Genomic DNA, 57,671 nt, shown 5'->3' with positions numbered 1-57,671 from the left:
ATGCCGAGGCGGCCGCCACCGGTGAATCAGCCGCCGACCTGCGGGCCGCCTACGAGAAGCAGGTCTCGATGCGGACCTTCGTCGAGGGGCGGGACATCGCGGCCATGGCCGTGTTTCTGGCGTCGCCGGCCGCCCGGTTCGTCAACGGTCAGACCATCTCGGTGGACGGTGGCCTCGAGACGCTGCGAACCAGCTGGAGAACCTGAAGTCAGGCCGCTGGTCCTGCCTCCACCGGAACCGGAATCAAGCCACCTAGCCAAGGGCGGACGAGATCTCGTCGGCTGCCCAACGCACCCGGTCTGCCACGATGTCTTTCAACGTCTTGTCGGGGAACCGGTAGCTCGGTCCGTGACTGTGCAGGGCACCCACCACGGCGCCGGCCTGGTTGAACAACGGCGCGGCCACCGAGTTGATGCCCTCGGAGAACTCCTCCTCCATCCAGAAGATCCCAGTCTCGCGGACCTCGTCGAGACGGGCTCGGATCCGGTCCGGCATGGTGACCGATCTCGGCGTGTACCGGTCGAGATTACGGTTCAGGTAGCGGTCAACGGCCTCATCGGGCCAGTGGGCGAGGACGACCATGCCCGAGGGGACAATGTGCATGGGCAGGCTGACCCCCGTCCAGTCCCGGACCTGGACGGGGTTCGCGCAGTCGATCTGACCGATGTAGTGGACGTCGTATCCCGCCGGGACGGACAGACCTACCGCCTCGGCCACCAGGTCGACCAGTTCCTGCATGGTCGGCTGAGCCACGGCCAGGAGGCTTTGGGTCGTATCCACACTGGCCGCCATGGTGACCACCGACGGGCCGATCCGGTAGCCGCTGTCGTCAGCCAGTCGCTCAACGGCCCCTAACTGCTCAAGGGTGGCCAGCAGCCGGGCCACCGTGCTCGTCGGAAGACCGAGCCGTCGTGAGATCTCGCTGATCCCCGACGGATCGTCAGCCACCTCGGTCAGGATCTGGAAGGCCCGGTCGATGCTCTGGACGATCTGCATATGTCTGCTCGCCTCTCCCCCATGAACGCTGCCATGGGTTTCGGCATTCCGTTATCTGCCCTGCCAGGCGATCCACCAAGCGACGTCCCACATAGCGGGAAGCACATTCCGGTGGGTGGACAACCCAACTGAGGGTTAGTAGATTTCCCACCATACAGGATCTTCCCGCCTAGCGGGAAACTGATTATGAGCACCTCAGGTAGCGTGACGACATTCCACACCGCCCCCCGGGGCAGCAACGGCTGACCACGGGACGTAAAACACGTCCCCCGATTCGCAACGGAGCGCATCCATGGCCGAAGAGCAAAACATCGAAGAAGAGATCATCCTGGCGGACCTCAGTGACGAGGATCTCACAGCCCAGATGCATGACGACCTCTACGACGGCCTCGGCGACGAGATCAGCGAAGGCACCAACATCCTCCTGGGTCGCGGCTGGGACCCCGGCCGAGTCCTGAACGACGCCCTGGTCGAAGGCATGCGGATCGTGGGCATCGACTTCCGCGATGGCATCCTCTTCGTACCCGAGGTACTGCTGTCCGCCAACGCCATGAAGGCCGGCATGGCCATCCTCCGGCCCCTGCTGGCCGAGACAGGCGCTGAGCCCATTGGCAAGGTGGTGATCGGTACCGTCAAGGGCGACATCCACGACATCGGCAAGAACCTGGTCGGGATGATGCTCGAGGGCGCCGGCTTCGAGGTCATCGACCTCGGCATCAATACCGACGTCGAGGAGTTCCTCGGGGCACTCGACGAGCACAAGCCCGACATCCTCGGCATGTCGGCCCTGCTGACGACCACCATGCCGTACATGAAGGTCGTCATCGACACCCTTGAGGAGAAGAGCCTCCGCGAGGAGTACTCGGTGATCGTCGGTGGTGCCCCGCTGAACGAGGAGTTTGGCGAGGCCATCGGTGCCGACGCCTACTGCCGCGATGCCGCGGTGGCTGCCGAGACGGCGAGCCGCCTGGTGTCCGAACGCCGGGCCGCGGCCGCCTGACCCGGACGGTGAACGAGCCCACCGGTGCCACCGAGGCACCCGGCGGGCGAACTCTCGTCGTCGCCTGTGGCGCACTCGCCCGCGAGTTGCTCCAGGTGGTGGAGGCCAACGGCCTCACCCATGTCGACGTCGAGTGTCTGCCCGCCTCGTACCACAACACGCCAGACGTCATCCCCCAGGCCGTCGCCACACGCGTCCGGGCCGCCGCCGACCATTACCAGCGGATCTTCGTGGGCTACGGCGACTGTGGCACCGGTGGTCGCCTCGACGCGGTGTGTACCGAACTGGGTATCGACCGCCTACCCGGCGACCACTGCTACGAATTCCTGGCCGGCTCAGCGGCCTTCACGGACCTGCACGCCGAGGAGCTGGGCACCTTCTTCCTAACCGACTACCTGGTGAAGCACTTCGACCGTCTGGTGGTGAAGGCCTTCTGGCTAGACACCCACCCCGAGATGCTCGAGGCGGTGTTTGGCAACTACCGACGCCTCGCCTATCTCTCCCAGGTGGACGATCCCGACCTGCTGGAACAGGCGCGGGCCGCAGCTATCCGACTCGGACTGGCCTTCGAACACCGCCCCACCGGTCTCGGCAACCTGGAGACCCACTTGCTGGCCGGGACCTCGGTGGCCATCACCGGCCCCGCCAGGTCACCCCTTCCCACAGGAGCCCATTGAACTCATGGCCGCCCAGCTCGTCACCATCTACTGGCGTGACATCCCCGCCCAAATCACCGCCCAGCAGGGACGGACCCGCGAGAAGGCCCTGCTGGATGCCCGCTTCCAGCACGCCATCGACCGGGCGGCCATGATCGCCGGAATGGACGACACCGACTCCTACGTGGCCCAGTGGCGCCGGGAATCGGTGTCCCTCACCGCTGACATGGCCGCCGCTGTGGCTGACGAGGCCGCCCGCATAGATGCTGCCTATGACCGTGACCGACTCGAGCGCCTCGTGCTCTCGGGTGGCGTCGACAACTGAACCATCCCGCCAGACATGGCACAAGACAGAGGGCCATCACCAAGATGACTGACACCATTCTCAGCTCGGACACCCGTGAGGTGGCCATCGGCTTCGGCCGACCGTTCGTCATGATCGGCGAGCGCATCAACCCCACGGGCCGAAAGCTCCTCGCCGAGGAGATGAAGGCCGGTGACTTCAGCCGGGTGGAGGCCGACGCCATTGCCCAGGTGGAGGCAGGCGCCCGGATGCTGGACATCAACGCCGGCATCCCGCTGGCCGACGAGCCGGCCCTGCTAGCCCGGGCCATCAAGCTGGTCCAGTCGGTGGTCGACGTCCCGCTCTCCATCGACTCCTCGATCATCGAGGCCCTAGAGGCCGGCATCGCCGTCTACCAGGGCAAGCCACTGGTCAACTCGGTCACCGGTGAGGACGAGGTGCTCGAACGGGTCCTACCGCTGGTCGCGCGGGCAGGCGCCGCGGTAGTGGCAATTTCCAACGACGACACCGGCATCTCCGAGGACCCCGACGTGCGTTTCGCCGTGGCGAAGAAGATCGTTGAACGGGCCGCCGACCACGGCATCCCGGCCGCCGACGTGGTGGTCGACCCTCTGGTCATGCCCATCGGCGCCATGGGGACAGCCGGCCAGCAGGTGTTCACCCTCGTGCGGCGCCTGCGCGAGGAACTGAAGGTCAACACCACGTGTGGCGCGTCCAACGTGAGCTTCGGCCTACCCAACCGGCACGCGGTGACCGGCACGTTCCTGGCCATGGCCATCAGTCACGGCATGACCTCGGCCATCATGAGCCCGCTGCATGCCGAGGTGAAAACGGCCATCCAGGCCGCCGACGTGCTGGCCGGCGCCGACGCCGACTGCGCCACCTGGATCCGCCACCACCGTGACCCGGACGCGCTAGCCGGCGCCCGCGAACGTCGCGGCAACCGCCGTCGGCGCGCCTGAGGCCCGGCGCCCGACCCACCAGATACCAGACCATGGCCGACCCCGCTGGACGCCCCGAAAAGCATCTCGTCGTCTTCACGCCGTCCGGGCTACGCGGGTCGGTTCACGGAGGCACCTCGGTACTGGACGCCGCCCGACAACTGGGCGTCGACCTCGATTCGGTGTGCGGGGGCCGCGGCATCTGCGGCCGCTGTCAGGTGATGCCCACGTTTGGTGAGTTCGCCAAACACGGAGTTACCGCCAGCCCGGACCACGTCTCGGACCGGGGCCCCACCGAAGCCGACTACCGGGGCCGGCGGCCTCTGGTCGATGGCCAACGCCTAGGTTGCGCGGCCACGATCTGCGGCGACCTGGTGGTCGACATCCCAGCCGAAAGTCAGGTCCACCGCCAGGTGATCCGCAAGGAGGTCGACGTGGGCGATCTGGCACTCGACCCGGTTCTGGTCCTGCGTCTCGTGGAGGTAGCCGAACCCACACTGGACGAGTCGATCGGCGAAATCCGGCGCCTTGTCGACTCACTGGCCACCCAGTGGGACCTCCATGGCCTGGCGGTTGCCAACGATCTGGTGGCCGACGTGCAGCGGGCTCTCGCCGCTGGGAACCGCACGGTCACCGTGGCCATCCGGGACGGTTGTCAGGTAGTGGCCGTCTGGCCCGGGCTCCGTGACCGGGCGTTGGGCATCGCTGTGGATGTCGGATCGACGACCATTGCCGGCCACCTCTGCGATCTGGCCACGGGGGCAGTGCTGGCCACCGCCGGGACCATGAACCCACAGATCCGCTTCGGCGAGGACCTGATGAGCCGGGTCTCCTACGTGATGATGAACCCGGGCAGTGAGGTCGAACTGACCGACGCGGTGCGCTCCGCCCTTGATGACCTCGTGGGCAACCTCGTCGGACAGGTAGATGCCACACGTGACGAGGTGCTGGAGCTGGTGCTGGTAGGTAATCCGGTCATGCACCACCTGTTCCTGGGTTACGACCCCACACCACTGGGCGGGGCTCCGTTCGCCCTGGCCGTCGACGGGCCGCTCGACCTACCGGTGTCCTCCCTGGACATCGAGGCACACCCGGCGACCCGCGCCCACGTGCTGCCTTGCATCGCCGGCCACGTGGGCGCCGATACGGCAGCCGTCGTCCTGTCCACCGGCCTCGGCCGGACAGCCGAACTAGAAGCCGGCGACCAGCCGACCCCTTCACCTCCGGACCGCGAGCGGGTCCGACTGGTGGTCGACGTGGGCACCAACGCCGAGATCGTGTTGGCTGGCCGTGGACGGGTCCTCGCCGCGTCTAGTCCGACCGGCCCGGCCTTCGAGGGCGCCCAGATCAGTGCCGGCCAGCGGGCCACACCTGGCGCCATTGAACGAGTCCGGATTGACCCGACAACCGGTGAGCCTCGCTTTCGCATCATCGGCGTTGAGCCGTGGTCCGACGAGGACGGCTTCACCGAGGCTGCAATAGGCACCGGGGTGACCGGCATCTGTGGCTCCGGGATCATCGAGGTGGTCGCCGAACTCTGGCTCGCCAACCTCATGGACACCAACGGGGTGATCGGCGGGGCCGACACCAGGCCGTCGACCCGTATCGAACCCGACGGTCGGACCTTCTCCTACGTGCTGTTCGACCCCACCGAGATGGGCCTCGACGGAGAGCGCCTACTGGTCACCCAGAACGACATCCGGGCCATCCAGTTGGCCAAGGCAGCGCTGTACGCCGGCATCCGGCTGCTCATGGACCACCTCGAGGTCGATACCGTTGACGAGATCGGTCTGGCGGGCGCCTTCGGCAGTCACATCGACACCACCCACGCCACCGTGCTGGGCCTGGTCCCGGACTGCGATCCCGACCGGGTCACCAGCGTCGGCAACGCTGCGGGCGCCGGGGCGACCATCGCCCTTTTGTCCGGTTCGGCCCGCCAATCGATCGTCGAGGTGGTCGACCGCATCGAGAAGATCGAAACGGCCCTCGAGCCGGCGTTCCAGGACCACTTCGTGGACGCCATGGCCATCCCCCATCGGACCGCCGAGTACCCCTGTCTTTCGACACGGGTCACGCTCCCTGAACGGTCTACCGCTTCGGTGGTTGGTTCGGAGCGCTCCGGTCGGCGACGTCGTCGCAACGGAGCCGCAAGATGAGCAGTCACAATCGATGGTTGAGAACATGGTCAAGGACCGTCGGTATGCCTTTGGGCGTAACCGACGATGACAAACCAGAGTTTCTGCCAATAAGCCAAACAAGCGTAAAACGGGCACTGGGTTTTCGCACATTTTGGATAGTGATGCATGTCGTCACATGCCTTTTTATTATCGCCGCGGCGGGGCGGACTTTAGGAATTTGGTAGCCCATCAATCGAGGAAGACACCCCATGACCGATCTGAACAACGAGGACGACGTGGCCGCGGCCAGCGGCACGGCCGAAGGCTTTGAGACGCCAACCCGCAGTGCCCGACGTAGCGGTGGCCGGGCCGCCCGCCAGGCCGCCCGTTCCGAGGCGACGGCCGAGACCCGGGCATACCTCACCCGCACCATGGCGCCGTTCGAGGTGCTGTCGACCGAGGGTCTCGAGACCATCGAGCACGCGGCCGACACCATCCTCGAGGAGATCGGGATCGACTTCCGCGACTACCCGACGGCGTTGACCCTCATGGCCGACGCGGGAGCCGATGTGGAGGGCGAACGGGTCCGCTTTCCTCGCGGGATGTGTCGCCAGATCATCCAGTCCTCAGCTCCGTCCGCCTACACCCAGCACGGCCGCAACCCGGCCCGCAACGTGCAGGTGGGGGGGGACGCCACGGTACTAGTCCCCGCCTACGGCTCTCCGTTCGTCCACGACCTCGACGAGGGGCGTCGCTACGCCACCATCGGGGACTTCCAGAACTTCGTGAAGCTGGCCTACCTCCACCCGGGGATGCACCACTCAGGCGGGACCATCGTCGAGCCGGTGGACATCCCGGTGTCCAAACGGCATCTAGACATGGTGTATTCGCACCTGAAGTACAGCGACAAGCCGTTCATGGGATCGGTGACGGCTGCCGAGCGTGCCCAGGACTCCATTGACCTGGCCAGCTTCGTGTTCGGGACCGACTTCGTCCAGCAGAACACCGTGATGACGAGCCTCATCAACGCCTCGTCCCCCATGTCATGGGACGCCACCATGCTCGGGTCCGCCGAGGCCTACGCCCGATCCAATCAAGCCTCGGTGATCAGCCCGTTCATCCTGGCCGGGGCCATGGCCCCGGTGACCGTGGCAGGCGTTGCCGTCCAGACTCTGGCCGAGGCGTTGGCCGGCATGACGTTCGTGCAGCTGGTCAACCCGGGTGCCCCGGTGGTCTTCGGATCGTTCGCCAGTTCCATGTCGATGCAGACCGGAGCCCCGACGTTCGGAACCCCCGAGCCGGCCCTCGTGCTCTACACAGTGGCCGCTCTGGCCCGCCGCCTCGGAGTGCCTTTCCGCTCGGGTGGCAACCTCTGCGGCTCCAAGCTGCCCGATGCCCAGGCGGCCAGCGAGTCGATGTCGACGTTTATCCCGTCGCTGATGGGGGGCGTGAACTTCATGCTCCACTCGGCGGGCTGGTTGGAGGGAGGCCTCACCATGGGCTACGAAAAGTTCATCATCGACGCTGACCAGTGCAACCTGGCCGCCACCTTCGTCAAGGGAGTGGACCTGTCCGACAACGGTCTGGCCATGGACGCCATCCGCGAGGTCGGACCAGGACAGCACTTCCTCGGCACCGCACACACCCTGGCCAACTTCGAAACAGCGTTCGCCCGGTCCGACGTGGCCAACAACGACTCCTTCGAGCAGTGGGAGGAAGACGGCAGCCTGGACGCCGCCCAGCGGGCCAACGGCATCTGGAAGAAGATGCTGGACAGCTACGAGGCACCTCCACTAGACGAGGCGGCCGACGAAGCCATGCTCGACTTCATGGCCCGCCGCAAGGAGGTCATTCCCGACGAGTTCGGGTGATCGAACTCGTCACACCACCCAGCACACGATTTTCCTCTGGTTGGTGGTTCTTTCCACCCAGTACACCTGATCCTCGCCTCTGGCTACAATCCCCGAGGCTGTGGACGACCCCCTCGTCGTCTACCCCACCCCAGCACAGATCTTCCCTCACGACCCCTAAGACAACCCTTGAACCGGAGAACCAGAACAATGTCGTTCCCCTCTGACCTCGAAATTGCCCGCGGCGCCACCCTGCGTCCCCTCACCGAGATCGCCGCCGAATCCGGCATCCCCGCCGACTGCCTCGAGCAGTACGGCGAAGGTGCCGCCAAGATCAAGCTCGAAGCCATCGGTCGGATGGCCGACCGCCCCAAAGCCAAGTACGTGGTGGTCTCAGCCATCACTCCCACACCGCTCGGCGAGGGCAAGACCACAACCACCGTCGGCCTTGGCCAGGGCTTCAGCCACGTCGGCAAGAAGGCCACGATCGCCATCCGCCAGCCTTCGATGGGCCCGACCTTCGGAATCAAAGGTGGCGCAGCAGGTGGCGGCTACAGCCAGGTCGTGCCGATGGAACTGTTCAACCTCCACCTGACCGGCGACATGCATGCGGTCACCGCGGCCCACAACATGTGCTCGGCCATGCTTGACGCCCACCTGTTCCACGGAAACGAACTGGGCCTGGACATGCACAACATCACGTGGCGACGGGTCATGGACATCAACGAACGGGCCCTTCGCAACATCGTGGTCGGTCTCGGTGGCCGCCTCGACGGCGTGCCCCGCGAGACAGGCTTTGACATCACCGCTGCATCGGAGGTCATGGCCGCCCTGGCGCTGTGCACCTCGCTGGCCGACCTGCGGGCCCGCATGGGCCGCATCGTCGTGGGCTACGACAAGGCCGGCACCCCGATCACTGCCGAAGACCTCGGCGTGGCCGGCTCCATGACGGTCATCCTCAAGGAGGCCATCAAGCCAAACCTCATGCAGACCCTCGAGGGCACCCCAGCGCTCGTGCACTGCGGCCCATTCGGCAACATCGCCACCGGCAACTCTTCGATCATCGCCGACCAGATCGGCATCCACACCGGTGACTACCTCCTCACCGAGGCTGGCTTCGGCGCCGACATGGGCGCAGAGCGCTTCTTCAACATCAAGTGTCGCTACTCGGGCATCGCCCCGGACGCGGCCGTACTAGTAGCCACCGTGCGAGGCCTCAAGGCCCACTCCGGCAACCACAAGATCGTGGCCGGGCGACCCCTGCCCGAGGCTTTGCTGGCCGAGAACCCCGACGAGGTCCACCAGGGCGGTGACAACCTTCGCAAGCAACTGGAGAACATGCAGGTCCACGGAGTGTCCCCGGTGGTGGCCATAAACGTGTTTCCCGGTGACCACGACGCAGACATCGCCGCCATCGGTGAGATCGCCGACGAGTTCAATGCCCGCTCGGCAGTGACCACCCACTTCGCCGACGGCGGCTCAGGGGCTGCCGAGTTGGCCGAGGCAGTAGCCGAGGCGGCTGACGAGCCCAGCGAGTTCCAGGTGCTCTACCCCGACGAAATGTCGCTGCGGGACAAAATCCGGACGGTGGCCGACAAGGTGTACGGCGCCGACGGCGTGGACTTCTCGCCGCAAGCCAACAAACAGATCGACTCGTACGAGGCCAACGGCTTCGGGAACCTGCCGGTGTGCATTGCCAAGACCCACCTCTCAATCAGCTCCAACGCGGCGCTAAAGGGCGCCCCGACCGGCTGGACGCTTCCCGTCCGCGAAGTCCGGGCCTCGGTGGGCGCAGGGTTCGTGTACCCGATCTGCGGCGACATGCGTACGATGCCCGGACTCGGCGCGCAGCCGGGGGCCATGGGGATCGACATCGACGAGGACGGCGAGATCGTCGGCCTCAGCTAAGCCCCGGCAGTACCAGCAATACCGGCGTCAGCCGGAACCAGGTCCAGATCAGCAGCGGGCGGCCTCAGCCGTCCCCGGAGTTGCACAGGAGGGCGGGAGCGTGGCCACCCGACCCCGGACTAAACGGTCCAGAATCATCCAGCCCAGAACTGACCGGGCCATTCAGCGATCCCTGCTCGAGGGAATGACCTATGAGCTCATCCCTCTGAAGAATCTGGCCGACCAGAGCGCCCACCTACCGGACGGGGCAACCGTGTCGGTGACCTGCTCGCCGGCCAAGACCATCGACGACACCCTCGATCTGTGCGCCGGGTACGCCGAGAAGGGCTTCACCGTCATCCCGCACTTCGCTGCCCGGATGGTCGAGAGTGAGAACCACGTCGAACGGATCGCCGAACGGGTGAACGCCATCGGCATCCGGAAGGTCTTCTGCATCGGTGGCGACGCCGACCCGCGCGGACCCTTCGCCGACGCCGCCGGCTTCCTCCGGTCGTTCCTGGACCGCCGGCCCGAGATCGACGTGGTGGGCATCGGCTCCTACCCCGACGGTCATTCCACCATTCCGGATCAGGCCCTCGCCGATGCTCTCGTCGAGAAGCAAGAACTGATCCGCGAGGCTGGGCTGGAGGGCTACATGGCAACCCAGATGTGCTTCGACGCCCAGACCATCGGAACCTGGCTGGCCGGTCAGCGGGCGGCCGGTGTGGACCTGCCGTGCCATCTCGGCGTACCGGGAGCCGTGGACCGCACCAAGCTGTTGACCATCTCGATCCGTCTGGGCATCGGCCACTCGGCCCGGTACCTGAAGAAGAACAAGACGTCGGTCATCCGGCTGCTGTCACCCGGTGGCTACAACCCCAACAAGCTCATCGCCCCGCTGTCGGGTCGGGCCCACGAGTTGGGCATCGCCGGCATCCACTGCTTCACCTTCAACGCGGTGGACACCACGGAGAACTGGCGGCAGAAGTCCCTGAGGAAGCTCGCCACCTGAGTACGCCGGCCCGTGTCAGCGGGCCTGGAAGGGTTGATGCGGTTGGCCCGGCGGCCCATCCTCGGGCAGGATCCCTGACGTGCCGTCAGATCCCACCTCCACCCGAAACTCCCACCCGCTGCTGTTATCCCCGATCAGCGTGGGGCCAATGGACCTGCGGAACCGGATCGTCCTTCCAGCTATGGACCAGAACATCTGCGATAACGGACTGATCACTGATCCGCTGATCACCCACTACGCCGAACGGGCCCGGGGCGGCGCCGGGCTCCTCATCTTGGAGACAGCGGCGGTTGCCTTTCCCTACGGGGCCACGGCACGCCACCAACCGGCACTGTCCCACGATGGGGTGATCGACGGACTGCGGCGCCTCGGAGAGGCCGTCCACACCCACGGGGCGAAGATGGTCGTGCAGGCCAACCACCACGGCCGGATCTCCGGGGTCGACACCGCCGAGGACCGACCCAGCCTCGTGCCCAGCCTCCCGCTTCCCGACGCCGATCCCATGGCCATCATGCGCGACACCACGATGGACGAGTTGATGGCCATGGCCACCTTGACCGGCGGGAAGATGCCCACCTATGCCGAGGCATCGGCCGACGACCTGGCATGGGTGGTGGACCAGTTCGCCGATGCCGCGTGGCGCGTCCAACAGGCCGGCCTGGACGGCATCGAGGTCCATGCGGGCCATGGCTACCTGATCGACACCTTCCTCTCGCCGGCCTGGAACCAGCGCACCGATGGGTACGGCGGGTGTGTCGAGGGTCGGGCCCGACTGCTCCTCGAAGTGGTAAGGGCCGTGCGGAGCCGGTGCGGGATGAACTTCGCCGTGCTTGTCCGTCTCAATGGTCGCGATGCCGCCCTCGAGGGAGGCATCACCCCTGATCTGGCAGCCCGCTACGCGGCGTTGGCCGCCGACGCCGGCGCCGACGCCATCCACGTCACTGCCTACTCGTCGATCACCGGCGGGACCGGGTTCACCGAGGGCCCGTTGCCGTGGCTGGACTGCCAATACGAGGACCTGGCCCGCACCGTGAAGACAGCCGTCGACGTGCCGGTCGTTGCCGTGGGACGGATCCACCCTGATGACGGCGAGCGGATCATCAGCGACGGTGGGGCCGACCTGATCGCCATGGGTCGCCAGTTGCTGGCCGACCCCGACCTGCCCAAACGGCTGGCCGGGGGGCGCCCGGAACTCGTCCGTCCGTGCATCAACTGCTTCGTGTGCGTGGCCCAGAACTTCTGGAACTCGGCCCCCGTCTGCGCGGTGAACGCCCGGTTGGGCCATCAGGACGAACCCGAGCCGACCCCGGCGCCTACCCCCGGCCACGTAGTGGTGGTGGGCGGCGGTCCGGGCGGCATGGAGGCCGCTCGGGTGGCCGCCGAGCGGGGTCACCGAGTGACCCTGCTGGAACGATCCAACCATCTGGGTGGTACGGCCCGATTCTCGTCGCTCACCACCCCACTCAACGGAGACCTGGTCCGCTACTTGATCGCTGCCATCACCGAGGCCGGCGTGGACGTCCGGACCGGCACCACCGTGTCGCCGGCCATGGTCGCTGCGCTCCGACCCGACGCCGTCGTGGTTGCCACCGGCGCGATCCGAAGTCGGCCCGACGTGCCCGGTGCGGAGCTACCCCATGTGCTGTCCGGCGACGACCTCCGAAGCCTGTTGACCGGCGAGGGTGACCTCGGGGTCCGCCGCCCCGTCGTGGCGGCGCGTGCCGTGCTCACCACTGCTCGACTGCTGGGCATCACCTCTGACATAGGACGTGTCCGCTCGCTGTCACGCCGCTGGATGCCGTTAGGTAGCCGGGTGGTCGTGGTGGGCGGTGGCCTGGTCGGTACTGAACTGGCCGAGTTCCTGGCCGAGCGAGGCCGGACGGTCACGGTGCTTGAAGAAGGCACTCACCTGGCCACCGAGATGGCCCACCCGCGACGGTGGCGGGCCCTCCACGAGGCCCGGTCCCGGGGCGTGGAGTTCCACACCGGCACCCGTCTGGCGGCCATCACGCCGAGCGACGTGGTGGCCGAGATGACCGTCGAAGCCTCCGATGACAGAGCCTCCAGAGATGAGCCCGAGGTCCTTGAGCAGCGATTCGCGGCCGACGCCGTCCTGCTGGCCGGTGGGGTGGAACCCGAGCGGTCGCTGGCCGAAGCCATCGAGGCTGCGGTGGAAGACGACGTGACCGTCCACATGGTGGGCGACGCCGGCACGGTGGGCTACATCGAGGGCGCCATCCGCACCGGCTACGCCGTCGGTTGCCACCTGTAGGCCCGTAGCCACCGGCTTCCAGCTAGCCGAGTTTCGGGGGTGCCGCCGGCATGCCCCCTGCGAAAGCAAGCCCCGGTTCGGGCCGGGAACGCACCCGTCGGTAGCGTCTGGACCATGAGCAACCCATCGGTCAACGAGGAGGCCGCCCCTTCGTGGAACCCGTTCGACCCCGAGTTCCTCCTCGACCCGTACCCCACCTACACCCGGCTCCGTGACGAGGATCCCGTCCACCGGAACCCACTGGGCATCCTCATCGTCAGCCGTTACGACGACGCCCACCAGGTGCTGCGCGACCCCCACACCTCTGTACGCCGCTTCGAGTCGTCGGCCGACACGCCGGAGCACATGCAAGTGCTTCGCAACCGGGGCGAGGAGCGCACCCCCTCGATCCTCGGACTCGACCCGCCAGACCACACCCGACTGCGAAAGTTGGTCCAGCGCACGTTCACCCCACGGTCGATCGCCCGGATGCGCGAACGAACCACCACCATCGTCGACGAACTGCTCGACAACCTCTCAACCCGCTCTCGTAAGGGCGACGACGAGATCGACCTGATCGCCGACTACGCCTTCGTCATCCCGTTCGCCGTCATCCACGCCATGCTCGGTCTCCCCACCGCCGACGTAGAACGGGTCCGGTCGTGGTCCCACGCCCTCACCCAGACCCTCGAGCCGTACCTCACCCCCGAACAGGTCGACGCGGCAGTTGACGGCGGCACCCACATGGAGGCCTACCTACGCGACGCCATTGCATGGAAGCGCCGTGAGCCCGCCGAGGACCTCCTTACCGACCTGGTCCAGGTTGAGGAGGAAGGTGACCGGATGGACGAGGAGGAGTTGCTGGCCATGACCTCGCTGCTGTTCGTGGCCGGTCACGAGACCACAGTGAACCTCATCGGGAACGGTACCCACGCCCTGCTGCGCCATCCCGACCAACTGGCCCAGGTTCGCGACGACGACTCGGTTGACGAGACCCTGGCCGACGAGCTGCTGCGCTATGACAGCCCGGTCCAGACCTCGGGGCGACGGATGATGCACGACGTGGAGATCGGCGGCGTCGAGGTCCCGTCGGGCGAAATGGTGCTGACCGCCCTGGGCAGCGCCAACCGGGATCCCCGGTTCTGGGGCGACACGGCCGCCCAGTTGGACGTAACCCGGGCCGATGCCAACCGGCACATGTCGTTCGGCAGTGGGGTACACCACTGTCTGGGCGCCGCGCTGGCACGCATGGAAGGCGAGATCGCCGTGACCCGTCTGGTGCGGCGCTTCCCCGACCTGGCGCTGGCCGCCGAGCCGACCTACAACGCCCGGATCATCCTCCGGGGTCGCGAGGCTATGCCGGTCGCCCTCGGTCAGCCTGCCTGATCCTTCCGGGACACGCCACGGCGCAAAACGCGGCGCCGGTCAGGAACGTGCAGAACAGGAAAGTCCAGACCCGGTTGAAAGCAGCCAGTGGGTCGAGGTGGCGGGCTGACGAAAACACGGCTATGGCTATGGCGACTCCCGAGGCAAAGCCGATCGACCCCACGGTCCGGAGCATGGCGCTGGCCGTGGCGAACCGGGCCGGCGGCACGTCGCGCAGGCCGAGCGAGGAGTAGGTGGCGAACGAGCAGGAGACGGCCACCCCGAGGAAGAGTTGCGCCGGTAGGAGGGTGGTGGCCCAGGACGACTCCGGACCGACCGTCGACATCAGCCAGAGCGGATTGATGGCGGCCATCAGAGAGCCGAAGACCACGACGTTTCGGTGGCCCACCCGATCCACGATCGTCCCCACCGGCCCGCCGAGGACGGCGGCCAACGCCGGGCCCGGCACCACGCCGAAGCCAGCAGTTAGCACCGACCATCCCCACAGTTCCTGTAGTAGCAGGGTGTGGAACAAGATGGTGGCGATAAACGCCGTGATGAAGAAGATCTGACCGAGCCCGGCCGACCAGAACGATCGGATCCGGATCAGCGAAAGGTCGATCAGCGGGTTGTGATGGCGGGCCGAGCGCACGAAGAGCAGGACGACGAGCGCGATTCCCGCCAGGACCGAGCCCACCGAGCGGGCCGACAGGTAACCCCATCGCTCGCCCTCCACCACGGCCAGGAGCACAAGGGCTATGCCCAAAGTTCCAGCCGGCACGCCCACCACGTCGAAACCGCCCCGGGCATCAGGATCCGATGACTCGCGGACGAACCGGGGGGTGAGCACCAGGATCAGGATCCCAATGGGCACGTTGACGAAGAAGATCCAACGCCATGAGGCGAAGTCGATGAGCACCGCTCCAATGGATGGCCCGAGCGCCGCCCCGAGGGCCGCCGACGCACCCCAGATCCCGATGACCATGGACCGTCGCTTCTCTGAGAAGGCGGGAAGGATCATGGCTAGCGACGCCGGACCGAGGATCGAGCCACCCACGCCCTGCACCACCCGTGCGGCGATCAGCCACCCGGTCGTGTCGGCCATTCCCGATAGCAGAGAACCGACGACGAAAACCGTGACCCCGATCAAGAAGAGGCGACGACGACCCTTCTGGTCGGCTAGTCGGCCGGCCAGCATGAGGAACGCCCCAGAGGCGATCGAGTAGCCCGACAGGACCCACGACAGGCTGGCCTCTGTTGCCCCTAGGTCTCGTCGCATCGATGGGAAGGCCACGTTCACGATCGAGATGTCGATGGTGGTGAGCAGGCCGGCCAGCGTGGCCACGCTCAGGGCGACCCATGCCCGCCGGTCGACCAGCGCCGTCTGGTGGCTGGTCGACCCAACGCCGTCTGACCCGCTGCTCGTTGGCACGATTTCCTCCACGCCTGGCCTACCCGCCCGGTAAGCGGAAGGAGCCGCTCCGACTGGCGGTGCTCCCTGACGATGACGACGCTAGAGGTCGGCGTCCTGGCCGGGCGAAGCGGACCCAGCACGGCGAAAGACATACCCGGGCGACTCGGGGTATCCAGCCCAGACTCTGGCGCGGAAGAACTGCAGAGCAGAACCGACCGTCAAGGCAAACACCACGGTTCCCAGCCCGAACCGGCCTCCGAGGACGATGCCGACCAACAGCACCGTGACCTCCAGCAGCGTCCGGGCGACACGGAAGCTCAACCCTGCATCGACCAGCGCCGTCATCAGGCCGTCACGAGGCCCGATACCGATGCCACCACCGATATAGAGCATCGAGCCGAAGGCCACCACCATCGGAGCAGTGGCCACCAACACCAGACGGGCCGCCATGGCCGACGGCGTATCCACAACAGCCAGCAGCACATTTACCGTCGTGCCAACGATGGCCACGTTGGCCAACGTGGCCAAGCCAATCGGTTGGCGAAGCCCAACCAACAAAGCGAGCAGCACCACCCCCAGCCCGAGAATGACCGTGCCCGGTTGACGATCGAGCAGACCGGCCAAAGCATCGTGCAGGACGTCCCATGGCCCGACACCAAGGTCAGCTAGGAACAGGACGCCGATCCCAACGCCAAACAGAACCAGGCCCACGACGACTACCGCAACCCTGGCGACCATCTCTCCCATCAGGTCATTCTCTCGCCCTCACCATGTGACGAGCCCGACGAGGGGGCTGGTCATCAGTCATGAGACGAGCCTGACGGAGTCGGGTATACGTCCGGAGCCGGGTGACCCAACCGAATGATGTCGGTCAGGCCACCCGGAGCACCCGGGAGTTGGGGCAAGCGGGACAGAGACGCCGCCGCCCCTCCGGACAGCTACTCGCCGCCCGGGTTGAGTGTCACATCCACTCGACGCCAGTTCTTGCCGGTGGTGTCCACACCGCGGTTCTTCAACATCTCTACGGCCGCCTCGGCGTACTGCGTTGTGTACGCGCCGGAGTCGGGCGCTGAAGCGAGAATGCCTTGGCTAGTTGCCACGTCGACGGTCTGGGCCCACAAGCCCTCGTCCATCACGCCGGCCCCGTCGGGCGATGGCCAGATCAGGCCATTGATCTCGTTCATCTGCCAAGCCTGATGTGATGCGCCAAGCGACGAGCCGTTGTTGAGCACGATTTCGACGCAATCCGCTGAATTGTCGCGGCAGTACATCCAACCCTCAAGAGAGGCAGCCACAAAGCGGGTGGTGATATCGGCGTAGTCAGCGTTGCCGAGTCGGGTGCCGTCGGCCCAGATGGCGTCATTGAGCATCGCCGTCCCTTCGTCGTTCCAGTCGATGATCGAGAGGTCGTCCGCGGTGACACGCTTGCCGGTCGCCGGGTTAGTTGCTTCAAGCATCTGGGCGTACTCGTTGTAGATCATTGCCTGAGCAGCGTCGATCTCCCCGTTGAGCAAGGCGAGCATGTCGAAACTCTGCTGGACCAACTCGTAATCGCTGGATGGATCGAGACCTGCTTTGCGCGAGCCGGCTAGGAGCTCGAACTCGTTGCCCCAGCCCCAGTTGCCGACGACTTTGCCAGCCAGGTCCGCGGGACCGTCGATGCCAGCGTCAGCCCACGAGACCTGCAGGGTCCCCGAGCGCTGGAATACCTGGGCCACGTTTACGATGTCCATGCCCTCCTCACGCGGTACTAGGGCCTTGGGTACCCATGACACGGCGAAATCCACAGCTCCTGAAGCCAACTGCTGATGGGGAGCGATGTCGACACCGCCTTCGCGGATCTCCACGTCGAGGCAGTACTTCTCGTAGATCCCCTCGTCAGCCGCCGCGTAGTAACCCGCGAACTGGGCCTGGGTAAGCCACTGCAGTTGTAGCGAAACAGAGTCAACTGATTCGCAGTCGCCAATACCGACCGCAGCTTCGTCATCGCCACAAGCAGTAGCAAACAACGTTAGAACTGCCAGCACCGCCAGCAGTCTCGTCGTCAATCGCTTCTTCATCATTCCCTCCCGGGTGTAGTTGTGTACTCACCATCGCCCATCGCCGCTCGCCAAGGCATGCTTGCGCGCTCAACTAGTAGGGCCACAGAGAACAAAGTTAGGCCAAGAGCCGAGGCGACTGCGATGGCGGCCCAAGCAACGTCGTATCTCACGAATGCGACGTTCGATGTGATCACGTTGCCGATGCGGTCCTGGGGGCCGCCAAAGTACTCGGCCACGATCGCGGCGATTACCGACAGGGGCGCCACCAACCGGAGAGAGTTGGCGAAGAACGGAAGAGCATTGGGAATTCGAACCTCCCGAAGGATCGTCCACTCGCTCGCCGCATAGGAACGCATGAGCTCAATCTCATCGGGATGCACTTCGGTGAGGCCTCGAGACGTGTTGATGAAAACCGGGAAGAAGACCACGGCGACTACTACGGCCTGGTTGCTGAGCGTGCCGGTGATCCCGAACCAAGCATTAAAGATGGGGGCAAGGGCCACTATGGGCGTGGCGTTGACGACCACGGCAAGTGGTGTAAGCCCCTCTTCGAGGGTACGAAAGCGTGTGGTCATGAAAGCCAGCGCCACGCCGGCCACGATCCCGATCAGTAGGCCACTTACAGCGATCCATCCCGTCTCCCATATGGCATGGCGCAGAACGGGCCAATTGTCGACAAGCTCTTCCATGATCGACGTGGGCCTTGGCAGCAGGAACTCCCGAATTCCAAATCCCCTTACGAACACTTCCCAGAGCAGAAGACCGACCACACCCACCGTGATCGGCGGCCCTAGGACGGAAATCCGGCCGCGAACTCGCCGAACCATCACCCGCCGCTCTCTACGGCCCGGAGCGCTTCGCGGATCTCAGTGGCCTTCGCGAAGAAGGCTGGGTCTTGCCGCGTATCGTCGCTGCGCTCACCTAGGTCAACGTCAACTACAGAGTGGATACGACCGGGCCGTGGCGACAAGACCACTACTCGGTTGGAAAGAAAAGCCGACTCGGGTACCGAGTGGGTGACAAATACCACGGTGGTATGGGTTTCCCGCCATATCCGAAGTAGTTCAAGCTGCATGTGCTCGCGGGTCATCTCATCGAGCGCCCCGAAAGGCTCGTCCATTAGTAACAACTTCGGCTGAAACGAGAGCGCCCGGGCAATAGACACCCGTTGTTGCATGCCGCCGCTGAGTTGGCGGGGATAGTGCCCACCGAAGTCTTCAAGCCTTACCAACCCGAGCATCTCTGCCGATCGGGCTGACCTGTCAGCTTTCGACCAGCCACGAAGTTCGAGTGGCAGCTCGATGTTGGCCAGCACCCGACGCCAATCGAATAGACCGGAATGCTGGAACACCATGCCGTAGTCCTGATTCAGGCGAGCCTCGTGGGCTGATTTGCCAAATACCGTCAACGCTCCCGTGGTTGGGGCGAGTAGGTCGCCAATCAGGCGCAGAAGAGTCGACTTGCCGCAACCCGAGGGGCCAATCAGCGATATGAACTCCCCGGCCTCAACGGTCAGGTTGATGTCAGACAACGCCTCTACCTCGGAATCGCTCCCGACGTTAAAGACCTTGTCGACCCCATCTACGACAACCGCTTTTTCTGCCAGAACTGGGTTACTCATGATGTGACCTCACCGGTGCGTCGCACCACGATCCATTCGGCCAGGGAGACCAGTCCAAAAACCAAGAGGCCAAGAACCGCTGCACCAATCACGGACGCGTAGAGCCGCTCAGGCGAGACGGCGTAGCGCTGCGCGTATTCAAGGATCGCCCGTCCCAGACCGGTCTTGGTGCCGATGGAGATCTCACCAACGATGGCCCCAACAACGCTGAGCGTTGCTGCAATCTTCAATGCAGGAAACAGATAGGCACGTGCAGCAGGAAGCCTCAGTTTGACGAGGGTGGTCCGCCAGGGCGCTGCGTAGGAACGCATGAGCTCCACATGGGCAGAATCGGGGGACTGCAGGCCCCGAAGAGCGCTGACGGCAACCGGGAAGAAAGTTAGGTAGGCAGCGATCAGTGAGATCGAGAGCATGTCGGGTAGGTCCTGCTGGCGCCCCCAGGTCACGATGATCGGTGCTAACGCGATCAGTGGAATCGTCTGGGACACGTTGATCCACGGCAGCAGCCCGCGTTCGGCAACCCGCCAACGGAGCATGAGGATGGCCAGACCGAGGCCGACTGTCAGACCAAGGGTGAACCCGATGGCCGCCTCCTGAAGGGTGAACCAACCCTTCTTCAGCAGGAATAGGAACAGCGGCAAACGGGCCCGGCCATCTCGAACCTCTTCGAACAGTTCGTTAGCGATGTCCATTGCGTGGGGCATGGTGAGGTCATCGGTTGACGCTGGGAGCTCGATTGAAGTGCCGGGCCAGTAGTCACCGGTCTGTTGACCAACCCACTTGTAGCCCTCCCATATGCCGAATAGGAGGACGACTGCGGCAAGCACGGTCGTGGCCACACGAAGCCACTTTCCGCCGCGTGCCATTAGGCAACCGGACCGGGGCTCAAGGGACTCTCATTTCGAAAGGTCCTGCAGTCGCTGCGCCCGAAATGTTCTTGGGCGTCATGACACATCGTTCAACGGCCATCTGCATTGTTCGGTGGCAGATTCGCGGGGGCGAATCGCCGTTGTCTCTCCATCAAGCTGCACCAGTCCCAAGTGGTTCCCCCCATGGCGTCCACATCAGCCAGGAACTGGCCCACCAATGCGGTGATCGGAAGTGAAACACCCATGGAAGCGGCCTCCTCGAGAACAAGTCCTATGTCCTTTCGCATCAGCGCGGTGGAGAAGCCAAAGTCGTATTCACCGGCCAGCATCTTGTCGGCCCGATTTTCCATCTGCCAGGAAGTTGAGGAACCTTGCAACATCGCCTCGACCACATTTTCGACATCGAGTCCAGCCCGAGAGGCAAAGTCCAGACCTTCGGCAAGTGCCTGACATAACCCGACCACACAGATCTGATTCGTCATCTTGGTCAGTTGGCCTGCGCCAACCGGACCCATGTGTCGTACCCGAGAGGCGTAGATCTCTACTAAGGGCTCAACTCTGGCAAATGCGCTTTCATCACCACCAACCATGACCGAGAGCGCCCCCCGGCGCGCTCCATCGACACCACCGGAGACAGGCCCGTCAAGAAAGTGGCCGCCAACCGCGGACATGCCGCTTCCTAACTCGCAAGCAATCTGGGCAGAGGTCGTGGAGTGATCGATCCAGATTGCCCCTTCAGCGATGGCGGGCAGAACCTCTGTCGCGACTTCCGCCAACTCCCTGTCTGACGGCAGCGAGGTGACGATGAACTCCGCACCAGTGACTGCCGACTCCACTGAGTCGGCCTCCGTGCCGTTGTGCTCTTCGACCCACCGGCCTGTAAGGCCATCGACGACATCGAAAACCGCTAAATCATGGGCATCGCTGTGGTCGGCCAGATGTCCAGCGATGTGCCAACCCATGCGCCCAAGGCCAAGGCACGCGACCCTCATGCCGGCACGCCGGGTTGACCCCGGTCATCCAGGGTGAAACCTCCGGCAAGGCGTGCATTTATCCGTCCACCAATTGCCATGGCAAGGATCAGTACCAACTCATCCGGCCGTGGTGCGTCTGGAACTCCTACTTCGATTGCGTCGTAATGGCTTCCGACGTAAGACCACTCAAGATGGGTAAGGGGGACGTCTAGCCTTGCTCCGAGCGGTCCTACTTTCTTGGTGGACGGGACGATGGCCTCTCCCTTTCCGAGGGCAGCCCTCATCCCGCCGCCACCAGGGATGTGCCACATGGCGCCGTGTTCGATCTCCCCCGCTGCCCCGACGATCGCTCCTTTGCCATAGCTGTCAATAGCGTGAGGATCGCCACCTAGATGCCCAACAAGCAACTCACCCAACTGATGGCCCAGGTCGCGTAGTTCCTCCTCAGCAGGGCTCAGATCGGCTACATAGCCACCAACGAATGGATTGCTCACAACAGCAGCGGCGGCCCCTTTCAACGCGGGCCGACTTGGTGACGGGCCGAAGTCGTGGCGGGTTTCTTCGACCACGACATGGATCTTTCTTTGCCTAAATAACAAGGTGGTCACGCTCTCTCAGTTGTTGCGTCCAGGTCAGGTCGGAAGCGATTCGGCTTGGAGACGGTGCTGAATCTGTTAACGGGCTAGAGCCGGGATAATTTTCCGGCCGTATGCGTCAAGGGTCTCGTCCTTCTGGTCGTGCATTAGGTAGATGGCGAACTGGTCCACGCCGAGGCTCTCGAGTTCGCGGAGCCGAGCGATGTGGGCATTCTCATCGCCGAGGATGCAGAACCGGTCGATCACTTCGTCGGGTACGAAGTCGGTGTGCTCGTTGCCGGCCCGGCCGTGTTCCGTGTAGTCGTAGCCCTTCCGACCCTCGATGTATTCGGTCAGAGCCTGGGGCACCGCCGACCCGTCGGCGCCGTACCGGCCAACGAGGTCGGCTACGTGGTTGCCGACCATCCCTCCGAACCAACGCACCTGGTCGCGCTGGTGGGCGAGGTCATCGCCGACGTAGGCCGGAGCAACCACGGTGATGGTCAGCGATTCGGGGTCTCGCCCGGCATCGGCCGCGGCCTGCTTCACGGCGGCAATGGTCCACTCGGCGATCTGCGGGTCGGCCAACTGGAGTACAAAGCCGTCGGCCTTCCGGCCGCAGAGATCAAGCGCCTTCGGCCCGTAGGCGGCCATCCACATAGGTAGCGAGCCGCCATTGCGCCACGGGAAGGTCTGAGTGGTGCCGTTGTACTCGGCGGTGCCGCCCTCGGCCAGGCCCTTGATGACCCCCATGGACTCCTCAAGGGTGGCGAGATTGCAGGGCTTGCGACCGATGACCCGCATGGCTGAATCGCCCCGGCCAATGGCGCACACCGTGCGCTCGCCGTACATGTCGTTGAGGGTGGCGAACAGCGAGGCGATGACCGTCCAGTCCCGGGTGCCCGGGTTGGTCACCATGGGGCCGACCACCATCTTCTTGGTGGCTGCCAGCATGGCGCTGTAGATCACGAACGGTTCCTGCCACAGGACGTGACTGTCGAATGTGTACGCGTGGGTGAACCCGAGGGTCTCGGCTTGGCGGGCCAACTCGACCACGCGCCATGCCGGAGGGTCCGTCTGCAGAACCACTCCAAAGTCCATTCGCCCAGCCTTCCTTTCAGTCGTTACGGGGGAAGCCGAGGTCGACGCCGCTGGTCGACGGGTCGGGCCACCGACTGGTGATCACCTTGGGTCGGGTGTAGAACCGCAGCCCCTCCGGCCCGTAGATGGTGTGGTCGCCGAACGCCGAATCGTTCCACCCTCCGAACGAGTGGTAGCCGACAGGCACCGGGATGGGCACGTTGATGCCGACCATTCCGGCGTCCGCGTCCTGCTGGAACTGGCGGGCCGCCCCACCGTCCCGGGTGAAAATGGCCGCCCCGTTCCCAAAGGGGTTGTCGCGGATCATCTGGGCACCCTCGGCATACGAGTCGGCCCGCACCACCGACAGCACCGGACCGAAGATCTCGTCGGTGTAGACGCTCATGTCGGTGGTGACGTGGTCAAGCAGCGACACGCCGAGGAAGAAACCGTCGCCGTCAAATACCTGGTCCCGACCGTCGACTACTACCCGACAGCCGGCATCGGCACCCGCCTGGATGTAGCCGGCCACCCGGTCGCGAGCCTCCCGGGTGATGAGCGGACCCATCTCCGATGCAGGGTCGGTCCCCGGACCGATGACCAACTTCTCCATACGGACCCGGATGGCCTCGACTAGCCGGTCCCCCGCGTCGCCAACGGCGACGACCACCGAGATGGCCATGCACCGCTCGCCGGCCGACCCGTAGGCCGCCGACACCGCCGCATCGGCCGCCATCTCCAGGTCGGCGTCGGGAAGCACGATCATGTGGTTCTTGGCCCCGCCCATGGCCTGAGCCCGCTTGCCGTTGGCGGTCGCCGAGGCGTACACATACCGGGCGATAGGTGTGGACCCGACGAAGCTCACCGCCTTCACATCAGGATGCTCGACCAGGCGGTCGACAGCCACCTTGTCGCCATTGACCACGTTCAACACGCCAGGGGGGAAGCCTGCTTCCTGGAAGAGCTCGGCGATGAACAGAGGTGCTGAGGGATCACGCTCAGATGGCTTGAGGACAAAAGTGTTCCCACAGGCAATGGCGTTGGGGAACATCCACATGGGGACCATGGCCGGGAAGTTGAACGGGGTAATCCCTGCCACCACCCCAAGGGGCCGGCGCACGGTGTAGACGTCCACACCTGTGCTGGCGCCCTCACTATGGAGGCCCTTGAGTGCATCGGCGATGCCGCAGGCGAACTCAACGTTCTCGATGCCTCGGGCCACCTCGCCGCGGGCGTCGTCGAGCACCTTGCCGTGCTCGGCAGACAACCGTGCCGCCACCCCGTCGGCGTTGGCCACCAGCAGGTTGCGGAACTCGTACATCAACTTGGTGCGGCGGGCCAGTGACACCTCGCTCCAACCATCAAAGGCGCTCCGGGCCGAGGCCACCGCGGCATCCACCTCGGCCACCGAGGCCAGGGCGACCGTCCCGGTCTGTTGACCGGTAGCCGGATCGAAGATCGGACCGTCATTGCCGGACGTAGACGGCGACGCGACCCCGTCGATCAGGTGCTGGATCTCGTTCATCGGTTTCTCCTTCAGGGGACGGACCATCCGGGCCGCCGGAAACTACGAGGGCTACCGGAGGTCGGTGCTACTGGAGATAGGTCGACAGGCCGCGTCGGAGGTAAGCCCCGTGACCCTTGGCCCCGTGGTACTCACCGTCCTCGATCAGGATCCGTCCCTTGGACATCACCGTGTCGACCTTGCCGTCGATCGAATACCCCTCATAGGCCGAGTAGTCCATGCTCATGTGATGGGTGTCGACTGAGATCTCGGTCCTGGCCTCCGGGTCGTACAGAACGATGTCGGCGTCCGAACCCGGCGCGATCACCCCTTTCTGCGGATAGATGCCAAACATGCGGGCCGGCGTGGTCGAACACGTCTCCACCCACCGCTCCAGACTCAACTCACCCATGGCCACACCCTGGTAGATGAGGTCCATCCGGTGCTCCACGCCGCCGATCCCGTTGGGGATGGCCCGGAAGTCGTCCTTTCCAAGCTCCTTCTGGTCCTTCATGCAGAACGGGCAGTGGTCGGTGGCCACGATGGCCAGGTCGTTGGTCCGCAGACCCCTCCACAGATCCTTGTGATGGGTGTGTTCCTTCGTTCGCAGCGGGGGTGAACAGACATAGCCGGCACCAGCGAAACCGGGAGCCCCGAGGTGATCCTCCAGATTCAGGTACAGGTACTGGGGGCATGTCTCGGCGAACACGTTGTGTCCGGCATCGCGAGCCTCGGCCACCCTCTCAAGGGCCTCGCTGGCCGAGAGGTGGACGAAGTAGACGGGCGCTCCGGCTACCAAGGCCAGTTGAATGGCCCGATTGGTGGCCTCGCCCTCCATGCGAGAGGGCCGGGTGATGCCGTGGTACACGGGATCGGTCTGACCCCGGGCCGCGGCCTGTTCGGCCAGCACGTCAATGGCGATGCCGTTCTCGGCGTGCATGGTGATCAGCGCGCCATTGTTGGCCGCCTTCTGCATGGCCCGCAGGATCTGGCCATCATCGCTGTAGAAGACGCCCGGGTAGGCCATGAATAGCTTGAAGCTGGTGATGCCCTCGTCGACCAGGGCGTCCATCTCCTTGAGCGCCGCGTCGTCGACGCCTCCCAAGATCATGTGGAAGGCGTAGTCCACGGCGCACTGGCCGTCGGCCTTGGCCTGCCACGCCTCGAGGCTGTCCCGCACGTTCTCACCGGTCTTCTGGACGGCGAAGTCGATGATGGTGGTGGTGCCGCCCCACGCGGCGGCCCGGGTGCCGATCTCGAACGTGTCGCTGGCGAACGTGCCTCCGAACGGGAGCTCCATGTGGGTGTGGCAGTCAATCCCGCCGGGCACCACGAACTTCCCGGTGGCGTCCACGACCCGGTCGGCACCCGACTCGGCCGAGACGGCCATGGTCGACCCCGGTTGGAGCACGGCGGCGATCGTGGTCCCGTCGACCAGCACCTCGGCCGCGTGGCGACCGGTGGCACTGACCACCGTGCCGTTCTTGATGAGCGTCGTCATTGGTTCCCCCTTCGTGCCGCCAGCAGGCGGCTTTCCTGCCCGGCCCGTCAGCCCAGGCGTTCGATGATCCCGGCCAGCGTGGTGCCCGCCTCGTCGATCTCGGCCTCTGTCACCGTCATGGGCGGCGCTATGCGAATCACGTTGCCATACAGGCCGCCCTTGCCCACCAACAGGCCGGCGTTCCGAGCCTGCTCCATGATCCGGCCGGCGGCGTCGCCGTTGGGCTCGATGGTGCCCGGCTGCACGGTCTCGATGGCCAGCATCAGGCCCCTGCCCCTCAACTCGACAACCACGTCTGAGGCATCGACCGCGGGTTGCAGATGCCCGACGAGACGCTCTCCCATCCGCAGCGCATGGCCCTGGATGTCGTGTTCCAGCATGTACCGGATCGTCGCCAGCGCCCCGACGCTGCTCATCGGGTTCCCACCGAATGTGGAGATCGAGTTGCCGGGCAGCGAGTCCATGAGTTCGGCGCCGGCGATCACACCGCCGAGGGACAGGCCGTTGCCGACACCTTTGGCAAAGGTGAGGATGTCGGGCGTGATCCCGTGGGCCTGGTAGCCCCAGAAGTGCTGACCGGTGCGGCCCCACCCGGTCTGGACCTCGTCGGAGATGAAGAGGACGCCACGGTTCTCGAGTTCCTTCTTGATCGGAGCGAAGAAGCCGTCGGGGGGCGTAGCGAAACCGCCGACACCCTGAATGGGCTCGGCGATCATGGCGGCCACGTCGCCCGAGGTCATCATGTCGAAGACCTGGTTCAGGTCGTCTACGCAGGCGTCGGTGTAAGCCTCGTCGTCGAGATGGCGGAACGGGCTGCGGAGGCGATAGCCACCGTGCACGTAGTTGACCGACATGCCACTGACGCTGGTCGGTGACCACGACCTCTGGGCGGTGATGGCGATCGTCGTGAACGACCGTCCGTGGTAGCTGTTGCGCAGGGCCAGGATCTGGTTGGAGCGACGAGCCACGGTGGCCAGCATCAGTGCAGCGTCGTTGGCCTCAGTACCCGAAGTGGTGAAGAACACCTTGGCGTCGGGGATGCCTGAGAGTTCTGAGATGAGTTCGGCCAACTCGATCATCGACTCGGACAAGTAGAGCGTCGAGGTGTGGAACGTCTTCGGCGCCTGTTCTTGCACGGCCTTCGTGATCTCAGGGATGTCGTAGCCGAGGCTGGTGGTGAGGATCCCGCCGAAGAAGTCGAGGTAGCAGTTCCCCTCCACGTCATAGACGTGACGACCTTGGCCGCGGTCGAACGAGATCGGGGGGTCGTAGTAGAGCGACAGCCAGTTCGGTAGGACTGCCCGGTGTCGGCTCAGGAGTTCGGCGTTAGTGGTCATCGACGTCTCCGGCGAGGTACGGGTCAGGCCCGGGTCAGCGGGTCGTACATGTCGGGTCGGCGATCCCGGTAGAAGGCCCACTGGTTGCGAACCTCGTCGACCAGGTCCAGGTCGAGGTCCCGCACGATGAGTTCCTCGGCTTGGTCGGAGCACACGTCGCCCACGAACTGGCCCCGGGGGTCGACGAAGTAGGTGGTCCCGTAGAAGTCGTTCTCGCCCAGGTCCTCGATGCCCACCCGGTTGATGGCCCCCACGAAGTACATGTTGGCGGCTGCCGACGCCGGCTGCTCGAGCTTCCACAGGTAGGCCGACAGGCCCCGGCTGGTAGCCGACGGGTTGAACACCATCTGGGCACCGTTCAGGCCCAGGGCCCGCCACCCCTCGGGGAAGTGGCGGTCGTAGCAGATGTAGACGCCGACCCGACCCACGGCGGTCTCAAACACCGGGTACCCAAGATTCCCGGGGCGGAAGTAGAACTTCTCCCAGAAGCCCTTGACCTGGGGGAGGTGGGTCTTCCGGTACTTGCCGAGGTAGGAGCCGTCGGCGTCGATGACCGCCGCGGTGTTGTAGAGCAGGCCCTCCTGCTCCTTTTCGTACATAGGCAGGATCAGCACCATGCCGTACTTGGCCGCCAGTTCCTGGAACCGCTTGGTGGTAGGGCCGTCGGGGATGGCCTCGGCGTAGTCGTAGAAGGCGGCGTCTTGGACCTGACAGAAATAAGGGCCGTAGAAGAGTTCCTGGAAGCACATGACCCGAGCACCGGCCTCAGCGGCCTCAGCTAGGTACTTCTCATGGAGCTCGATCATCGACTCCTTATCGCCGGTCCAGCCCGTCTGGACCATCGCTGCCCGTACTTCGCTCGCCACCTTCGCCTCCTACATTCTCAGTGTCCGTGCCGACGCCACCTCCTCACGGCCGGAGCAAAACTTTCCAAACCGACCATTGCAGCGTGTCGCGGTCGCCGACAGTAGTGGCAACCTGAACAGATGGTTGGACTCGGGGGAACGTTGGACGATACAGGTGGGCTCCTCGACTGGCCGGCCTTACAGGTCTGGCTCGCCAGTAGCTCAGCGCCGGGCAATGGCCCAGTGGTGGCCTTCCAGGAACTGGCGGGCGGCACCCAGAACCACCTCTTCCACCTGACCCGCGAGGATGGGACGGCGATGGTCCTTCGACGGCCGCCCCGGCATCCCCGGCCGAACAGCAACGAGACGATGCTTCGGGAGGCCCGGGTGCTGGCCGCCCTGTCAGGAAGCGACGTCCCCCACCCGGCGTTTCTCGCTGTGTGCGACGACCCGTCGGTGATCGGAACGTGCTTCCACCTCGGCGAGGTCGTTGACGGCTTCAACCCTGGGTCAGGCTTGGAAGGGCGGTACGACGACCCGCGCTGGCAGCATGCTTTTGGCTTGTCGATGGTCGACGCCATCGCGGCGCTGGCCGCCGTGGAGCCGTCGGCCGTCGGGCTCGGGGACCTCGGGCGCCCCGTTGGCTGGCTTGAGCGACAAGTTCCCCGATGGCGATCTTTACTCGAGTCGTACGCGGAGACAGAGGGCTACGCCGGTCCGAACCTTCCTGACGTCGACCGGGTGGGGATCTGGCTAGACGAGCACCGCCCGCGCGAGGCAACTATCCGGATCATCCACGGGGACTTTCACCTGGCGAACGTGATGGCCCGACGCGACCGTCCGGAGGTGGCGGCCATTGTCGACTGGGAACTCACGACCTCAGGGGACCCGCGCCTTGACATCGCCTGGCTGTTGGCTACCTCTCAAGGCATCGGCTCGTTCCACGCTAGTGCCCCCGGATTCCCCCACTGGCGGGAACTCGCAGACCGGTATGCCGACCGAACGGGCCTCCCCCTTGAAGATCTGTCCTGGTGGTGGACGCTGGCGTGCTACAAGCTCGGCATCATCCTTGAGGGAACCAACGCCCGGGCGGCAGCCGGACGCGCACCAGCTGAGACTGGTCGCGATCTCCACGACCGCGCTGTCCAACTCCTCACCATGGCAGGCCGGTTGGTCGACGGGATCGTGCTGTGACGGGTCGAGGGTGAGGCACCAGACAGCCCGCCGACAGGATGGAGGCACGGTCAGACTCTTGTTTCGTCCCCCCCGGCTCCTTCAACAGCTGACGGGAGTTCACCAGCCCGTAGATCTCTCGGTGCCACCTCGATGTCGGGTGGTGAGCTGAGCGCATCACTACCCACGCCCAGTTCGGGGAACTTCCGCATAGTGGGCAGAAGACGGTCGTCGATCGAGCCGACCAGCTTGTTGTAGGCGCCGATCGCCGTCCCCAGGCCACGACCCGTCTTGTCCACGTGGTCGAGCAAGGTGCCCACCCGGTCGTAGAGCTCGGTGCCCAGTTCGGCGATGTCCCGCGCGTTCTCGGCCAGACGGGCCTGCTGCCAGCCCCCAGCCACTGCCCACAACAGGGCCAGCAGGTTCACCGGCGAGGCCAGTAGGACCCGCTGGTTCATGGCCTTTTGAAGGAGACCCGGCTCGGCACGCAGGGCGTCAGCCAGAAACGACTCACCGGGCACGAACAACACGACGAACTCGGGAGACGGCTCACCGTCCGCCTCCCAGTACTTCTTCCCAGCTAGGGCGCCGACGTGTGCCTCGAGCGCCTTGGCATGGGCCTTGAGCTCGGTCTCGACCACCGCCGGATCGGTGGCCTCCTGGGCACGGAGGTAGGCGTCCAGCGGAACCTTGGCATCTACGAAGAGTTGGGCACCGTTGGGGAGACGAACCTTCACATCGGGCCGGATCCGCTCACCAGCCCGATTCTCAGCCGTGACCTGCTCGGTGAAGTCGCAGTACGGCTCCATCCCGGACAACTCGATGACGTTCCGGAGTTGGTTCTCGCCCCACGCACCTCGAGCCGACGAGGAACGGAGCGCCTCGGTCAGCGTGGTGGTGGTGGACTGCAACTCCGTCATCTGACGGCCCAGCTGCAGGGTCAGAGCACCTACCGCCCCCTTCTCCTTCTCGTGGGAGGTCTGGAGGTTGCCTACGGTCTCACCGAGCTTTCGCATCTGCTCGCTGAACGGATCCAACAGGCCCTTGGTCTGCTCATGGACCGCTCCCATTCGCTCGGTGGCCAGCGTCAGGAACTGGTCGTTGTTGTGCTTCAGGGCGCTGGCCGCCGTCTCGGCCACCTGGGTCCCGACCTGGGCTCGGACCTCGGCCCCGATCTGGGCGACAAGCGCCGCGGCATCCAGCAACGGGGCGGAGGGCTCCACCTCGCCCACCGGCGCGGGTCGGCGAGTGGCCCAAACCACGGTCACGACCGCGATGAGAACGGAGAAGACGGCAACGAGGACCAGCACGGTTTCCATGCGTCGAACGTAGACGCGCCCTGTGACAGCGGCGCGGAGGGCCCGTTTCTCTACTCAGGTAGCCCACCCAGTGGGGTCGATGGCGCAGGCGAAGCCGCCCCAAGAACCTCCGGCCGCCCGGACCGCAGCGTTGGCCCGGGCCACCTCGATGAGACGAGCCAGCGCGGACCGTCCGTCCATCCCCGACGAGTCGAAGCCCCCCTGCTCGTCCACCTGTCGTACCCGCAACGCCCAAGCCACGCCGTCATCACCGGCCGGGTCCCAGAACGACACATTCATCTCTGTGTCGCCTTGGAACGAGCTGAACACCAGGTTCGTCGAACCGATGGTCGCCCACATGTCGTCGACCACCGCCGTCTTGGCATGTACGTACACCTCCTCGACGCCCCACTCCCGGCGCACCGCTGGAGCCGACAAGCAAAACCCGTCATAGGCCCCGAGGGCAGCCAAAGCCTCGTAACCCGCGGCGATACCCGGATGGGAGCGCGCCGCAGCCAGCTCAGGCATCGGATCGCCGGGCACCGACGCAACGACCAGCACCCCCCGGTCCAGCGCCTCACGCAGCGCCACCAGAACGACCCGGCTGAGCAGCACCTGATCCTCGATGTAGATGTAGTCCCTCGCCCCGGCGATGGCCGACAGGTACTGCTCCCGCACGGCGTTCTCACCATCCGGTAGCTCGTCGTACAACCCGGGAAGGACACTGCGCTGGATCTGCGCCGTGGTCGCCCCGGCCGACAGAGGCACCTCCGCCGGACGCCACTCCACCAAGTCATCGGTGCGGCCGTCGGGCTGATCGCCGGACCACGAGCCGTGCAATCGGTCGCGTTCGGACGCCCCGTTCCATCGCATCACGAAGTTGTCGTGGACGTCAGCCACACATGGGCCCTGCAACCGGCAGTGCACGTCGTGGATATTGGAGTACCGCTCACCGGGCGCGAATCCGAGCGATGGATCAGGTTGGGCGTGGTCCCGGCCGGCCATCGATCCACGGGTGATGTTGATGCCCCCCACGAAAGCCACCGCATCCGGCGTCCCGGCGTCGACTAACCAGACCTTCTGGTGCTGACAATTCTGACCCACCGCGTCCCACCGCACGTTCCATCTGGTGCCCCGAGCCGCCAGCAGTTCAGCCGAGGTCCTATCACCAGGAAAAACGTCGGCGGCACCCACACTGTGACCCTCCGGATGCCAGACCAACACACGTACGTCGATTCCACGCTTCGCCGCAGAGTCCATTAGTTCCAGAAAGGTGCCTCTACCACCGGGAAACCGCGCCTCCACCTCGAGAAACGCGACACAAACCCACACCGAAGTTGTTGCCAACTCAACCGCGCTGGCAATTCGTTCAAAGGCAACCGCGCCGTCAACCAATGGTTCGACCAGATTCCCCGATCGCACCGGAAAGGCTGCATGAGCGGGTGGCGGATAGCGATCAAGAGCCTCGTCCACGGTTGAAAGTTACGTCACAGACTCGCGATCACCAGCACGGAAGGCCATAGGGTTCGCAACCGTGGGAAAGGTGCTGGTTATTGAACACGACGAAACCGGCCCGGTTGGTGGCGTCGGCGAACGACTTGTCGAACACGGCTTCGAACTACACCCCTTTCGCGTCTTGGACGACCCATCCGACCCTGTATCCACCAAGGAGTTTCCCGATCCGACCATCTACGACCTTGTCGTGGTGCTCGGATCCCAATGGTCGGTCTGCGAAAAAGGGCCTATCGAATCTTGGATTGACCGCGAGATTGATCTAGTTCGAAACGCACACGGATCTGGCACGCCCGTCCTCGGCCTGTGCTTCGGTGGTCAAGTACTGGCTGCTGCCCTGGGCGGTGAGGTAACCAAAGCGGATCGACCAGAGATCGGCTGGTACGAAATCGAGTCGGACCAATCAGAAATCGTCTCACCAGGACCTTGGTTCGAATGGCATTACGATCGGTTCTCGATACCCGACGGTTCTGTCGAGGTTGCCAGGTCCGAGGTCTCATCCCAGGTCTTTCGCTGTGGCAAGAGCGTTGGCACGCAGTTCCACCCAGAGATCACACCAGAAATCGTCACCAGTTGGGTCGCCGTGGGTCGCGAGGAGTTGGCCAAACTCGATATCGACCCAGAACCGCTGATCGCTGAAACAGTCGATCGTCAGGCTGCCGCCCGCCGAAGGGCAGACCGCCTAGTCGACTGGTTCCTTGAGTAGCCGACAGAGCCATGCCCCGGAAGGGGGCGACGATGCCTGACATCCAGATACTGGACAATGACATATGGGCGACACGGGTTCCCCATTCCGAGTTCAAGATGCTTCGCGCCCACGACCCTGTCGCATGGTTTGACGAGCCGGATGGGAACTCTGGTTTCTGGGCCGTCACGCGTCTCGATGACCTCGTGGCGGTTCACCGCGACCACCGAACCTTTTCCTCCCAAGTCGGGGGCACCGAACTTGAAGAACTCGAGAGGGATCCAGAGGCCCGCGAGGCACGACGGACAATGCTGGAAACCGACCCTCCCGAGCACACGAGAATCAGAAAGCTGGTCTCTCGCAGCTTCACCCGGCGAGCTATCGAAAAATGGGAGAGCACAGCTCGCACCCTCATCGCGGAGACCATCGACGAGGCCCTTGCCGAAGGCAAGGTCGACTTCGTCGACGCAGTCGCTCGACGCCTCCCGATTCAGATGATCAGCAAACTGCTCGGTGTGCCCGACCGGGATGCCGAAGAACTGTTCCACTGGGCCGACTCAGTCGTCTACCACGCTGATCCCGACTTCTCAGACGTGTTGTACGACAAGGACGACACGGACCCCTACCGGCTGCTCCCGTTTCGAAGTCCCAACTCACTGAAAGTCTTCGAATACGCCCAGCAGCTTGCCGCCGAAAAGACAAGGAGACCCGAATCTGACGTGGTCTCGATGCTCGCGGGCTCCGACGCCTTGACTCCCGGGGAGTTCCAGACCTTTTTCCTCTTGTTGGTCATCGCAGGAAATGAGACCACTCGCCACAGCCTCAGCCACGGCGCCCTGGCTCTGGCCGAATTTCCGGACCAACTGCACCGGCTACGAGAAAACCCCAACCTGATTGACACGGCGTCAGAGGAAATCCTTCGATGGGCCTGCCCCCAGATCCATTTCAGGAGAACCGCTACCTGCGACACAACCCTGACGGGAGTACCTATCTCCGCCGGGGACAAGGTCGTTACCTGGTACATCTCGGCCAACTACGACGAGAGCGCCTTCACTGACCCATTCACGCTTGACCTGGGAAGAGATCCCAATCCACACGTGACTTTTGGGGGTGGAGGCCCGCATATCTGTCTCGGCGCCTGGTTGGCCAGGTTGGAAGTGAGGGTCTTCCTAGACGAGGTCGCAAAGCGCATCGACCGCATCCACCTCGTGGGCGATCCAGAGCGAATCCGTTCGAACTTCATCAATGGCTTGAAGTACCTGCCGCTCGAACTGGAGGAGTCTCGCTGACTGCCGTCAACTACCTCCACCGAAGACCAGGCGTTCCGCAGCCGCGACAAGTTCGCCAATGGAATCCTCGTCTGCCGTGCCAAAGACATAGCGATCTGGGCGGATGAGGACTGCTGCCTGTCCAGCGAGGAGGAGATCAAGGTCGCCGTCTAGATCAACCAGATCGTCAACAAGGACCGTTTCACACCAGTTCCCTGCCTGATGAGGCACCCGGGACAGTAAATACCAGTCCGAGCCGCCAACATCGTCGAGCAGCGCCGGTGACCCATTGGCCAGGACCCTTGGTTGCCGTGCCTGATGTCCGATTCTGTCGTCAGGCCCTGAAGAGAAGACCCCCTCCGTTAGCGGCGGAAGACGCGACCACCGCTCCGTGTCGTTCACATCAGGAGCGGGAAACGCTGTGATCTGTCCTGAGACGATGCGCCCGGCTTCGATCGACATGGCTATGCATCTCTCTACATGGCTACGACGCTCCATTTCGTAGCTCTCCAGGATTTCCTCGGGAGCCGCGTGCTGGAGGACCGACTTCAATTTCCAGGCGAGATTGGCGGCATCACGAATTCCTGAACACATCCCTTGGCCGATGAACGGCGGCATCTGATGAGCCGCGTCGCCAGCCAGAAAAACACGGCCATCCCGCCAGCTTTCAGCCACGACTGCGTGGAACCGGTAGGCGGCGGCTCGAACGATTTCCCCGCCATCCCCGGGAAGCCATGGTCGGAGTAGTTCGCGAACTCTTCGATGGTCTTCGAACTCTTCGTGGCTCTCACCGTCCATGAGCTGAAACTCCCAGCGGTGATGGCCATGAGCGGAAGGCACGTAGGTCGCCGGCCTACCCGCATCACAAACCTGCTGGATCACCGAAGGTAGGCCGACATCGCCGTCAAGCATCAGATCCACTACAAGCCAGTACTGGTCGAAGCCCCAGTCCGCCAGACCGATACCCAGGTTGCGGCGGGTGTTGCTCGAGGCTCCGTCGCAGGCAACGACGAACTGCGCATCGACGGAATCCAGGTCGGTTACCTCTGAACCAAGGAACAACTCGACCTCAGGGAATCTCTCGAGGCCTTCACGAAGAACGCGATCTAGTTGCGGCTGTTGAAATACGTAGTCCTCGAACCACCCGAGTATCGGCGACCTCTCAAAGTCCTCGTAGGTGAAGAGCCTCTCCCCTGCGGAGTCGACGAACTCCATCCCTCGGCTTGGTTCAACGAGTTGTTCTACCTGGTCCGAAAGGCCCGCACCCTGGAAGATCCTCATGATCTCCGCGTCCAGATGACAGGCCCGAGGAAGCGGATATTCATCCATAGCGGCCTCGTGGACTGCTGTCTCCACTCCGGCTTGTCCTAGAAGGTTCGCCAGTAGAGCGCCGACCGGCCCACAACCGATTATTGCGACCTGCGGCACGTCCCTAGTGGGCTAGGTCCGGTACTGCGTCATGCCAACAAGTCGTCCCCCATGTGACTGCGAGCAGGGTGCAATCAGATCCGTCCATCGCCCCATGCCAGTGGGCCTCACCTGGTGGGGCAACGACGAGGTGGCCAGGGTTGATCGTGACTGCTCCATCGGCAGACGTTCCTACACGGGCTTCACCGGATACGACAAAAAGCAGTTGCCCACCGGGATGATGGTGCCAGTTGGTCACCGCTCCAGAGTGGAAATGGACCAGAGCTGTGTCAGGTTCCTGATCGTCTGCTGTCGCATTGAGCATCTCTAGTTCGACATGCCCGGTGAACAACCCCCCGTAGCTGCTGTCTCGGTCACCACCGGTCACGACGATCATGAAGGATCTCCGGCAACAAATCGATTTCGGATCGTCCCGATCCCCTCGATGGCGGCCTCGACTACCTGACCGTCTTGCAGGTAGGTGGGGGGATCCATCGAATCGCCGACGCCACCAGTTGTTCCCGTAAAGATCAAGTCGCCCACTTCTAGCGTGACGTACCGGGACAGCCATTCGATCAGAACCGGTACAGAAAAGATGAAGTCACCGGTTCTTGCCTGCTGGCGAAGTTCGCCATCGACGGTCAGAGATATTTCGAGGTCGTCGCGATTCGGAAGATCGTCTGGGGTAACAAGGACCGGGCCAATGGGTCCGAATCGGTCATAGCTCTTTGCCATGGAGAACTGCCGAATTGGAGGCCGGAACTGCTCGTTTCGGTCGCTCACATCGTTGCCTACCGTCAGCCCAGCGATGTGATCCCAAGCCGCTGATCTCGGAATCCGGATGCCGCTACGGCCAATGGCTAGGACGAGTTCAACCTCATAATCGACCATCTCTAGGTCATGCATAAACACATCGTCGTGCGGACCCGTGATGCAAGTGGAAAATTTGACCATCACATGCGGTTCGGTCGGAATGGCCTTGTTCGCCTCCTCTGCATGGCTTCGGTAGTTGATCGCAATGGCAATGATCTTTCCGGGTCTTGGCACCGGTGGTCCTAGGTCGGACTCGTCGATCTCCTGAGCCTCACCATCCGGTTGAACCTGGGCCAGCAGGGGATGATTCCTGAGATCAACGAGTTCCATCGGGTCACTCGAGATCTCTCCAGCGGTTGCCGACTCGACGTCGACTATCCGACCGTCGATGATCAGCGACCCTCGTCCTTCCACATTTGCTATTTGCACGAACTTCCTACCTAATCCGGTTTGTGAGTCGTCTACTTCTGGGCGGTCCAGCCACTGACAGGCTTTTCGAACCACATGTGCACCTGGCCAGTCCCGGCTGCTGATTCGTACTCCGAATACCGAAAGCCGGCCGCACTGCAAGCACTCCCACCGATTGCCCCGACCATCATCAGGTAATGGCCAAAGAAGCCCTCGGGGGCATGCCTTCTGTATTCCGGCTGGTACTCAATCACTTGACGGTGGTCTCCTTGCTCCCACCATCGAAGCACCTTCTCATCGGCTTCGCGGGCTTCCGGAGTCCGAATGTTGTCGAGGGAAGCCGATTCATGGTCGGCGAACTCCATCAAAGGCCAGAAGCGGTGGCTCAATCCCCCAGAGGCGAGCAGAACAACGCGCCGGTCGGACATGTCGATCGCCTGAGCCAAGAGGTTGCCAAAGAGCAGGAAATCCTCTGGAGTCGCCGTTTGGCAGACCCCAACCGACATCCACCTTTCGTCGCCCTGAAGAAACCCGAGAAGATTAATCGTCGGGTAATGAACCGGCAGGTAGGGATCGTCGCTAGCCAGGACTCTGGTGTCATCTCGAGCGGACGCTAGGGAATCGACCAAGAGGGCTAGGTCAGGATCGCCGGGCATGTCGTAGGGGACCTGGGACATCCCCCGAGGCAACTCGTCGGATGTGAACTTGCCTGCCCGTCGCTCGTGAGAGGTGACCACGTGCTCCACGGTCGTGAACCAGTGCGTATCGAATACGACAACGGTGTCGGGCTTCACGCGATCTAGGCACTCTGTACGCAGCCGATGAAGCCCCTCCACGAGTGAGAAGTCGTTGCCATCATTGAGTTCCCGCCGGAGAGCTTCCGGCATGACTATGGGTGGGACATGTGAGACAACGGCTGCACCGACGATCTCACCCATGGTCGAGACCTCGGTTGGTGATTATTGGCGAAGGCTGCATGTCGTCAACCCTAATCATTTGGGACCAAATGATTCAACCTGGGGGTGCGTCCGCCAGGCCGTCTAGGACGGAGGCCACCTCGTCAACGTCTGTGGTCGGGTTGATGAAGCAGAACCGGAGCATGGAACGATCCTCCCACCGTGTAGGCACGCAGAGGACGTTTCCCGCCCGGGCGTGATAGTCCGACCAGGCCTCGTAGTCGGCCGACTCCCACCCCACCCGTTCGAATAACACCACCGAGAGGTCGGGTTCCATGACAAGGCGGAGGTGGGGCCGGGACCGGATCTCGTCGGCCACCGCCCGTGTGGTGGCTAGCACTGTCTCCACCGCATCCCGATATCGGTCAGTGCCGTAGGTGGCCAGCGAGAACCAGAACGGTAGGCCCCGGGCTCGCCGGGTGAGGTGCACCGCGAAGTCGGCCGGATTCCACACCGTCCGGTCGACGCCCTCGAGGTAATTAGCAAATTGGGAGTGGGCCGCCGCCCCGTGTTCGGGTTCGCGGTACACCAGCGCGCAACAGTCGTAGGGAGCGAACAACCACTTATGAGGATCGACCACAAACGAGTCGGCGTGCTCCATGCCGGCGAACAGGGGCGCCACCGACGGCGCCACCATCGCCGCTGCCCCGTAGGCACCGTCCACGTGCAACCACAGTCCATTGGCCCGGCACACCTCGGCCACCCCGGCGATGTCATCAACCACCCCGGCGTTGGTGGTCCCTGACGACACCACCACCGCGAACAAGCCCTCGGCCACTGGATCGGGGCCGAGAGTGGCCAGCACCTCCGCGAGGGCGGTGCCGGTCATGCGCCCCCGCTCGTCTCCGGGCACGGCCAGCACCTCGCAGTCCATGACGGTCGCGGCGGCCCGGACCGAACTATGGGCGTCGCCGGTGGCCGCGAACCGCCACCGAGGCGGTGCTGCCCCGGCAAGACGCGTCCGGGCCCGCTCCCGACTGGCCACCAACGCGCTCAGGTTTCCCATGGTCGCCCCCGACACGAAACACCCGCCGGCGCTGGCCGGCCAACCGGCCAGCGAAGCTAGCCAGGCCAGAGCCTGATTCTCCGCGGCGATGGCGCCCGCTCCAGCCTCCCACGTGCCGGCGAACATCTCGGCCGCGCTGACAGCCAGGTCGAATACCAGGGCCGCCTCAGTGGGGGCGGCGGGCACGAAGGCCAGGTTCATCGGGTTGTCCTGGGCTCGGGTAGCCGGGACCACCACCTGGGTGAACAGGCGTAACGCCTCGTGACCGCCGATGCCATCGGGCACCAAAGTGTCACCGAGTGCCGCATCCAACTCGGTGGACGGTCGAGCCCGAGCCTGGGGATTTTGGCCACCGGTGATCCTGCGCCAACTCCAGTCCATGACCGACCGGAGCAGCTGCTCATCATGCGGCCAGAACCGCGCACCGGTCATCGCTTATCGAGGGCTGCAGTGGTCTGAAGAATCTTGCGTAGAAGTCGGGCCAGCGTCGCCATCTCGTCGTCCGTGAGATCGCCGGTAACCAAGGCCTCCTCACGATTGAAGGCGGGCATGACCTCTTCGACCACCTTGTTCCCGGCGGGAGTGAGAATCACTTCAACACGGCGCCGATCCTCGGGTACTGCCCTCCGCTCGGCAAAGCCCTTCCGTTCGAGTGTGTCGAGCACCCCAGTAAGTGTGCCGCCAGAGATCCCAGCCTCACCTGCCAGCCGACGCGACTCCTGAGAGCCCCAGATGCGCAACACGAATAACACCGTGAATGCGCTCCACGAGAGTTGGTGCCGGCGAAGCACGTCGCGCTCCATGTGATTTCGAACAGCAGTCGCTGTGCGAAACACATTGGAGACGGCAGCCAGTGACAGCAGGTCGAGGTCGAGTTCCGCCATGCGATCGCGAATCAGCCGCTCGGCCTCAACAAGTTCGTCGTCGCCTGCAGCAAAGGCCCGGGGCATATGTGGACACTACTATTTGGAACCGAACAATCTCCCAGACGGATTTCTTGCCGGAACTGCCCGCTGGGCATACTTCGGGTTGGTGGCACACCGAGACTCCGACAAAAGAGACGAGCGAGGCTAAGTAATGGGAACAGAGGAATATCAAAGGATCCGAGTTCTGTGGCCAGACCACCTGAACCTGGCCCGCGGCAAATACCTGCCTGCCCGTCTCGCAGAGCGGGGCACCCGACATTGTCTCAGCGTCTTCTCTCTGGGCTACGACCGAGATATGGGACCTACGCCCGGAACGGGATTCCTCGAGGGAATGCCTGACATGGAATGCCACTTCGACGTTTCAGAGACAAGGCCAAGCTGGGAAGACGGCGTTGGTGTCGTCGTCGGCGACTTGGAACGAAACGGCGAGCCCGTGCCCCTGGCGCCGAGAACCGTGCTTCGCAATGCAGTCGGCGCCTGGGAGTTGATGGGCTTCAAGCCGAAGGTGGGAATCGAGCTTGAGGCCTACATCTTGGAACCGGACCCCAGCGGAGGATGGCGCCCCTACAACGCACCTGGCTCAATGGTCTACGGCACTGGCGTGCGTACTGACCCAGAAGGAATCATGCGGGCGATCGATGACACCGGCGAGCGATTGGGCTTCCGGATCGAATCAATAAATGGTGAATTCGACATGGGCCAATTTGAAATGACCCTCGAGTTCGATGACGCGATGCGATGCGCAGATGAGGTGTTCCTTTTTAGAGCAATGGCAATGGAGGTAGCGGCCCAGAAAGGGCACCTCCTTACCTTCATGCCGAGACCAATTGTGGAGTACGGAGGTAATGGCCTGCACGTCAACTTGAGCCTGGAGGACAGTTCCGGAAACAACGCGATGCTGGATCCTTCCACTCCTGATGGACTTTCAACGCTAGCCAAACGCTGCATAGCCGGACAGTTGCACCACATGCCAGCGATGGCGGCGCTATGCGCTCCAATAGCCAACTCCTACAAGCGCCTAAGGCCTGGCCAGATTTCTGGTTATTGGAAGAACTGGGGCTACGACCACCGCAGCGCCACGGTACGGGTCAATCCGGAACGCGACGCATCAACGCGCCTCGAAAACCGTATGCCCGACGGTGCCGCTAGCACCCATTCGGCGATAGCGGCAGTCCTTACCGCATCGCGCCTGGGTGTGGAAGCCAGCCTTTCTTGCCCAGACGCTGAAACCGGAGACGCGTTGGAGACTGCGTCGACCACAGAGCACACACCCGACCACCTGGGTGCTGCCATCGAGGCCCTCCGCGCTGACACGGTGTTCACAGCCGCGATTGGCCCAGAGATGGTCGACCAATACCTCGTCATCAAGGAAACCGAGTGGGGCAAGTACCTGGCGGCGAATGGTAGTTGGGAAGAGACGACCGATCGCTTTACGGAATGGGAGGCACAGACCTACCTCCCCTACCTCTAGCAGCAAGGAATCTGTGTCCTCTCTTGAACATCGGTGATGTCAATCGACCTGAAGGAACTGGAGCTTGTCATGAGCAGAGACAGAGTGATCTTCGTTACCGGAGGTGCGTCTGGGATCGGCAGGGCCGTCGCGAAACGACTCGCAAGTGAGGGTTCCGCCGTTGTAGTGGCCGACAGGGACATAGAAGGCGGTACTGAGACTTGCGAATTGATCGCTTCAGAGGGAGGGCGCGCGATCTTCCAGAAGTTGGACGTCCGAGATCGAGGCTCAATACGGTCCGCTGCAGACGACGCAACCGGCCAGTTGGGAGGAATCACCGGACTCGTGAACTGCGCCGGCCTCGTCACGATGACCTCTCTGGCCGATCTGTCCGAAGAAGAGTGGGACCTGGTCGTCGATGTGAACCTCAAGGGAACTTGGCTTGTCACCCAAGAGGTGGCGAGAGATATCGAAGCCGCTGGCGGCGGAGCAATCGTGAATATCTCCACCGTTGAGGCCGAAGTGGTGGTGTCAACGGCCGGCTACTGCCAAGTCCACTACAACGCGTCAAAGGGTGGAGTGAAGATGCTCACCAAAGCCCTTGCGGTCGAGTTGGCCAAGTCTTCAATTCGAGTAAACGCCGTCGCTCCCGGGCCGGTCGCCACTGACTTCGTGTCCCTGGAGGGCATCACCTCACCCGAGACGCTCGAAGCGCTAAAGGGAAGACTGCTAATCCCAAGAATCGGTCAACCTGAAGACATCGCCTCGGCGGTGTCATTCCTCCTCTCCGACGAATCGTCGTGGATAACCGGAGTGCACCTTCCGGTAGACGGAGGCTGGCTAACCCGTTAGGCCACTGGTGAGCTTCGGGGAAACACCGCAGAACTCTCCCCACCGAGGACCTGACGACGTCAGCCAAAGCTGGAAGCGGCAACCCAACAGCAACCTCACCCCATGAGTCCGGTTGGACCGATTCCCTGCCATTTCGGCATCGACTCCGGACCGGATCTACTGCGGGAGAAAACCTCCTCTTCCTTGGGGAAGTTTCATGTCCAGTACCCGAGAAGCCACGACGGTCCGCAGGATCTGTGCCGTTCCGCCACCGATCGTGAACATCCGCACATCTCGGCAAATCCGCTCCATCGGGCCGTTGCGCGAGTATCCGGCAGCCCCGAACAACTGCAGGGCGTCATTGGCAACTCCGATACAAGTTTCGGATGCGAAGACCTTGGCTTGGGCCGCCATGGCTGGATCGGGGAACGGACTGGTATCGGGGCCCCGAGAGGTAGCTGCCCGCCAGATCAAGCTCCGCGCTGCCTCCAGCCGAATAGCCATGTCGGCCACCATCCATTGCAAGCCTTGGAACTCAGCGATCGGTCGGCCGAACTGTTCTCTCTTCTTCAAGTAGGCCACCGAGCGGTCGTGAGCACCGGCGGCAAGGCCAAGAGCCACTGTGGCGGCGCCCACACGCTGACTGTTGTAGGCATTCATGAGTTCGGCAAATCCCCGTCCAAAGCCAGACGGGGGAACGAGCACCATGGCGGAGTCCACCTCCATGTCCTGAAGCAAGATCTCCGTCTCCGGGATACCTCGCAGGCCCATAGTCGGTTCTCGGCTTCCAATGACGAGACCTGGGTTCTCGTCCCGAATGGCCAGAAAGCCGCCAATCCCTTCCTCGTTCCCGTCCTCGTCGAAGACCCGGGCAAACACGAGGTGGAGGCGCGACACGCCTCCGCCGGTAATCCAGTGCTTCTTCCCATTGAGGACGTAGCGGTTGCCTCGCCGATCAGCTCGGGTGGTCATCTCGGAGGCTGCGCTACCGGCCTCAGGCTCGGTTATGCAGATCGCCGGCTTGTCCCCGGCTAACACCAGTTCTGCAGCCAAACGCTTCTGGTCCTCGGTTCCATAGGCCATGACCGCCGAGATGGCCCCCATATTTGCCTCCACCGCGATACGTCCCGTCACGCCGCATTCCCGAGCCATCTCCTCCACCACAAGCACGGCATCAAGAAACGAAAGGCCCAGACCGCCGTAGGCCACCGGGACTGTCATGCCCATGAATCCCTCCTTGCGAAGGGCCTCAACCACATCCCAGGGGTAAGCCTCGGTCCGGTCCACTTCAGCTGCCCGGGGGGCGGCGACCTCGACGGCCAGTTCCCGGGCACGGGCCCGGAGGGCCTCTTGATCAGCGGTCAGGTGCCAACTCACGATCCAGTCTCCTCTCGGCGGTCAATGGCCGCCCAACGCTCTACCACTTCGGATACCGACAGCTCGCCCAAAACCGCACCAAGCCTGCGGATGACGCCCGGAGTTTCCAGCAGGCGGGGCACTACACCCGGGACACGCACCGGTCCGACCGTCGGATGCTCCACCGTGACAACCGAGTCCCGTGCTGCCACCTGAGGGTGGGCCAGGTACGCGTCTACCGCCTGGACTAGTCCCACCGGCACGGCCGCTGACTCGCAACCGGCCACCACGTCGTCCACCGGGGTAACGGCCACCCAGTCGCCGACCACCATGTTGACCAGTTCACGGTTGGCAATGCGAGCGGTGTTGGTGGCGAACCGCTCATCGTCGAGCAAGTCGATCCGACCCATGACCTCAGCCAGACCATCGAACATGCGATCGTTGGTGCAGGCAATCGTCAGCCACCGCCCGTCGTTTGTCCGGTAGTTGCTGTGTGGCACGGACCGGTGAGTCTCAGGCCCCATTCGCTCACGCCCAAGTCCCGTCGCCGCGTAGACCGGAACCAACTCATCAAGGATGCGGGCGATCCCGTCGTAAAGGGCGATATCGACCAGTTGGCCACGCCCGGTGGCCTCCCTGGACCGAATAGCCAATAGGACCCCGAGAGCCCCGTAGAGGCCGGCTAGGTAGTCGGCCAGTCCCGAAGACCCAGAAAGGACGGGCGGCCCGTCCACCTCGCCGGTGAGGTGGGACATGCCTGTGAACGACTCGGCGATCCGAGCGACACCGGCGGTGGTGGCCAACGGGCCGGTGCGGCCATAGCCACTAACCGACAACTGGATTAGACGCGGGTTCCTCTCACGGAGCGACTCAAAGCCAAGGCCCCAGCGCTCCATGGTCCCGGTCCGAAAGTTCTCGACCAGAACGTCGGCCCGATCCACCATCGACCGGAAAGACTCGGCCCCCTCGGAACTCCGCAAGTCAAGCTCGACGCTCTCCTTGTTGCGGGTATCGCTCAGCCACCACCAAGTATCGCCATCGGGGCCCACTGTGCCAAGGCGCCGCATGGGGTCACCCACGGTGGGTTGCTCGACTTTGATGACGTCGGCACCAAACTCTCCGAGCACTGAAGCCGCGAACGGCCCGGCCAGGATGGTCGCCGCATCGACGACGCGAACCCCATCCAGCGGTCGCATCGGAACACCGCCCGACAGATCGCTCACCGGGCGCCCAGTAACTCGACGGTAAGACTCTGGATCCCGTTCACGAAGTTGGATGACACCATCTCCGGCTCGCCGACCACCCGCATTGACAGGTCGCGCCGCATTACCTCGGCTACCAGCTCGACCAACTCGATCCGGGCAAGCGACGCACCGAGGCAGAAGTGGGCCCCACCACCACCGAAGGCCACGTGCCCGGGTACCCGGGGCCTACCAACCTCGAAGTCCAGCGGGTCGTCAAAGTGAGCCTCGTCGAAGTTGGCGCTGGCATACCACATGACCACTTTGTCCCCAGCCCGGACCTCGGTGCCGGCGAGGACGGTGTCAACAGTGGCTGTACGCCGGAAGTAGAGAATCGGTGAAGCGTGGCGAACCACTTCCTCGGCCGCTCCCTCTAAAAGGCCCTCATCGCTCCGCACGCGGTCGAACTGGCCGGCATGGTCCGCCAGGTGGAGGGCGAGATGGGCCATAGCAGACCGGGTTGTCTCGTTTCCGGCGAAGATCATCAATTGGAAGAACCGGGCGTACTCGGTCTCGCTCAGTCGCTCACCGTCGACCTCCGCATGTGCCAGCTGGGTGAGTAGGTCGTCGGTGGGGTTGGCCAGACGGTCGCGCCGCGCGCGACGGGCGTACTCCTCGACACCGAACGCCGCTGGACTATTGAATGGCAACTCGCGCAACGGCCTGGTGTTGCCGTACGCACCTGGATCCAACTCGGCTGACGACGTCCCCTCCACTAGGTGGTCCGTCATCTCGATCATCAGGTCTTGGTCGGCCTCGGGCACTCCCATAAGCGCACAGATCACCCCGATAGGAATCGGTGCGGCGACCTCAGCCACCCAGTCCCCACCACCGGCGGCCTCCAGGGCGTCGAGACGCGCACCGATCCGGCGCCTCACGTCGCCGACGTAGTTCTGGACGTGTTTTGGAGTGAATGCCGAACTGACGAGGCGTCGTAACCGGGTGTGGATGGGAGGGTCAAGGTCAATCATCGAGGCCCGAGCGTCGATGACGTCCTCGTCCACGTCGTAGATCTGAATGTGGCCGACCGCCGATGAAAAAGTCTGTGGATCGCGAGACACCGAGACGAGGTCGTCGAGGCGGGTCACCGACCAGAAGCCCGATCCCCACGGTCCGTCCGGGTTGCGTACGAGGCCGGAAGTGGCTCGCAGGTCGGCAAATGCCCCGTGGGGGATGCCGCGGTCGTAGGTTGCCGGATCGGCCAGATCCGGAAGGGTCACCGCGGTCATGATGGACTCTCCGTTATCGAAGGTTCTGCGAGATTCTGGGAGGCATCGGCCGTTCGAACGAACAGGTCGCGCTGGGCGTGGCTCCCACCCACCCGGTGGATGGACCCAGCCAACTTCCTAAAGACATCGGATGCCTCGGTATGACGCCCGCTCCGATGGTCACGAATCGCCACAGCCAGCGGCCTAACCACTTCGTCGAAGGTCCTGGCGTTCTCCGAAGTTTCGTCACGGTGGCAGCTGTCCAAGCCGACCCAGAACGCCTCGGCTCCCGGGTCATCAGGACAGGCCGCGAAGGCAAGAGCGGCATGGAGGTCCAAAAAGCCGGTGGTGTGCAACTGATTGTGCCTCCGCCACTTCGAGGTTAGTTCTGGCCACCGGTCGCCCACCTCGCACCCCGCCAACTCGAGACGCCAGAGCAGCGACGTGAGGTCAGTCAGGCCGAAGGCCCGGTCTGTGGTGGCCAGCCGGCCATCAACGAGGGCAAGGCACTCGTCGAATGCGCCACCGGCCAGCAGACGGAGGGCTAGGTGCCATTCCAGGTGGAGCGCCAAGTGGTCCCGCTCGATCCAGCCGGGCCTGGTCTCCCGCAAGAAAGCCACAGCCTCCTCCTGAAGGTTGCGGGTCTCGTACACGTGAGCGAGCGCATGAAGTGCCCAAACATCGACCGGGTCGACCTCTAGCGCGCAATGGCCAAACCACTCGGCCTCCTCGAGGCGGCCGACCTCCTCAAGGGCGAAGGCGTGTTGGCCGGCGGCCACCCCGTAACCGGGATCAGCAGGGGTAAGACGATCAAGAACAGCGGTCGACGCCCGGAGACGTCCCTCATCATCGCCGACATGGAGGTGGACGAAGTGGGCGAGCCGGGTGGCGACAACGTCGTGTGGATGTGCCTCGGCAACAGCCTCCCAACGGGCGGCCGAACGGGAGAACTCCCCCTTCACCAGGTCTGCCACGGCTGCGGCATGGTCGCGTTCGCGGACCGTCGCCCCCACACAACGACCGTGTAGTTCCCTGAGAGCATCCCGAACAGTGGGTGACCGAGGATCATCTCCTCCCAGAACCGCACCGGCGAGAGTCACGATCAGGCCCATCACGAACGCCTCATCCCGGGCCGTGAGTTCCGTCAAACGCACGTCGGGATCACCCCGATGATCAAGGACCTCGCTGATCGCCAAGTCCCACTCGAGCACGGTCGCTGGATCTTCGACGGTCACCTTCTGGCCGAACCGGTCAAGCACGCCTCCCGTCCCGACTACCACGGTCACGCCTGCATCCTGTGAAGCTTCATGCGCCATGCGGCTCAGCGATCGAGATCGCCGAGCTCGGGCACCTGTCCGCCACCTCAAGTGCCCGGACCCGAGGCAGACCGGCACTATCCACTACTCGAGAGATCGCGTCCTCGTCGCCCAGCTGGAACACCTCGGGCTCCAAAAGTTCACACTGGCCGATTCCGATGCACCGGTCCTCGTCGACGATCAGGCTCACCTGGTCATCACCCTCGGTCCGAACCTGCATTACGCCACCGCCAGGTCGACCGAGGCCACGCCGTGGACGAAGTTTGAGGCGATTCGCTCCGGCTCACCCCGACGCTCGAGCGACACCCCCCTCTTCACCATCTCCTCCAAGAGCACCTGAATCTCCATCCGAGCGAGAAAGGCGCCAAGGCAGAAATGGGGGCCACCTCCACCGAAGGCGAAATGTGGGTTGTCAGTTCGGGCTACGTCGAATTGGAAGGGGTCGCAGAATGCATCCGGATCCCGGTTGGCCGCCGCGTACCACATGACAACCTTGTCGCCCGCGGCGATCGGGGTTCCCGCCAACTCTGTGTCCCGGCTAGCCGTCCGGCGCATGTGCAGGACCGGTGTGGACCACCGAATCACCTCGTCGACCGCCGTCGTCACCACGAGGCCAGGGTCGGAGACCATTGCCTCCCACTGTTCAGGGTGGTCGGCGAAGGCCATGCCCCCGTGGACGATGGCCGTCCGGGTGGTCTCATTACCGGCGAAAACCAGAAGTTGGAAGAAGTTCCTGTACTCGGCCGGCGTAAGGCGCTCACCGTCAGCCTCGGCCTGCACCAGTCCGGTTACCAGGTCGTCGGCTGGCTCAGCAAGGCGCAGTCCACGCATCTTCTCTCCGTACTCGAAGAGAGCATGGCTGGCTGGGCTGTTGAACGGAAGAAGGCGAACCGGCGTGACATTGCCATAGGCATCATCCGGTAGGGACGGGCGATCGCCCGTCCCCTCCACCAAGTGATCGGTGAGCTCCACTAGGTAGTCAGCGTCCTCTTCAGGTACCCCAAGGATGGCCAGAATCACCCGAATAGGGAGCGGTGCTGCCACCAGATCCACCCAATCACCACCACCTCGTTCGACAAACCCGTCGACCAATTCGGTGGCAATACGGCGGGTCGTGTCCTCCCACGACCGGGTGGCCTTCGGAGTGAACACCCGAGACACGACTCGTCGCAGACGGGTGTGATCGGGAGCATCGGAATCAATCAGCGACCGACGGGCCTCAAGCGCATCAGCCTCCAGGTCCCAGAGGTTGGTATGGCCGATCGCCGAGGAAAAGACCTCTGGGTTTTTTGACACCTCACGCACCTCGGCATGACGCGTGACAGCCCAGAAGCCACTGGCATCGGTAGCACCATAGGAGTGCCACACCAGGCCCTCAGTCTCCCGGATTGCCGTAAATCCGGCGTGCGGAATGCCATCCAAGTAGACCGCCGGGTTGGCGATGTCAGCCGGGCTAGCCGGTCGATCCACCATCGCTTCCACCATCGTCGTAATCCTCCGCTCTGCCCGCTCAGCTGAACTCGAGGTACCGGGCACGTTCCCAGTCATTGACTTCGTCGGGATCGGGGTTGTTCTCGGCGACCAAGCGTTCCTCCTCGCGAGCCAAGCTCACGAAGCTGCGCGAGAACTCTTCGCCCAGCATCGACGCCAAGCCGCTGCCCTCGAAGGCCTCTATAGAGCCTGTGAGATCAGTGGCTAGCGGTGCACAGTCGCCCGGTTCCGTGTACATGTCGCCCTCGGACATGGGCGGCAACTCCAGCGAGCGTTCAATGCCATCGCAGCCAGCGGCCAGGATCCCGGCGATCAGCAGGTACGGGTTGGCATCGGCTCCCGCCGAGCGGAACTCGACCCGGTTCGCGGCTGATCCGGCCTCCACGATGCAACGTGCCAGAACGGTCCGATTGTCCAGCCCCCAATGCACGTGGGTGGGAGCAAACGTATACGGCCGAATTCGTCGAGGTCCGTTGGCAGTCGGCCCTCCCAGCAACGTGAGTGCTGGGGCATGCTCGAGGATGCCGGCCACCCACCGGCCCATGAGATCGTTGGGTGCACCAGCACTATCAGCAAAGGCATTGCCCCCGTCGTCGGACCGGAGGCTGGTATGGACGTGGAGCCCGGAGCCCGATTCCTCAGTGAACGGCTTGGGCATGAACGTGGCCCGCATCCCGTGCTGCTCAGCCACCTGCTTGACGATGGAACGGTAGAGAATGCAGTCCTCGGCGGCCCGCATCGCGTCGGCTGGACCATGGTTGACCTCAATCTGGCTGGGTCCATACTCCTGGTTGGACGATTCAACAGCCAGACCGGCACCAGCTAGGCCGGAACGCATGGCGGCCAGCACCTGCTCCAAGTCAGGGGCATCGGTCAGCGAGCTGTACTTGATGTGGGGCCGCACCGGCACCCACGTGCCGTCGTCGGCAATCGTGCACATGTAGAACTCAGGCTCGGTGGCGACCACCGGATCCAAACCGAGGGCACGACACCGCTCGATCTGGGCAGCGAGCACAGCCCGGGGCGCAAGCACGTGTGGTTCGCCGTGTTCGTCGAAACTGTCGCAAAACACCAAGGCATAACCGGGACGGTGGGTCAAGAGGCGGGCCGACGCCGGGTCAGGGACGATCCGGGTGTCGAGAAAGCCGTTGTCCATATTGACTATCTCGTGGTCGATCAACTCGTCGCACACGTTGAGGATGAACACAGCATCGGCGATCGAGGCGCCACTCTCCTCCACCTCGGCGAAATAGCGGTCCACGGGCACGCGCTTGCCCCGTAAGTGGCCATAGGTGTCGCCGATGGCCACTTCTACAGTGTGAATGTCGGCCTCTTCGCATCTGGTTCGAAAGGCATCATTGGTCATCTCGATCATCGGTCTTCCCTCGGTATCTCAGTGGTCAAGAGTCTGGTCATCGGATCGGATCGAGGACGAGGCGGCCCCGCACATCGCCGGTCCGGAGGCGGTTATGAGCCTCCTGGGCCTGGGACAGGCCGAGGACCTCTACGTCCTGCACGACCGAAGGCTCACGTCGGGCGAGGACCAGGAGTTCATCCATCTGGGCCCGCGAGCCCCAAAAGCTGGAGAGGAACCGGGCTTCATGGGGCACCGCACCGAGGCCGAACGGGATACGCCCACCGAACAAGCCAACGACAGCTACGAGGCCCTGCCGACGGACCGAGGCGCCAGCCAAGACCATTGTCGAATCCGCGCCGAGGAAGTCGAGAACCACGTCGGCGGTCCCCGGGTCGTCGAGGGGACCGCACGATGAGTGGGCTCCCACCTGCAGCGCCGTCGCCTGCTTGGCCGGGTCCAAGTCGACGGCCACCACCTCGGCATCGGTGAGTAAGCGCAGGAAGCGGATGGCGTACTGGCCAAGACCACCAGCGCCGATGACCATGGCCCGTGGCGGCTCGCCACGGCCCTGACCCCTGTCGCGCAGCGTCGATAGTCCATGATCGACGGCCCGGTAGGCGGTCAAGCCTCCGCAGGCCAGGGGCGCTGCGGCGTAAGGATCGAGGCCTTCCAACGGAGACAGATAGCTCTCGTCAGGCACCCGCATCCGCTCGGCGTACCCGCCGTCTGTGAACAAGCCAGCCTCAGTGGCGTCCGCACAGATCTGCTCAAGCCCATCGGAACACTGCGGGCACGACCGGCAACCCCATGGGGCATAGAGCATGACCGAGCCAAGGCGTTCGTGGACGCCGGTGACCTCATGTCCCAGAACCATGGGCAGCGGGCTGGGGAAATCTCCATCGACCACGTGCAGATCGCTATGACAGACGCCGCAGGCAGTGACGGAGAACGTGGTACCGCCCGGAGCTGCCACGGGCTCCGGGTGGTTCTCGACCAGGCGCAAGTCGGCACCCACCCCATCGCAAACCACGGCACGCATCAGTAGCTCCTCGGCATACCCAGAACCTTCTCGCCAAGAAAGGTGAGGACCAAGTTGTTGCTGATGGGGGCGACCTTGTAGAGCCGAGTTTCCCGCAGCTTGCGTTCGATGTCGTATTCGACAGCGAAGCCGAACCCACCGTGAGTGTCCAAGGCCGCATTGCCTGCTGACCACGATGCTTCTGAAGCCAGCAGTTTGGCCATGTTTGCCTCGGCCGCGCAGGGCTGACCGGCGTCGAACAACTCGGCTGCTCGATAGCGCATGAGGTCGGCGGCCTGCAGGTCGGCGTATGCCCGGGCAAGAGGGAACTGCACGCCCTGATTGGCGCCGATGGGACGACCGAATACCACCCGTTCCGAGGCGTAGGCGGAGGCCCGTTCAAGGAAGAACCTGCCGTCACCAATGCACTCCGCTGCGATCAAGATTCGCTCAGCGTTCATACCATCAAGCACGTGGCGGAACCCCATCCCCTCGGTCCCGACGAGGGCATCAGCGGGGAGCACCACTTCGTCGAAGAACACCTCCGTGGTGCTGTGGTTCATCATCGTGGGAATCGGATTGATGGTGAGTCCCGGGACGAGGTCGCCGGCGGCGTCACGCATCTCTACGAGGAACACCGACAGCCCATCAGTGTGGCGTTCACACTCGCTGGACGGTGTAGTCCGAGCCAGCAACAGCATCAGGTCAGAATGGAGCGCCCGACTGGTCCAGATCTTCTGTCCGTTCACCTGCCACGTGTCACCGTCACGTACGGCACGGGTCCGAATACTGCCAGTGTCGGACCCTGCTGCCGGCTCAGTGACGCCGAAGGCCTGGAGCCGTAGTTCGCCCGAGGCGATCCGGGGTAGATATCGCCGCTTCTGTTCCTCGGATCCGTGGCGCAGCAGGGTGCCCATGACGTACATCTGGGCATGGCAGGCAGCTGGGTTGCCGCCGCTGGCCGAAACTTCCTCGAGGACCACCGAGGCGCCGGTGAGGTCAAGGCCGCCACCGCCGTATTCCTCGGGGATGAGGGCCCCCAACCAGCCGTGAGCGGTCAGGTCAGCGACAAACTCCTCCGGGTACCGGTCGGGTTCAAGGCCGCGCCAATAGTCACACCCGTATCGATCGGCCAAGCGTTGAACTTCGATGCGTATGAGGTCCAGGTCGTCGCGGCCGACCGGTTGGGCACCGGCTATCACGGCATCGTCTCCCTGATGTCGTCGCCAAAGAAACCACGGGCCGCCAACTGGGCAGCAGCGGCCTCGCCACTGGCCTGCAGGTGGCTCTCCATGGCCCGCCGGGCGCCATCGGCGTCGCCACTGGCGATGGCCTCCAAGATCGCCGCATGGTGTTGAACCGCCGTGTGATTCCAGCCGTCCGCGAACTCGTAGTAGCTGGAGGGCACCGAGTGCTCAAGATGGCGCAGCAACCAGCGGGTCCGACCCGGTGCCGTCAGGTTGATGATCCGATGAAAGTCATGGTTCAGCTGCTGAAGGTCGTCTGGTCCGAGTTCGGATCCAGCGTCGAGGAAGCGGGTGTGAACCTTGCGGAGTTCCGAGAGCCCCTCCTCGTCGATGGTCTCCGCTGCCAGGGCGGCTGCCCTCCCGGACACCACGCCGAACAGGGCGTAGTGGTCGATGATGTCCTCCGGCGATAGGTCAGCCACTGAGGCCCCGCGGCGGGGCGTCAACTCGACGAGGCCTTCACGGCCGAGAACTACCAGCGCTTCGCGAATGGGGCTTCGGCTAACCCCTAGGGCCTCACTGACCGCCTGCTGGTCGATTTTCTCCCCGGACCGAATGGTGCCGGTCAGGATGAGCTCCCGTACGTAGTCCACGACCTCCTCTCCAAGGACGCCCCGACGTCTGGAGGCCGGCGTCCGCTGGGGATACCGTGGCTCACGCCCATCACCTTTCGGCTCCATGTACTCCTCCCCGTCGCCCCCGGATGGTGGAATATCGCCACTCAGGATACTTTGAATACATTATTCATTTCTAACTGGCCAAACAACGCGAAGGAGCGTCCGTGCCACCACGACCGTTGATCGGAATCACGGGGAGGCGCAAGAAAGGCGACCAGTTGGTGGGGAACCTGGACGTACTGGCTGATTTCTCCGTCGACCTCTACTACGCCGATTACGGGCGGGGTGTCCTCGAGGCTGGTGGGCTACCGATCCACATCCCCCTTGACGTCGACCCGGCCGAACTCGTCCCTCGCCTCGATGGCGTACTGCTAACCGGTGGAGCCGACGTCAACCCCCAAAGGTATGGCCATGAGTCATCGACTGACGCGTTCCCTCCAGAACCACTGCGCGACGAACACGAGTGCGCTGTGCTGGACGCCGCCTACAACGACCGCATACCGGTGGCCGGCATCTGCAGGGGCCTTCAGATCGTCAACATCCACGCCGGTGGCACCCTTCATCAGGATGTTCCCAGTCACGCCGGATTCGATTCGCCAGTCACGACCGAGTGGCACGACGTGACGTTCGACGACGACACCGTCCTCGGTGGCATCTACGGCCCTTACCTCCCGGTCAATTCACTGCATCATCAGACCGTGGACGAGGTGGGAAGAGACTTGCGAGTCACAGCACGCTCCGGCGATGACTCTGTCGAAGGCCTCGAGCATGAGAATCTGCCCGTAGTTGCCGTTCAGTGGCACCCCGAGATGCTCCCAACCCGGGCGGGCGACCCTCTCTTCGCCTGGCTGGTTTCGGAAGCCTCCCACCTGCGCTAACGAGGGACCCTTCCACGTCTGGAATTGTGGACGTCGCCCTAGCGGGACCTCAGGTCTCTGCGGAACTTCCAAGATAGGCGGCCTGGACAACCGGGTCTGCCTGCACTTCGGCTGCCGATCCGACAGCTATGACCTGGCCACGATCCAAGCAGGTGATGCGGTCGCAGATCCCGGTGATGAAATTGAGATCGTGGTCGATGACCACCACACCGGCACCCACCACCCCAGCCATCCGCCGAACCTGATCGACCATAACTAGCGATTCGGCGTCACTCATGCCCGACGTTGGCTCATCCAACAGGAGAAAGGACGGAGCCATGGCGACGGCTCGCGCCAACTCCAAGCGCCGTGATGTGCCGTAGTCCAACTCTCGGGCTCGGCGATCACGGACGTCCCACAAGCCAGCGACCAGCAGCAGGCCATCGATGTCCGGAGGTAGGCGATGTTGCCGAGTGGACGAAGCCACAAGGGCAGACACTTCGATATTTTCCCGAACGGTCAGGGCGCCAAATAGGCGCAAATTCTGGAAGGTCCTCACCAGACCCCTCCGAGCGATCTGGTGGGATGGCATGCCGGTGAGATCGACTTCACCCAACTCAACGCGGCCCGTGTCCGATCCAACCAGTCCGGTGACCACATTCAGCAAGGTGGTCTTGCCAGCACCGTTGGGTCCGATGACTCCGACGACCTCGGTTCGGCCCACTTCAAGGCCCACCTCGTCGAGCGCCTGGAAGCCTCCGAAAGAAACGCCGACCCCCTTGACGACGAGAACGTCCGTATCGTCGGGCTCTACCTCCGATGGGAGTTCCGGTCGAGTCCCATCTTGAGGGTCCTCGCGTCGACTCCGCCACCTATCCAGACGTGCGTGCAACCAGCGGTCGAGATCCCAATCGTCCAACAGGCCCGACGGTCGCCAGATCATGAAACCAAGCATGGCTACGCCGAGGAATACCGTCTTCAGATTCTCTCGGAAGATCCAGTCCAACGGCGCGCTGTCCAGACCAATGCCGAAGAACTCGAAGCCGTCCTGACCTAAACGCCGCGCTAACTCCCGACCTGCGGTGATGACCGCCACCCCCAGCAGGGCGCCGCTCACGCTTCGGCGCCCCCCGACGATGAGCATGACCAGGGTTACCAGAGTGAGATTGAAGAAGAAGTCGCGGGGCAGGATCGAACCCCTCTCGTAAACCCGGAGCCCGGCCCCCATTCCGACTACCGCTACGGACAACAGGAGGGCCACCATCTGCTGAACGAGCGGGTTCACTCCCATGGCGCGGGCCGCGAGGTCATCCTCTCGGGCAGCCACGGCTAGACGACCGCCCCGACTCCGGGCATAGAGAAGAGCGGAAAGAATGGCAGCGAGGAGCGCCAGGTACAGAGGCGCTCGGGAATCAAGTCCCCCACCGATACGGAACGAAAGGCCAGCCCGATCGCCCCCGGTCAGGTCAGGCCAGTTCCGGGCAACCTCGTGGGTCACGAAGAGCAGAGCCAGAGTAATGACAGTGGCCGACACGGCGCCGGACTCGGCGCCAGAGCGGGCTAGGCCAAGGCCGACAACTAGCGCCACGATCAGGACTACCACGAGGGCCAGACCCATGCTCGTCCAGGGTCCTAGGTGCACATCCGCTAAGCCGAACGGAGCGTCAGCGACCCGCTTGGCTTTCTCGACTGGCGAAATCGCCATCAGCGCAAAGGCATATCCAGCGATGGCCCCAAAGCCGATATGACCAAAGGACAGGATCCCCGTGTTCCCGACGTAGATCTGCAGCCCTAGGACGAGGACAGCATCGATAAGAGCCAAGGTGACCAGTCGCTCTTGACCCCCCAACTGGCCTTGGTACAGAAGGCCGGCACCCACAAAGAGGCCAAAAAGGATCAGCCCGGCGGCAACCGGTAGCAGTACGTCACGGCGCAGGTCGGGAAACATCAGACTCGTTCAGCGTGGTCGACCGAGACCAGGCCCTGGGGTCGGAAGATGAATAGAAGAGCGATGAGTAGGAAGACCACGCCCTCGGTAAGACTGGCTATCGAGTCGGGCAGACGCGACCGCAGGAGCACTTCGGCCATACCCAGGGCAAAGCCCCCGACGACGGCACCCCGGAGACTTCCTAGCCCCCCGATCAGTGCCGCTAGCACGCCTTTCAGCATCGGGTCGATACCCGCGCTGGGCACGGTGCTACCGGCTCGCATCAGCCAGAAAACACTGGCGATACCCGCCAGGAGTCCCGATAGAGCGAAGGCGCCACGAATGACCGAGTCCGACCGGACCCCCATCAGCCGGGCAGTGTCGAAGTCGGCAGCGGCAGCTCGCAGAGAAAGCCCGAAGGTGGTCCGCTGCAGCACGAACGTGGTGCCGGCCAACGTGGCCAGAGTGATGGCGATAACCACCGTGTCGTATACCTCGACCCTTAAGGAACCGAGGGCGTAGGTGTCGGTAACCCAACCGGGTCGTGCAAACGTCTTGACTGAAGCGGATACGTAGAGCAAGAAAATGGCGAACACGACAAAGTGCACGCCAAACGAAGTGAGTAGGAGCGTGAACTGGTCGGCACCACGAACCCGACTGAAGGCCACCCGTTCGATGACCAATGACGTGAGTACCGAGACGACTATCACCAACGGAACAGTCAGGATCCACGACCAGCCAGCTTCGATCGCCCAAAACGCTGCATACCCCGAAACGGTGATTAGTTCACCGTGCGCAAAGTTCAGGAGGTGCATGACGCCGAAGATCACGGCGACCCCAAGAGCCAGCAGAGCGTAGATACTGCCTCTACCTAGGCCGTCGATCAGGTTCTGAAGGAGTTCAACCACCGCTCAGTTACCCACGAACATGTCGAAGAGTCGCTCATCGGATCGCAACTCGGCCCCAGTCCCCTCGGCAACCACCTGGCCGCTGCGTAACACGTATGCCCGGTCGGCCACCTCGAGCATTCTCGTCGCGTTCTGCTCGACTACCAGCAGCGTCCGACCTTGGTCGCGGAGCGCCTCGACAAGTTGGAAGACGGTATCTACAAGAATCGGAGCGAGGCCCAGCGACGGCTCGTCCATCATCAGCAGTCGTGGCCTCGACATCAGCGCCCTGCCAATGGCCAACTGCTGGGCCTCGCCGCCAGACAGGTAGCCAGCCGATGTCGTCCACTTGTCGCGAAGAACGGGAAATAGTTCAGCCATCTCGTTGAGTAGGTCGCCCCGATCCGTCGCCGGGATGGTGACGCCACCGATCCGCAAGTTCTCCTCCACGGTCAGGTCCACGAAGATGCGTCGACGCTCGGGCACCAGCGCCAGGCCCGCTCGCAACAACTCTTCCGGTGAGCGGCCGGTGACGTCCCGCCCGTCGAAGTCCACCCTCCCGGCCCGGGGCACCAACAGGCCGGCGATGGTGTTCAACAGCGTCGATTTGCCCGCGCCGTTGGGTCCGATGAGGCCAACGACCTCACCGGACCCGACGCTTAGGTTTGCATCCCGAAGTGCCGAGATCTCGCCATAGGCGGTCGTGAGACCCGACACCTCGAGCACGCCGATTCAGTCTCCGATGGTGGCGACGAGCACGTCTTCGCCGTTGACGATCCGGTTGATCGGAACTGCCTTGGGTGGAATGCCGTTAGTGCCGGCATAGCTGATCTCACCTGACAGGCCCTCAAAGCCCGAGATCTGCTTCACGGCTTCACCGATGCCCGCCGGGTCAGCACACCCGCAGTCCAAGATCCCCTGGATTCCCAGGAACATCGAGTCCACATAGAGCGGCATGAACCCGCGACTCTCCAACGCCTCGCCCTTGGCGGCTTCGTAGTCAGCCAGCAGCGTGTCCACCCGATCACCAGCGCTGATGCTGACGTGCGGCGTGTGAACAATGCCCTCGTTGTTCGCCTCGAACTGGATACCGGTGGCATCCAGGGCATCGGTTCCCGCGTAGGTCAGGCCGTCGAGGCCCTGACCTTCGAGCTGCCCGCGCAGAGCGGTCAACTGGAAGCCGAGAGCGGCCGAGAAGACGATCTCGTTGTTCTCGGAGATGCCAGCGATCTCGTTCACCTGCGCCGAGAAGTCGGTATCGGCTGCCCATACGTA

52 protein-coding genes (1 of these 52 only partly in view) are annotated in these 57,671 nt (G+C 63.8%); 17 read left to right on the top strand and 35 right to left on the bottom strand.

Annotation, left to right across the window (positions count from 1 at the left end):
- Nucleotides 1–206, top strand: partial view of an SDR family oxidoreductase gene (locus QF777_02495; protein MDP6910422.1) — the 3' end only. It extends 562 nt beyond the left edge of the window; only the last 206 of its 768 coding nucleotides appear in the window; the start codon falls outside the window, past its left edge; the stop codon is at nt 204–206.
- A gap of 46 nt (nt 207–252) precedes the next feature.
- Here QF777_02495 and QF777_02490 read toward each other — a convergent pair whose 3' ends face one another.
- Nucleotides 253–996, bottom strand: a complete 744-nt coding sequence (locus QF777_02490; GenBank protein ID MDP6910421.1) for an IclR family transcriptional regulator — start codon at nt 994–996, stop codon at nt 253–255.
- A 292-nt stretch (nt 997–1,288) separates the two neighbouring features.
- Here QF777_02490 and QF777_02485 point away from each other — a divergent pair, with 292 nt between their 5' ends.
- From QF777_02485 to QF777_02440, 10 genes are all read left to right on the top strand, one after another.
- Nucleotides 1,289–1,996 carry a B12-binding domain-containing protein gene (locus QF777_02485; protein ID MDP6910420.1) on the top strand — a complete coding sequence of 236 codons (708 nt, stop codon included), beginning with the start codon at nt 1,289–1,291 and terminating at the stop codon, nt 1,994–1,996.
- Nucleotides 1,997–2,004: 8 nt separating this feature from the next.
- Nucleotides 2,005–2,673 carry a DUF1638 domain-containing protein gene (locus QF777_02480; protein ID MDP6910419.1) on the top strand — a complete coding sequence of 223 codons (669 nt, stop codon included), beginning with the start codon at nt 2,005–2,007 and terminating at the stop codon, nt 2,671–2,673.
- A 4-nt stretch (nt 2,674–2,677) separates the two neighbouring features.
- A complete protein-coding gene (locus QF777_02475; GenBank protein ID MDP6910418.1) occupies nt 2,678–2,977 on the top strand; it encodes a virulence factor in 300 nt (99 codons plus the stop codon).
- Nucleotides 2,978–3,021: 44 nt separating this feature from the next.
- Nucleotides 3,022–3,918 (top strand): dihydropteroate synthase, encoded by an 897-nt coding sequence (locus QF777_02470; GenBank protein ID MDP6910417.1) that lies wholly within the window; start codon nt 3,022–3,024, stop codon nt 3,916–3,918.
- 32 nt (nt 3,919–3,950) lie between these two features.
- Nucleotides 3,951–6,053, top strand: coding sequence for an ASKHA domain-containing protein (locus QF777_02465; GenBank protein ID MDP6910416.1), 2,103 nt, complete (start codon nt 3,951–3,953; stop codon nt 6,051–6,053).
- Nucleotides 6,054–6,283: 230 nt separating this feature from the next.
- Nucleotides 6,284–7,885 carry a trimethylamine methyltransferase family protein gene (locus QF777_02460; GenBank protein ID MDP6910415.1) on the top strand — a complete coding sequence of 534 codons (1,602 nt, stop codon included), beginning with the start codon at nt 6,284–6,286 and terminating at the stop codon, nt 7,883–7,885.
- Between the two features lie 189 nt (nt 7,886–8,074).
- On the top strand, nt 8,075–9,772 hold the full coding sequence (locus tag QF777_02455; protein ID MDP6910414.1) for a formate--tetrahydrofolate ligase: 1,698 nt from the start codon (nt 8,075–8,077) through the stop codon (nt 9,770–9,772).
- 100 nt (nt 9,773–9,872) lie between these two features.
- Nucleotides 9,873–10,763 (top strand): methylenetetrahydrofolate reductase, encoded by an 891-nt coding sequence (locus QF777_02450; protein ID MDP6910413.1) that lies wholly within the window; start codon nt 9,873–9,875, stop codon nt 10,761–10,763.
- A 79-nt stretch (nt 10,764–10,842) separates the two neighbouring features.
- Nucleotides 10,843–13,035: an FAD-dependent oxidoreductase gene (locus QF777_02445; GenBank protein MDP6910412.1), complete on the top strand. Its 2,193-nt coding sequence runs from the start codon at nt 10,843–10,845 to the stop codon at nt 13,033–13,035.
- A 114-nt stretch (nt 13,036–13,149) separates the two neighbouring features.
- Nucleotides 13,150–14,400, top strand: a complete 1,251-nt coding sequence (locus QF777_02440) for a cytochrome P450 (protein ID MDP6910411.1) — start codon at nt 13,150–13,152, stop codon at nt 14,398–14,400.
- Here QF777_02440 and QF777_02435 read toward each other — a convergent pair.
- The 13 genes from QF777_02435 to QF777_02375 form a co-directional block, all read right to left on the bottom strand.
- On the bottom strand, nt 14,369–15,811 hold the full coding sequence (locus QF777_02435) for a DHA2 family efflux MFS transporter permease subunit (GenBank protein ID MDP6910410.1): 1,443 nt from the start codon (nt 15,809–15,811) through the stop codon (nt 14,369–14,371). The genes QF777_02440 and QF777_02435 overlap by 32 nt on opposite strands.
- 81 nt (nt 15,812–15,892) lie before the next feature.
- Entirely contained in the window at nt 15,893–16,540 is a 648-nt protein-coding gene (locus QF777_02430; GenBank protein ID MDP6910409.1) for a hypothetical protein, read from the bottom strand.
- 191 nt (nt 16,541–16,731) lie between these two features.
- The gene (locus QF777_02425) at nt 16,732–17,853 is read right to left on the bottom strand and encodes an ABC transporter substrate-binding protein (GenBank protein ID MDP6910408.1); all 1,122 of its coding nucleotides are present in this window, start codon (nt 17,851–17,853) and stop codon (nt 16,732–16,734) included.
- Nucleotides 17,853–18,662: an ABC transporter permease gene (locus tag QF777_02420; protein ID MDP6910407.1), complete on the bottom strand. Its 810-nt coding sequence runs from the start codon at nt 18,660–18,662 to the stop codon at nt 17,853–17,855. The genes QF777_02425 and QF777_02420 overlap by 1 nt, the downstream gene beginning before the upstream one ends.
- Nucleotides 18,662–19,456, bottom strand: coding sequence for an ABC transporter ATP-binding protein (locus QF777_02415; GenBank protein ID MDP6910406.1), 795 nt, complete (start codon nt 19,454–19,456; stop codon nt 18,662–18,664). Before QF777_02415 ends, QF777_02420 begins: the two co-directional genes overlap by 1 nt.
- A complete protein-coding gene (locus QF777_02410) occupies nt 19,453–20,322 on the bottom strand; it encodes an ABC transporter permease subunit (GenBank protein ID MDP6910405.1) in 870 nt (289 codons plus the stop codon). Before QF777_02410 ends, QF777_02415 begins: the two co-directional genes overlap by 4 nt.
- 92 nt (nt 20,323–20,414) lie before the next feature.
- The gene (locus tag QF777_02405) at nt 20,415–21,317 is read right to left on the bottom strand and encodes an NAD(P)-dependent oxidoreductase (protein ID MDP6910404.1); all 903 of its coding nucleotides are present in this window, start codon (nt 21,315–21,317) and stop codon (nt 20,415–20,417) included.
- Nucleotides 21,314–21,907, bottom strand: coding sequence for an amino acid synthesis family protein (locus QF777_02400; GenBank protein ID MDP6910403.1), 594 nt, complete (start codon nt 21,905–21,907; stop codon nt 21,314–21,316). Before QF777_02400 ends, QF777_02405 begins: the two co-directional genes overlap by 4 nt.
- A gap of 66 nt (nt 21,908–21,973) precedes the next feature.
- Entirely contained in the window at nt 21,974–22,975 is a 1,002-nt protein-coding gene (locus QF777_02395; GenBank protein MDP6910402.1) for a TIGR03842 family LLM class F420-dependent oxidoreductase, read from the bottom strand.
- Nucleotides 22,976–22,991: 16 nt separating this feature from the next.
- Nucleotides 22,992–24,479 (bottom strand): CoA-acylating methylmalonate-semialdehyde dehydrogenase, encoded by a 1,488-nt coding sequence (locus QF777_02390; GenBank protein ID MDP6910401.1) that lies wholly within the window; start codon nt 24,477–24,479, stop codon nt 22,992–22,994.
- Nucleotides 24,480–24,546: 67 nt separating this feature from the next.
- Nucleotides 24,547–25,959, bottom strand: a complete 1,413-nt coding sequence (hydA, locus tag QF777_02385) for a dihydropyrimidinase (protein MDP6910400.1) — start codon at nt 25,957–25,959, stop codon at nt 24,547–24,549.
- 47 nt (nt 25,960–26,006) lie between these two features.
- Complete coding sequence (locus tag QF777_02380) at nt 26,007–27,296, bottom strand: aspartate aminotransferase family protein (protein ID MDP6910399.1); 1,290 nt, start codon at nt 27,294–27,296, stop codon at nt 26,007–26,009.
- 23 nt (nt 27,297–27,319) lie between these two features.
- Nucleotides 27,320–28,162, bottom strand: coding sequence for a nitrilase-related carbon-nitrogen hydrolase (locus tag QF777_02375; protein ID MDP6910398.1), 843 nt, complete (start codon nt 28,160–28,162; stop codon nt 27,320–27,322).
- Between the two features lie 120 nt (nt 28,163–28,282).
- Between QF777_02375 and QF777_02370 the strand changes: the two genes are divergently transcribed.
- Nucleotides 28,283–29,335, top strand: a complete 1,053-nt coding sequence (locus QF777_02370) for a phosphotransferase family protein (protein ID MDP6910397.1) — start codon at nt 28,283–28,285, stop codon at nt 29,333–29,335.
- A 50-nt stretch (nt 29,336–29,385) separates the two neighbouring features.
- Here QF777_02370 and QF777_02365 read toward each other — a convergent pair whose 3' ends face one another.
- Both QF777_02365 and QF777_02360 read right to left on the bottom strand, forming a co-directional pair.
- The gene (locus QF777_02365) at nt 29,386–30,633 is read right to left on the bottom strand and encodes a DNA recombination protein RmuC (GenBank protein ID MDP6910396.1); all 1,248 of its coding nucleotides are present in this window, start codon (nt 30,631–30,633) and stop codon (nt 29,386–29,388) included.
- A gap of 54 nt (nt 30,634–30,687) precedes the next feature.
- Nucleotides 30,688–32,085 (bottom strand): phosphatidylserine/phosphatidylglycerophosphate/cardiolipin synthase family protein, encoded by a 1,398-nt coding sequence (locus QF777_02360; GenBank protein ID MDP6910395.1) that lies wholly within the window; start codon nt 32,083–32,085, stop codon nt 30,688–30,690.
- Between the two features lie 61 nt (nt 32,086–32,146).
- Between QF777_02360 and QF777_02355 the strand changes: the two genes are divergently transcribed.
- Both QF777_02355 and QF777_02350 read left to right on the top strand, forming a co-directional pair.
- Entirely contained in the window at nt 32,147–32,830 is a 684-nt protein-coding gene (locus QF777_02355; GenBank protein ID MDP6910394.1) for a type 1 glutamine amidotransferase, read from the top strand.
- A 32-nt stretch (nt 32,831–32,862) separates the two neighbouring features.
- Nucleotides 32,863–34,098, top strand: a complete 1,236-nt coding sequence (locus QF777_02350) for a cytochrome P450 (GenBank protein MDP6910393.1) — start codon at nt 32,863–32,865, stop codon at nt 34,096–34,098.
- A gap of 6 nt (nt 34,099–34,104) precedes the next feature.
- On the opposite strand, the gene QF777_02345 is transcribed toward QF777_02350, so the two are convergent.
- From QF777_02345 to QF777_02325, 5 genes are all read right to left on the bottom strand, one after another.
- The gene (locus tag QF777_02345; protein ID MDP6910392.1) at nt 34,105–35,505 is read right to left on the bottom strand and encodes a bifunctional 3-(3-hydroxy-phenyl)propionate/3-hydroxycinnamic acid hydroxylase; all 1,401 of its coding nucleotides are present in this window, start codon (nt 35,503–35,505) and stop codon (nt 34,105–34,107) included.
- A 372-nt stretch (nt 35,506–35,877) separates the two neighbouring features.
- Nucleotides 35,878–36,726, bottom strand: a complete 849-nt coding sequence (locus tag QF777_02340) for a fumarylacetoacetate hydrolase family protein (GenBank protein ID MDP6910391.1) — start codon at nt 36,724–36,726, stop codon at nt 35,878–35,880.
- Between the two features lie 32 nt (nt 36,727–36,758).
- Nucleotides 36,759–37,643: a hypothetical protein gene (locus tag QF777_02335; GenBank protein ID MDP6910390.1), complete on the bottom strand. Its 885-nt coding sequence runs from the start codon at nt 37,641–37,643 to the stop codon at nt 36,759–36,761.
- A 73-nt stretch (nt 37,644–37,716) separates the two neighbouring features.
- A complete protein-coding gene (locus QF777_02330) occupies nt 37,717–39,099 on the bottom strand; it encodes a pyridoxal-dependent decarboxylase (GenBank protein MDP6910389.1) in 1,383 nt (460 codons plus the stop codon).
- A complete protein-coding gene (locus QF777_02325) occupies nt 39,096–39,617 on the bottom strand; it encodes a MarR family transcriptional regulator (GenBank protein ID MDP6910388.1) in 522 nt (173 codons plus the stop codon). The genes QF777_02330 and QF777_02325 overlap by 4 nt, the downstream gene beginning before the upstream one ends.
- Nucleotides 39,618–39,933: 316 nt before the next feature.
- On the opposite strand from QF777_02325, the gene QF777_02320 reads away from it, so the two are divergent.
- Both QF777_02320 and QF777_02315 read left to right on the top strand, forming a co-directional pair.
- On the top strand, nt 39,934–41,064 hold the full coding sequence (locus QF777_02320) for a glutamine synthetase family protein (protein ID MDP6910387.1): 1,131 nt from the start codon (nt 39,934–39,936) through the stop codon (nt 41,062–41,064).
- Nucleotides 41,065–41,100: 36 nt separating this feature from the next.
- Nucleotides 41,101–41,895 (top strand): glucose 1-dehydrogenase, encoded by a 795-nt coding sequence (locus tag QF777_02315; GenBank protein ID MDP6910386.1) that lies wholly within the window; start codon nt 41,101–41,103, stop codon nt 41,893–41,895.
- A gap of 156 nt (nt 41,896–42,051) precedes the next feature.
- Here the strand turns inward: QF777_02315 and QF777_02310 are convergent, their stop codons facing one another.
- Genes QF777_02310 through QF777_02265 form a run of 10 tightly spaced genes read right to left on the bottom strand, consistent with a single transcriptional unit; the run spans nt 42,052 to nt 52,701 of the window.
- Nucleotides 42,052–43,251 (bottom strand): acyl-CoA dehydrogenase family protein, encoded by a 1,200-nt coding sequence (locus tag QF777_02310; protein ID MDP6910385.1) that lies wholly within the window; start codon nt 43,249–43,251, stop codon nt 42,052–42,054.
- Entirely contained in the window at nt 43,248–44,453 is a 1,206-nt protein-coding gene (locus QF777_02305) for a CoA transferase (protein ID MDP6910384.1), read from the bottom strand. Before QF777_02305 ends, QF777_02310 begins: the two co-directional genes overlap by 4 nt.
- A complete protein-coding gene (locus QF777_02300) occupies nt 44,450–45,700 on the bottom strand; it encodes a cytochrome P450 (GenBank protein ID MDP6910383.1) in 1,251 nt (416 codons plus the stop codon). The genes QF777_02305 and QF777_02300 overlap by 4 nt, the downstream gene beginning before the upstream one ends.
- Nucleotides 45,697–46,965, bottom strand: a complete 1,269-nt coding sequence (locus tag QF777_02295) for a hypothetical protein (GenBank protein ID MDP6910382.1) — start codon at nt 46,963–46,965, stop codon at nt 45,697–45,699. The genes QF777_02300 and QF777_02295 overlap by 4 nt, the downstream gene beginning before the upstream one ends.
- Nucleotides 46,966–46,984: 19 nt before the next feature.
- Nucleotides 46,985–47,185: a ferredoxin gene (locus QF777_02290; protein ID MDP6910381.1), complete on the bottom strand. Its 201-nt coding sequence runs from the start codon at nt 47,183–47,185 to the stop codon at nt 46,985–46,987.
- A gap of 29 nt (nt 47,186–47,214) precedes the next feature.
- Nucleotides 47,215–48,480 carry a cytochrome P450 gene (locus QF777_02285; GenBank protein ID MDP6910380.1) on the bottom strand — a complete coding sequence of 422 codons (1,266 nt, stop codon included), beginning with the start codon at nt 48,478–48,480 and terminating at the stop codon, nt 47,215–47,217.
- A gap of 25 nt (nt 48,481–48,505) precedes the next feature.
- Complete coding sequence (locus tag QF777_02280) at nt 48,506–49,861, bottom strand: glutamine synthetase family protein (protein ID MDP6910379.1); 1,356 nt, start codon at nt 49,859–49,861, stop codon at nt 48,506–48,508.
- A 37-nt stretch (nt 49,862–49,898) separates the two neighbouring features.
- Nucleotides 49,899–50,882, bottom strand: coding sequence for an alcohol dehydrogenase catalytic domain-containing protein (locus QF777_02275; protein MDP6910378.1), 984 nt, complete (start codon nt 50,880–50,882; stop codon nt 49,899–49,901).
- A complete protein-coding gene (locus tag QF777_02270) occupies nt 50,882–52,063 on the bottom strand; it encodes an acyl-CoA dehydrogenase family protein (GenBank protein ID MDP6910377.1) in 1,182 nt (393 codons plus the stop codon). Before QF777_02270 ends, QF777_02275 begins: the two co-directional genes overlap by 1 nt.
- Nucleotides 52,060–52,701 carry a GntR family transcriptional regulator gene (locus QF777_02265; protein MDP6910376.1) on the bottom strand — a complete coding sequence of 214 codons (642 nt, stop codon included), beginning with the start codon at nt 52,699–52,701 and terminating at the stop codon, nt 52,060–52,062. The genes QF777_02270 and QF777_02265 overlap by 4 nt, the downstream gene beginning before the upstream one ends.
- A 188-nt stretch (nt 52,702–52,889) precedes the next feature.
- On the opposite strand from QF777_02265, the gene QF777_02260 reads away from it, so the two are divergent.
- Nucleotides 52,890–53,603, top strand: a complete 714-nt coding sequence (locus QF777_02260; protein ID MDP6910375.1) for a gamma-glutamyl-gamma-aminobutyrate hydrolase family protein — start codon at nt 52,890–52,892, stop codon at nt 53,601–53,603.
- A 49-nt stretch (nt 53,604–53,652) separates the two neighbouring features.
- On the opposite strand, the gene QF777_02255 is transcribed toward QF777_02260, so the two are convergent.
- The 4 genes from QF777_02255 to QF777_02240 all read right to left on the bottom strand — a co-directional run.
- Nucleotides 53,653–55,530 (bottom strand): ATP-binding cassette domain-containing protein, encoded by a 1,878-nt coding sequence (locus QF777_02255; GenBank protein ID MDP6910374.1) that lies wholly within the window; start codon nt 55,528–55,530, stop codon nt 53,653–53,655.
- Nucleotides 55,530–56,417, bottom strand: a complete 888-nt coding sequence (locus QF777_02250) for a branched-chain amino acid ABC transporter permease (protein MDP6910373.1) — start codon at nt 56,415–56,417, stop codon at nt 55,530–55,532. Before QF777_02250 ends, QF777_02255 begins: the two co-directional genes overlap by 1 nt.
- A gap of 3 nt (nt 56,418–56,420) precedes the next feature.
- Entirely contained in the window at nt 56,421–57,122 is a 702-nt protein-coding gene (locus QF777_02245; protein ID MDP6910372.1) for an ABC transporter ATP-binding protein, read from the bottom strand.
- Between the two features lie 6 nt (nt 57,123–57,128).
- Nucleotides 57,129–57,671: ABC transporter substrate-binding protein (locus QF777_02240; GenBank protein MDP6910371.1), on the bottom strand; the 543-nt coding region annotated here is incomplete at its 5' end.

It is taken from the genome of Acidimicrobiales bacterium (genome assembly GCA_030747595.1).
Taxonomy (GTDB): Bacteria; Actinomycetota; Acidimicrobiia; order Acidimicrobiales; family MedAcidi-G1; genus UBA9410.
This window is presented reverse-complemented; position numbering and strand designations above follow the sequence as displayed.

Coding starts and splice junctions, on each gene's coding strand:
- QF777_02490 (MDP6910421.1), bottom strand. CDS start 996: ATGCAGATCGTCCAGAGCATCGACCGGGCCTTCCAGATCCTGACCGAG.
- QF777_02485 (MDP6910420.1), top strand. CDS start 1,289: ATGGCCGAAGAGCAAAACATCGAAGAAGAGATCATCCTGGCGGACCTC.
- QF777_02475 (MDP6910418.1), top strand. CDS start 2,678: ATGGCCGCCCAGCTCGTCACCATCTACTGGCGTGACATCCCCGCCCAA.
- QF777_02470 (MDP6910417.1), top strand. CDS start 3,022: ATGACTGACACCATTCTCAGCTCGGACACCCGTGAGGTGGCCATCGGC.
- QF777_02465 (MDP6910416.1), top strand. CDS start 3,951: ATGGCCGACCCCGCTGGACGCCCCGAAAAGCATCTCGTCGTCTTCACG.
- QF777_02460 (MDP6910415.1), top strand. CDS start 6,284: ATGACCGATCTGAACAACGAGGACGACGTGGCCGCGGCCAGCGGCACG.
- QF777_02455 (MDP6910414.1), top strand. CDS start 8,075: ATGTCGTTCCCCTCTGACCTCGAAATTGCCCGCGGCGCCACCCTGCGT.
- QF777_02440 (MDP6910411.1), top strand. CDS start 13,150: ATGAGCAACCCATCGGTCAACGAGGAGGCCGCCCCTTCGTGGAACCCG.
- QF777_02430 (MDP6910409.1), bottom strand. CDS start 16,540: ATGGGAGAGATGGTCGCCAGGGTTGCGGTAGTCGTCGTGGGCCTGGTT.
- QF777_02425 (MDP6910408.1), bottom strand. CDS start 17,853: ATGAAGAAGCGATTGACGACGAGACTGCTGGCGGTGCTGGCAGTTCTA.
- QF777_02420 (MDP6910407.1), bottom strand. CDS start 18,662: ATGGTTCGGCGAGTTCGCGGCCGGATTTCCGTCCTAGGGCCGCCGATC.
- QF777_02415 (MDP6910406.1), bottom strand. CDS start 19,456: ATGAGTAACCCAGTTCTGGCAGAAAAAGCGGTTGTCGTAGATGGGGTC.
- QF777_02410 (MDP6910405.1), bottom strand. CDS start 20,322: ATGGCACGCGGCGGAAAGTGGCTTCGTGTGGCCACGACCGTGCTTGCC.
- QF777_02405 (MDP6910404.1), bottom strand. CDS start 21,317: ATGAGGGTCGCGTGCCTTGGCCTTGGGCGCATGGGTTGGCACATCGCT.
- QF777_02395 (MDP6910402.1), bottom strand. CDS start 22,975: ATGGACTTTGGAGTGGTTCTGCAGACGGACCCTCCGGCATGGCGCGTG.
- QF777_02390 (MDP6910401.1), bottom strand. CDS start 24,479: ATGAACGAGATCCAGCACCTGATCGACGGGGTCGCGTCGCCGTCTACG.
- hydA (MDP6910400.1), bottom strand. CDS start 25,959: ATGACGACGCTCATCAAGAACGGCACGGTGGTCAGTGCCACCGGTCGC.
- QF777_02380 (MDP6910399.1), bottom strand. CDS start 27,296: ATGACCACTAACGCCGAACTCCTGAGCCGACACCGGGCAGTCCTACCG.
- QF777_02370 (MDP6910397.1), top strand. CDS start 28,283: ATGGTTGGACTCGGGGGAACGTTGGACGATACAGGTGGGCTCCTCGAC.
- QF777_02365 (MDP6910396.1), bottom strand. CDS start 30,633: ATGGAAACCGTGCTGGTCCTCGTTGCCGTCTTCTCCGTTCTCATCGCG.
- QF777_02350 (MDP6910393.1), top strand. CDS start 32,863: ATGCCTGACATCCAGATACTGGACAATGACATATGGGCGACACGGGTT.
- QF777_02335 (MDP6910390.1), bottom strand. CDS start 37,643: ATGGGTGAGATCGTCGGTGCAGCCGTTGTCTCACATGTCCCACCCATA.
- QF777_02330 (MDP6910389.1), bottom strand. CDS start 39,099: ATGACCGGTGCGCGGTTCTGGCCGCATGATGAGCAGCTGCTCCGGTCG.
- QF777_02325 (MDP6910388.1), bottom strand. CDS start 39,617: ATGCCCCGGGCCTTTGCTGCAGGCGACGACGAACTTGTTGAGGCCGAG.
- QF777_02320 (MDP6910387.1), top strand. CDS start 39,934: ATGGAATGCCACTTCGACGTTTCAGAGACAAGGCCAAGCTGGGAAGAC.
- QF777_02315 (MDP6910386.1), top strand. CDS start 41,101: ATGTCAATCGACCTGAAGGAACTGGAGCTTGTCATGAGCAGAGACAGA.
- QF777_02300 (MDP6910383.1), bottom strand. CDS start 45,700: ATGACCGCGGTGACCCTTCCGGATCTGGCCGATCCGGCAACCTACGAC.
- QF777_02285 (MDP6910380.1), bottom strand. CDS start 48,480: ATGGTGGAAGCGATGGTGGATCGACCGGCTAGCCCGGCTGACATCGCC.
- QF777_02280 (MDP6910379.1), bottom strand. CDS start 49,861: ATGATCGAGATGACCAATGATGCCTTTCGAACCAGATGCGAAGAGGCC.
- QF777_02275 (MDP6910378.1), bottom strand. CDS start 50,882: ATGCGTGCCGTGGTTTGCGATGGGGTGGGTGCCGACTTGCGCCTGGTC.
- QF777_02255 (MDP6910374.1), bottom strand. CDS start 55,530: ATGTTTCCCGACCTGCGCCGTGACGTACTGCTACCGGTTGCCGCCGGG.